At 54.3% G+C, this 57,671-nt stretch carries 36 protein-coding genes (1 of these 36 running past the window's edge); 17 read left to right on the forward strand and 19 right to left on the reverse strand.

The genetic code is table 11. The annotated features are described in order from the left end of the window. Positions 1 to 256: 256 nt before the first annotated feature. The 7 genes from VQ830_RS24270 to VQ830_RS24300 form a co-directional block, all read right to left on the reverse strand. Complete coding sequence (locus tag VQ830_RS24270) at positions 257 to 1,291, reverse strand: dipeptidase (RefSeq protein WP_337270744.1); 1,035 nt, start codon at positions 1,289 to 1,291, stop codon at positions 257 to 259. 126 nt (positions 1,292 to 1,417) lie between these two features. Then, positions 1,418 to 2,284, reverse strand: coding sequence for a D-amino-acid transaminase (locus VQ830_RS24275; protein WP_337270745.1), 867 nt, complete (start codon positions 2,282 to 2,284; stop codon positions 1,418 to 1,420). Between the two features lie 16 nt (positions 2,285 to 2,300). Next, complete coding sequence (locus VQ830_RS24280; protein WP_337270746.1) at positions 2,301 to 3,356, reverse strand: DmpA family aminopeptidase; 1,056 nt, start codon at positions 3,354 to 3,356, stop codon at positions 2,301 to 2,303. 91 nt (positions 3,357 to 3,447) lie between these two features. Beyond that, positions 3,448 to 5,658 carry a 1,4-alpha-glucan branching protein GlgB gene (glgB, locus tag VQ830_RS24285; protein ID WP_337270747.1) on the reverse strand — a complete coding sequence of 737 codons (2,211 nt, stop codon included), beginning with the start codon at positions 5,656 to 5,658 and terminating at the stop codon, positions 3,448 to 3,450. Then, positions 5,658 to 8,966, reverse strand: coding sequence for a maltose alpha-D-glucosyltransferase (gene treS, locus VQ830_RS24290; protein ID WP_337270748.1), 3,309 nt, complete (start codon positions 8,964 to 8,966; stop codon positions 5,658 to 5,660). The genes glgB and treS overlap by 1 nt, the downstream gene beginning before the upstream one ends. A gap of 2 nt (positions 8,967 to 8,968) precedes the next feature. Beyond that, positions 8,969 to 12,187 carry an alpha-1,4-glucan--maltose-1-phosphate maltosyltransferase gene (locus tag VQ830_RS24295; RefSeq protein ID WP_337270749.1) on the reverse strand — a complete coding sequence of 1,073 codons (3,219 nt, stop codon included), beginning with the start codon at positions 12,185 to 12,187 and terminating at the stop codon, positions 8,969 to 8,971. 269 nt (positions 12,188 to 12,456) lie between these two features. Continuing rightward, positions 12,457 to 14,319, reverse strand: a complete 1,863-nt coding sequence (locus VQ830_RS24300) for a putative bifunctional diguanylate cyclase/phosphodiesterase (protein WP_337270750.1) — start codon at positions 14,317 to 14,319, stop codon at positions 12,457 to 12,459. 728 nt (positions 14,320 to 15,047) lie between these two features. Here VQ830_RS24300 and VQ830_RS24305 point away from each other — a divergent pair. Continuing rightward, positions 15,048 to 16,169, forward strand: coding sequence for an SLBB domain-containing protein (locus VQ830_RS24305; protein ID WP_337270751.1), 1,122 nt, complete (start codon positions 15,048 to 15,050; stop codon positions 16,167 to 16,169). Positions 16,170 to 16,645: 476 nt separating this feature from the next. Next, a complete protein-coding gene (locus VQ830_RS24310) occupies positions 16,646 to 19,153 on the forward strand; it encodes a methyl-accepting chemotaxis protein (protein WP_337270752.1) in 2,508 nt (835 codons plus the stop codon). 272 nt (positions 19,154 to 19,425) lie between these two features. On the opposite strand, the gene VQ830_RS24315 is transcribed toward VQ830_RS24310, so the two are convergent. Beyond that, positions 19,426 to 21,108, reverse strand: coding sequence for a M20/M25/M40 family metallo-hydrolase (locus VQ830_RS24315; protein WP_337270753.1), 1,683 nt, complete (start codon positions 21,106 to 21,108; stop codon positions 19,426 to 19,428). A gap of 219 nt (positions 21,109 to 21,327) precedes the next feature. On the opposite strand from VQ830_RS24315, the gene VQ830_RS24320 reads away from it, so the two are divergent. Together VQ830_RS24320 and VQ830_RS24325 are read left to right on the forward strand one after the other, a co-directional pair. Beyond that, positions 21,328 to 21,456, forward strand: coding sequence for a hypothetical protein (locus tag VQ830_RS24320; protein ID WP_337270754.1), 129 nt, complete (start codon positions 21,328 to 21,330; stop codon positions 21,454 to 21,456). Positions 21,457 to 21,939: 483 nt separating this feature from the next. Next, the gene (locus VQ830_RS24325; RefSeq protein WP_337270755.1) at positions 21,940 to 22,659 is read left to right on the forward strand and encodes a sugar transferase; all 720 of its coding nucleotides are present in this window, start codon (positions 21,940 to 21,942) and stop codon (positions 22,657 to 22,659) included. Between the two features lie 300 nt (positions 22,660 to 22,959). Here VQ830_RS24325 and ydiJ read toward each other — a convergent pair whose 3' ends face one another. From ydiJ to VQ830_RS24340, 3 genes are all read right to left on the reverse strand, one after another. After that, positions 22,960 to 26,007: a D-2-hydroxyglutarate dehydrogenase YdiJ gene (ydiJ, locus tag VQ830_RS24330; RefSeq protein ID WP_337270756.1), complete on the reverse strand. Its 3,048-nt coding sequence runs from the start codon at positions 26,005 to 26,007 to the stop codon at positions 22,960 to 22,962. A 30-nt stretch (positions 26,008 to 26,037) separates the two neighbouring features. Continuing rightward, the gene (locus tag VQ830_RS24335; RefSeq protein ID WP_337270757.1) at positions 26,038 to 27,273 is read right to left on the reverse strand and encodes a pyridoxal phosphate-dependent aminotransferase; all 1,236 of its coding nucleotides are present in this window, start codon (positions 27,271 to 27,273) and stop codon (positions 26,038 to 26,040) included. A gap of 112 nt (positions 27,274 to 27,385) precedes the next feature. Then, positions 27,386 to 28,723 carry an MFS transporter gene (locus VQ830_RS24340; protein ID WP_337270758.1) on the reverse strand — a complete coding sequence of 446 codons (1,338 nt, stop codon included), beginning with the start codon at positions 28,721 to 28,723 and terminating at the stop codon, positions 27,386 to 27,388. Positions 28,724 to 28,961: 238 nt separating this feature from the next. Here VQ830_RS24340 and VQ830_RS24345 point away from each other — a divergent pair, with 238 nt between their 5' ends. After that, positions 28,962 to 29,738 carry a phosphodiester glycosidase family protein gene (locus VQ830_RS24345; protein ID WP_337270759.1) on the forward strand — a complete coding sequence of 259 codons (777 nt, stop codon included), beginning with the start codon at positions 28,962 to 28,964 and terminating at the stop codon, positions 29,736 to 29,738. A 59-nt stretch (positions 29,739 to 29,797) separates the two neighbouring features. On the opposite strand, the gene VQ830_RS24350 is transcribed toward VQ830_RS24345, so the two are convergent. The 3 genes from VQ830_RS24350 to VQ830_RS24360 form a co-directional block, all read right to left on the reverse strand. Then, a complete protein-coding gene (locus tag VQ830_RS24350; protein WP_337270760.1) occupies positions 29,798 to 30,697 on the reverse strand; it encodes a PhnA-like protein in 900 nt (299 codons plus the stop codon). Between the two features lie 434 nt (positions 30,698 to 31,131). Further along, the gene (locus VQ830_RS24355; protein WP_337270761.1) at positions 31,132 to 31,833 is read right to left on the reverse strand and encodes a dihydrofolate reductase family protein; all 702 of its coding nucleotides are present in this window, start codon (positions 31,831 to 31,833) and stop codon (positions 31,132 to 31,134) included. Between the two features lie 113 nt (positions 31,834 to 31,946). Continuing rightward, on the reverse strand, positions 31,947 to 32,651 hold the full coding sequence (locus tag VQ830_RS24360) for a YoaK family protein (protein ID WP_337270762.1): 705 nt from the start codon (positions 32,649 to 32,651) through the stop codon (positions 31,947 to 31,949). A gap of 286 nt (positions 32,652 to 32,937) precedes the next feature. On the opposite strand from VQ830_RS24360, the gene VQ830_RS24365 reads away from it, so the two are divergent. From VQ830_RS24365 to VQ830_RS24405, 9 genes are all read left to right on the forward strand, one after another. After that, a complete protein-coding gene (locus tag VQ830_RS24365; RefSeq protein WP_337270763.1) occupies positions 32,938 to 33,789 on the forward strand; it encodes an Ivy family c-type lysozyme inhibitor in 852 nt (283 codons plus the stop codon). A gap of 276 nt (positions 33,790 to 34,065) precedes the next feature. Then, entirely contained in the window at positions 34,066 to 36,030 is a 1,965-nt protein-coding gene (locus VQ830_RS24370) for a hybrid sensor histidine kinase/response regulator (protein WP_337270764.1), read from the forward strand. Positions 36,031 to 36,091: 61 nt separating this feature from the next. Further along, a complete protein-coding gene (locus VQ830_RS24375; protein WP_337270765.1) occupies positions 36,092 to 36,796 on the forward strand; it encodes a PAS domain-containing protein in 705 nt (234 codons plus the stop codon). A 36-nt stretch (positions 36,797 to 36,832) separates the two neighbouring features. Next, positions 36,833 to 40,240, forward strand: coding sequence for a CheR family methyltransferase (locus VQ830_RS24380; RefSeq protein WP_337270766.1), 3,408 nt, complete (start codon positions 36,833 to 36,835; stop codon positions 40,238 to 40,240). After that, positions 40,230 to 40,640, forward strand: a complete 411-nt coding sequence (locus VQ830_RS24385; protein WP_337270767.1) for a response regulator — start codon at positions 40,230 to 40,232, stop codon at positions 40,638 to 40,640. Before VQ830_RS24380 ends, VQ830_RS24385 begins: the two co-directional genes overlap by 11 nt. A gap of 381 nt (positions 40,641 to 41,021) precedes the next feature. Then, entirely contained in the window at positions 41,022 to 44,045 is a 3,024-nt protein-coding gene (locus tag VQ830_RS24390; RefSeq protein WP_337270803.1) for a hybrid sensor histidine kinase/response regulator, read from the forward strand. A 327-nt stretch (positions 44,046 to 44,372) separates the two neighbouring features. Beyond that, positions 44,373 to 44,804, forward strand: a complete 432-nt coding sequence (locus VQ830_RS24395; RefSeq protein ID WP_337270768.1) for an organic hydroperoxide resistance protein — start codon at positions 44,373 to 44,375, stop codon at positions 44,802 to 44,804. Positions 44,805 to 45,303: 499 nt separating this feature from the next. Continuing rightward, complete coding sequence (locus VQ830_RS24400) at positions 45,304 to 45,996, forward strand: class I SAM-dependent methyltransferase (RefSeq protein WP_337270769.1); 693 nt, start codon at positions 45,304 to 45,306, stop codon at positions 45,994 to 45,996. A 762-nt stretch (positions 45,997 to 46,758) separates the two neighbouring features. Continuing rightward, entirely contained in the window at positions 46,759 to 48,222 is a 1,464-nt protein-coding gene (locus VQ830_RS24405; protein ID WP_337270770.1) for an O-antigen ligase family protein, read from the forward strand. 74 nt (positions 48,223 to 48,296) lie between these two features. Here VQ830_RS24405 and VQ830_RS24410 read toward each other — a convergent pair whose 3' ends face one another. From VQ830_RS24410 to VQ830_RS24430, 5 genes are all read right to left on the reverse strand, one after another. Beyond that, the gene (locus VQ830_RS24410) at positions 48,297 to 49,220 is read right to left on the reverse strand and encodes a glycoside hydrolase family 16 protein (protein ID WP_337270771.1); all 924 of its coding nucleotides are present in this window, start codon (positions 49,218 to 49,220) and stop codon (positions 48,297 to 48,299) included. A gap of 23 nt (positions 49,221 to 49,243) precedes the next feature. Then, positions 49,244 to 50,386 (reverse strand): glycosyltransferase, encoded by a 1,143-nt coding sequence (locus tag VQ830_RS24415; protein ID WP_337270772.1) that lies wholly within the window; start codon positions 50,384 to 50,386, stop codon positions 49,244 to 49,246. A gap of 343 nt (positions 50,387 to 50,729) precedes the next feature. Next, positions 50,730 to 51,017, reverse strand: coding sequence for a hypothetical protein (locus VQ830_RS24420; RefSeq protein ID WP_337270773.1), 288 nt, complete (start codon positions 51,015 to 51,017; stop codon positions 50,730 to 50,732). Between the two features lie 132 nt (positions 51,018 to 51,149). Next, the gene (locus tag VQ830_RS24425; RefSeq protein WP_337270774.1) at positions 51,150 to 52,469 is read right to left on the reverse strand and encodes a polysaccharide biosynthesis/export family protein; all 1,320 of its coding nucleotides are present in this window, start codon (positions 52,467 to 52,469) and stop codon (positions 51,150 to 51,152) included. A gap of 37 nt (positions 52,470 to 52,506) precedes the next feature. Beyond that, positions 52,507 to 53,577, reverse strand: coding sequence for a glycosyltransferase (locus VQ830_RS24430; protein WP_337270804.1), 1,071 nt, complete (start codon positions 53,575 to 53,577; stop codon positions 52,507 to 52,509). Positions 53,578 to 53,899: 322 nt separating this feature from the next. Between VQ830_RS24430 and VQ830_RS24435 the strand changes: the two genes are divergently transcribed. The 3 genes from VQ830_RS24435 to VQ830_RS24445 form a co-directional block, all read left to right on the forward strand. Then, entirely contained in the window at positions 53,900 to 54,625 is a 726-nt protein-coding gene (locus VQ830_RS24435) for a sugar transferase (RefSeq protein WP_337270775.1), read from the forward strand. Between the two features lie 183 nt (positions 54,626 to 54,808). Further along, positions 54,809 to 56,827, forward strand: coding sequence for a glycosyltransferase (locus tag VQ830_RS24440; protein ID WP_337270776.1), 2,019 nt, complete (start codon positions 54,809 to 54,811; stop codon positions 56,825 to 56,827). Continuing rightward, positions 56,824 to 57,671, forward strand: partial view of a Wzz/FepE/Etk N-terminal domain-containing protein gene (locus tag VQ830_RS24445; RefSeq protein ID WP_337270777.1) — the 5' portion only. It continues 805 nt past the right edge of the window; the window shows 848 of its 1,653 coding nt (coding positions 1-848); it begins with the start codon at positions 56,824 to 56,826; the stop codon falls past the right edge of the window. The genes VQ830_RS24440 and VQ830_RS24445 overlap by 4 nt, the downstream gene beginning before the upstream one ends.

A 57,671-nucleotide genomic window follows, 5' to 3' on the forward strand; every position in this document is an offset into this window, starting at 1 on the left:
GCTTCCAACTCCCGTGTTGAGATCTGCAAAACCCCAACAGGATAAGCCGAAAGGCTGGAAGTGTGACTGTCCCTCTATCTTCACCTGCATCTCAGTGATCCGTTCTATCGGCGGAGGTGCCCTCTTTCATGCCACCTCCTTTGGTTCTCAAAGACAAACCCAGCGATACGACGGATGTTCCAAATATTAGCAGGTAGATAAGGAATGGTCGAAAGCCGCCATTTGAGAGCGGCACAGGGTACTGGCCACGTTACACCTAGGCCGCCCAGCTTCGTTCGAGCACGGAAATCCAGTTCAAATGGGAAATCTTCATCAAATCCTCGTCATTGAATCCGGCACTACGAAGCGCATCAATAAGCCGCGGCAGTCCAGCTGCATCCTTCAGTGCGGCAGGTATCGTTGTCCCATCAAAATCCGAGCCGAGCGCGACGTGGTCGACGCCGATCCGTTCGGCGACGTAAGCCGCGTGGCGAGCAATAAGGCCGATATCCGTTTGGGCATTCTTCACCCCATCTTCGCGCATGAAGAGCACACCGAAATTGATGCCGACAAGGCCGCCTGTATCTTTAATCGCGTCGAGCTGCCGGTCGGTCAGGTTTCGGCTGTGCGGGCACAGCACATGCGCGTTTGAATGGGAGGCAACGAGAGGAGCATTTGAAAGCTTGGCAATATCCCAAAAGCCCTGTTCATTCATGTGCGATAGATCGATCATGATGCCAAGTTCATTGCAGGCGCGGATCAGATCTTTGCCGCTCTCTGTTAAACCCGGCCCAATGTCCGGCGAAGATTGAAAGCGGAAGGGAACACCGTAAGCAAAGATATTGGGTCTGCTCCAGACGGGACCGAGCGTGCGTAAGCCTGCCTCATAAAGAACGTACAGAGCGTCAAGGTCGGCAGCCACCGCTTCCGCGCCTTCAATGTGAAAGACAGCAGCAAAACTTTCTTGCTCCAACGAATGTCTGAGATCCTCGCCTGTACGGCAAATTGTGAGGGCTCCCTGCGAAGCTCTTTCGATATCGATGAGAAGACGCATCATCGACATCGTCTTTGTGAGAGCCTCCGCCTGCGACGGGGCTAGAAAGTCACCATTGGCGTCCTTGGCCATTCCAGGAGAGGGAACATAAGCAGCGCAAAGTCCGCCAGCCAAACCGCCAGCTCTCGCCTTCTGCAGGTCGATATTACCTGCTTCTTCTCCATTCAAGAACCGACTGACTTGGTCATTTCCGCCGCTCATCTGCAGCCGGAGCAGCGTATCGTTGTGACCATCGAAAACCGGAAAGGGGCTGTGCAAGAGATTATCCAAATATTTGAGTTGGTGGCCAGACCCTAACTGGGGCGGGACCCTTGTTCGGGGCTATTCGATCCTGCTTTGGCGCGAACGTGTCGAGGCGGTCTAAGTTTTGCGAACGGTTTACAGCTATACCGCGGTTCGCCGAGCAACCTCAAGATAGAGCTTTCGAAGCCTTTGGACGATCGGGCCAGGCTTACCGTCACCGATCGCTTTGCCGTCGATCATGGTGATTGGCATGATGAAGTTCGAGGCACTTGTCAGGCAAGCTTCCTTCGCCGACAAGGCTTCTTCAACGGAAAAGGGACGCTCTTCAATCGCTAAGCCCTCTTCTCGAGCCAGCTCAATGGCGGCAATTCTGGTGCAGCCAGGTAGTGTTGCGGTGCTGTTGGCGCGTGTCACAAGCTTGCCGTCATGGGTTACAAGATAGGCAGTGGAAGAGGCGCCTTCCGTGACCAGACCATCTTCTACCATCCATGCTTCGTCGCAGCCATCCGCTTGGGCAATTCTCTTGGCCAGAACCTGCGGCAGAAGGCAGATTGTCTTGATGTCGCGCCGCGCCCAGCGCTGGTCAGCAACAGTTTTTACCTTGAGCCCCTGTTTCAAAGCCTCTCCGCCGTCTAGGCGTTTGGCTTGTGTGAACATGACGAGCGTTGGTTGAAGATCCCTTGAAAACAGGAAGTTCCTGTCCTCGGTGCCTCTGGTATATTGCAGATAGATCAAACCTTCATTGAGGTTATTCTTCTCGACAAGAGTTTTTTCGATGTCAACGATCTCGTTGGTGGACATGGGCAGATAGCCACCGATTTCGCCGACGCTTCGTTCAAGTCTTGCCATATGGGGAGCGCTGTCGATCAAGCGGCCGTCAAGCACGGCCGTGACTTCATAGATCCCGTCCCCAAAAAGAAAGCCGCGATCGAAGATCGAGATGGAGGCGTCGTGCTCTGGCACGAAATTGCCGTTGACATAGACGATGCGGCTGGTCTGCCCTGACATGAAATCTCCTGCTCTCCTAAGCAAATAGACGTTTGACGTATTCTAACGAGATGGCTGGGACCGTGGAGTTCCGTCCGGTGACGGCATTGAAGCCTTTGGTCGTCTTTGCCATCGTCAGCGAATTCAAAATTGCCTCTTCTGTCGCTTCTATCACGGCCTCGAAAAGTGGGGAGACCGCTTCGTTGGAAAGGCAAGCATAAGTCGCAAGGCCTCGCCTACGTTCAGCCGTGCGACGTACCGGTTCGGCCGTCGATAAAGCAAGGGCATAATCACCCGATCCGTTACTGAGCGCAGCGCCTGTTTTCGCAAGCCCGCCGAAACAGCGCTGGGCCAAACGCGTCAAATTTCGCGAGCAAAGCGGCGCATCCGTAGCCACGATGATGACAATCGAACCATCTTTGTCAGCGATGGGTTCGGTATGATAGGTTCGGCCAGCAATTGCCAATGTGCCGCCGTAATTCGACTGCACGAGGACGCCTGCCACGTAGGTGTTTCCAAGGATATTGACTTGCCGTGAGCTCGTGCCAATCCCGCCCTTCAGCCCGAAGGCAACAGTGCCGGTACCGGCGCCGACCGCGCCTTCCTCCACTGGACCGCTGTGCGCTGTTTCGATGGCGAGCCTTATCTCGTCGATCGTAGGGCGAGCACCACGTATATCGTTCAGCCGACCGTCGTTCGTTTCACCGACGACAGCGTTGAGGGACACAATTTTATGGTTCCCTGGGATTTGCAGAACATGCTGGTTGACCGCCTCTATGGCGCGCCCAACGGCAAGGGTATTGGTAAGAACAATCGGCGTTTCGATTTCGCCCAGTTCGATGATCTGTGTGCTGCCGGCAAATTTTCCGAAGCCGTTATATACCGCGAATCCTGCCGGGACTTTGTCGGCAAAGACGTTCCCACCATGCGGGATTATGACTGTGGCTCCGGTTCTGACCCGGTCTCCTTCCACGCAGGTGACATGACCCACGCGAACGCCTTCAATATCCGTAATGGCATTGAGCGGTCCCGGCTCGTATCGCCCTATCTCGACACCGAGCCCTCTTACTCTAACACGTTGTTCTTCAGACATTTCGCCCCTCGAAACCGCGACTCTTGAAGATCACGGTACTCGAAGGGCACAATAGAAACAGATTATGCTGGAACTGTGTTAGCCTGTTTTCTTAAGAGCTCCATCGCAGCATCACGGTTGCAAGCGGTGGAAGTTCAAGCATGATCGAATGTGATCTTCCGTGTGACGCGACCGTTTCCGAATGCCGGTCGCCAATGCGGATGCCACCTCCGCCATAGATTTCTGCATCGGAGTTGATGACTTCGCGCCATAGTCCTTCAGAGGGTACGCCAACGCGATAACCTGATCTGACCACTGGGGTCATGTTTGACAGAATCAACATGATTTCAGAGCGCGATTGCGAGTAGCGCAACATGCCGAAAACCGAATTTTCCGAATCGTCGGCGACCGCCCACTCAAAGCCCTCGGGATGGAAATCGCTATATTGAAGCTCCGTGTGATGCGCGTAGACGTGGTTGATGTCACGCACCAGTCTCTGCATGCCCAAATGCTGTGGCTGATCGAGCAAATCCCAGTGGACCGACGCATCGTGGTTCCATTCGGTCGGTTGCGCGAGTTCGCTTCCCATGAAAAGCAGCTTCTTGCCGGGGTGGGCCCACATGAACGCAAGGTAAGCGCGTAGATTGGCATACTTCTGCCACTCGTCGCCCGGCATTTTCCCGAGCAGCGACCCTTTTCCGTGAACGACCTCATCATGTGAAATCGGCAGCATGAAGCGCTCAGAGTAAGCATAGACCATGCCGAAGGTCATCGAATGATGGTGGTATTTCCGATAGACAGGGTCTTCCGATATGTAATGGAGCGTATCGTGCATCCACCCCATATTCCATTTGAGGTCGAAGCCTAGACCGCCTTCTTCCGGTGATTTGGTGACACCCGGGAACGCGGTTGATTCCTCTGCGACGGTAAATGCGTGAGGGCAGCGTTGGTGGACAATGCTGTTGAGATGCTTGAAAAACTCGATTGCCTCGAGATTTTCACGCCCGCCATACTGGTTCGGGATCCATTCGCCTTCTTCGCGGCTATAATCGCGGTAGAGCATCGAGGCGACCGCATCGACGCGAAGTGCATCAACATGGTATCGCTCCAGCCACTCTAGTGCGCTCGCAATCAAGAAGCCTTTGACCTCGTTCCGACCAAGATTATAGATCAGAGTATTCCAGTCGCGGTGGAAGCCCTCCCGGGGGTCCTCATGTTCGTAAAGAGCAGTCCCATCGAAACGCGCCATCCCCCAAATATCTGTTGGGAAATGCGCTGGTACCCAGTCAAGGATCACCCCGATCCCGGCATCATGGCAGCGATCCACGAAATAAGCGAAATCTTCAGGCGTGCCGTATCGCCCGGTCGGAGCAAATAGGCCGAGCGGCTGGTAACCCCATGAGCCGCCAAAGGGATGCTCCATGATGGGAAGTAGCTCGATATGCGTGAAACCCATCTCCCGCACGTATGGAACGAGACGCTGGCTAAGCTCCACCCAATCAAGCGGCCGGTTGCCGTCGGACGCATTGCGGATCCATGAGCCGACGTGGACCTCATAAACGGAGACAGCACCCTCCAGACGGGAGCGACCGTCCCGGCGCCGCATCCAGTCATCGTCATTCCATTGAAACGGCGCGGAGGAAGCAACGATGGATGCTGTAGAAGGTGCCGCTTCGGCGGACCGGGCTACCGGATCTGCCTTCTGCGGCAGGGTGTGACCGTGAGGATCGATGATCTCGTATTTGTAGCGTTCGCCTGGCGTGAGCCTTGGAATAAAAATTTCCCAGACACCTGCTTGTTGCCGCAAACGCATCGGGTGGCGCCGGCCGTCCCAGGCATTGAAATCACCGACTACAGAAACGCGGCGGGCATTGGGAGCCCACACAGCAAAGCGCACGCCTTCAACGCCTTCAACGGTCATATGAACCGCTCCAAGTGCCTGGGCAAGATTGTAATGCGTTCCCTGCGCAATCAAATGAAGATCGAGCTCACCAAGAAGAGGGCCGAAGCTGTAAGGATCTTCTGTGTTTTGCGTTGCGTCGGGCCAGCCGATGCGCAAATCGTAATGTGTCGCGTCGGGAATATTGGCGGCAAACAAGCCAGCGGGATGAATAAGCCGAGCGGTTGCCAGCCTGCCACCGGTTCCACGCTCGATGATATCAAGCTTCTCTGCCCCAGGCAAAAAGGCGCGCACCACCGAGGCGCCGTTCGACGTATGGTGACGCCCAAGGATCGCGAAAGGATCGCCATGCCGTCCTTCGACGAGAGAGGTCACTGCGTCCGGATGAACATTTGCGAGAAGTTCGGAATTGTCGATGATCATCAATGGGTCTCCGTCAGCCGTGCCACAATGGCATTGAGGCCGGCCAGGGGAATTGGCAGCCATTTTGGTCTGTTGCGTGCCTCATAGGCAATTTCGTAAGCTGCTTTTTCGAGAAGGAAGATGTCGAGCAGATCCTGGATATCTTCCTTGCTATGCGGCAAATCCGGGGAAGCATTAAGAGCCTCCGTGTAGGCAGACAGAAACGTTTCTTCAGCCTGCTCCGCAAATCGCCTGATGACCTCACGTCGACGCTCGTCGTGATGCTCGGTTATTGCGTCGTTGTCGAGCTGCGCGGTTGCTGTCAGGTAGGCCAGCGAACGCAGCAAGCCGGCTGCATCCCGCAAGGGGCTTGTCTTGGAACGGCGTTCTTCGAGATTGCGCGCTGGCTCGCCTTCGAAGTCGATGATGACCGCATCGCTTTCGGTGACGAGAATCTGGCCCAAATGGAAATCACCATGCGTCCGCGTCAATAGGGCGTCTTTCGCCTTGTCAGACCGCTCGGCTGCCAGTCGCAAAATGGCATCCTTTCGTTCGAGAAGTGAGTTGGCCAGCTCTCGCGTTGCCGGTTCTATGTCGTCGCCGAGATCAGGGAGTTTCGAAAAGGCATAAGCAATTTCCCCGGTCGCCGAATTCCGGATAGTTTCGACGTGTTCGTCACGGGCGCGCAGGGGCGCGAACGCTTCGTCATCCGTTGGCCGTGCCAGCACCACATGAAGTTCGCCAAGGCGCTGCCCGACCATCGAGATGAAGTGCAACAAAGGCTGGAACTGTTCGTCTGCCGTTTCCGTTGGCGCATCGGTGAGCACGATCTCATCGGCCACGCGTCGCAGGTTGGATAACATCCAGTTCCAAGCATCACCCTGGTTTCGGATGGCGCCCTGAACGATGATCAATGTCGAGCGACGCCCATCTCCATCAGTAAGAGCGACCTCGCCCAAGAGCGGCGCGGTATGGTCATAGCCGGCTTTCGTCAGAAAACGGGTCATCTCGACTTCGGGATGAGTGCCCACAAAGACATGGCGAATGAGCTTGATCATTGCTTGATCGCCAACGATCAGAGAGCTGTTCGATTGCTCGGCGGAGAGCCAGTGGATGGAAAGATCATCGGTCAGTTCCAGAGCGTCGATCTGGTCGGTGCCGACAAATTCGATCGTTCCTGTCCGCCCCGTCGTCGTTGAACGATTGCGCAGGCCTTGAAGGATGCCGTGAGCCATGGTCTCGACCGCAAATCCATCCGTCAGGAAGCCGACGCGCTTGCCTTGTCTGACGCGCGCGAGCGAAAGCTGCTGCGCAAGGATGTTCGGCGGTGTATCGTCCCACGATACGGTCAGAGGAAGCTGGTATGTCTCAACATGGTCGGGCAGAACCGCCTCCAATTCGCCGAGCACTACCCCCTCGGCAAATGGGATCGGCGTTGCCGAGATCAGTCGTGCTGTCACCAAGGGCTGGTCTTTCGCACCGAACCAGCGACGCCGCGACAGGTAAGCGGGCAGGATTTCGTTGCTGAGCGTGCGCATATGCTGCGGATCATCCACCAACTCCGTCAGGCTGCGCCGGAACACCACCGTCAGAAAATCCGGCAGCTGCTCCGGGGGGGCGGTCCTCCATGCCGGGCCATCGGCTTCGGCATTGAGCTGGAACCAGAAGAACCCGTAGGGAGGTAACGTCAGGAGGTATGTCAATTGCCCGATTGGCGGAAATGGCGACATGCCCGTCAACTCGATGGGGATGCGGCCCTCAAAGGCACTAAGGTCGAGTTCCACCGCCTGAGGAAGACGTGAAAGGTTGACGACGCATAAAAGGACCTCATCTCCGTACTCACGGAGATAGGCCAAAATACGCCGATTGCTCGGCTTGAGAAAGCGAAGTGTTCCGCGACCGAAAGCAGGATGGTTGCCGCGCAGCGCAAGCATCCGCCTCGTCCAGTTCAGCAACGAATGCGCGTCCGCCCCCTGCGCCTCGACGTTCACGGCTTCATAGCCATAAAGTGGATCCATGACAGGCGGCAAAACGAGCCTTGCCGGATCCGCCTTTGAAAATCCGCCGTTTCGATCTGGTGACCATTGCATCGGTGTGCGCACACCGTCGCGGTCCCCCAGGTAAATATTATCGCCCATGCCGATCTCGTCGCCGTAATACAGAACGGGCGTTCCCGGCATGGATAAAAGCAGCGCGTTCATCAATTCGATGCGACGGCGGTCGCGCTCCATCAGCGGTGCTAGGCGTCTGCGAATGCCGAGGTTGATGCGGGCGCGTTTGTCTGAGGCATATGTGTTCCACAGATAGTCGCGCTCTTCGTCTGTCACCATTTCAAGCGTCAGCTCGTCGTGGTTGCGCAGGAAGATCGCCCACTGACAGGTTTCAGGGATCTCCGGCGTCTGGCGCATAATATCGGTAATGGGAAAGCGATCTTCTTTGGCAATAGCCATGTACATGCGCGGCATGAGAGGGAAATGGAATGCCATGTGGCATTCGTCGCCATCACCGAAATATTCGCGCGTGTCTTCAGGCCATTGGTTTGCTTCGGCCAGCAACATGACGCCGGGATGGGTGGAGTCCAAAGCTGCACGGATGCGCTTTAGGATGTCGTGCGTTTCCGGCAGATTCTCGTTGTTCGTGCCTTCACGCTCGACCAAGTAGGGAATGGCGTCGAGGCGGAAACCGTCGATGCCTGTTTCCAGCCAGAACCGCATGATATCGAGCAGCTCTTCCATGACTGGCGGATGATCGAAGTTCAGATCCGGCTGGTGCGAATAGAAGCGGTGCCAGTAATAGGCGCCTGCGACCGGATCCCAAGTCCAATTCGATTTTTCGGTATCGAGGAAAATAATCCGCGTTTCAGGAAACTTCTGATCGGTATCGGACCATACATAAAAATCGCGCTCGGACGAGCCGGCAGGCGCTTGCCGCGCCCGCTGGAACCAAGGATGTTGGTCCGAGGTGTGATTGATGACGAGTTCGATAATGACGCGGATATTGCGCTCGTGCGCAGCTGTGACGAATTTGCGAAAATCGTCCATCGTTCCGTAGTCTGGGCTGACATTGCGGTAATCGGCGATGTCATAACCATCATCGCGTCGCGGAGACGGGAAGAACGGCAGGAGCCAGATAGCGTTAACGCCGAGAGCGGCGATGTGGTCGAGCTTTTGATACAGGCCCTCGAAATCGCCGATGCCATCACCATTGGCATCATAGAAAGACTTGATGTGAAGCTGGTAGATAATGGCGTCTTTGTACCAGAGGAGATTGTCTGAATTGCCAGCATTGGTCAGATCAGTCGTTACGTCATGCGAAATCGTGCCGTCCATGTTCAAACTTCCTCTGATCTAATACGCCAGATGGTGAATGGCATGCCGTTCGGATCAAGCCGCACGCGCTGCCATTTCCCTCTCAAAATAAATTTGCCGCCGCCGATCAGGTCTTCCATCGCCAGCGCGCCGCCGTCGTCGAGACCGAAGTTCCAAAGCGGAATCTCAATATCGCTTTCCTGCACATTGTATGGATCCATGCTGACCGCGATCAGCAGGACATTATGACGTCCGGCACTCGCCTTCTCGAAGAACATCACATTGCTATTGGACGAGCCAAGAAGTGTTAGCCCGAGATGCGAATGCAATGCCGGATTGTCTCTGCGGAGACGGTTCAGCAGAGCGATCTCGGCCTTGATGTTTCCGGGACGGTCCCAGTCCCATGCGCGGATTTCGTATTTCTCGCTATCGGCATATTCTTTGCGCTTGGCATCGGGCCTGCCTTCGCACAATTCGAAGCCATTATAGACACCCCAAAGGCCTGACAGTGTTGCCGCCAAAGCGGCACGGATGAGATAGGCCGGACGTGGTGCATTCTGTAAGAAATCCGGGTTGATATCGTGGGTGTTGACAAAGAAATGCGGACGGAAGAAATCCTTTACCGCCGTCTGCGTCAGTTCGAGCATATACTGCTCCAACTCCCAGCGCGTATTCCGCCACGTGAAATAGGTGTAGGACTGGGAGAAGCCTACCTTTGCAAGGCGATACATGACCTTTGGCCTTGTGAAGGCCTCTGAAAGAAACACAACATCTGGATGTCGCTCGCGAATATCGCCGATAAGCCACTCCCAGAATGGAAGCGGTTTGGTGTGCGGATTGTCGACTCGGAAGAGCTTCACGCCTTGATCGACCCACAACTGCACGATGTCACGCAATGTCACCCACAATGAAGGAACCGCATCCTTCGTGTAGAAATCGACGTTGACGATGTCCTCGTATTTTTTCGGTGGATTTTCCGCGTAACGTATCGTTCCGTCTGGGCGCCAGTCGAACCAGCCCGGATGGTCCTTCAACCACGGATGATCGGGTGATGCTTGAATGGCAAGGTCAAGAGCAATTTCCAATCCATGATCATTCGCCGCTTCTACCAGACGGCGGAAGTCGTCGAAGTTTCCAAGTTCGGGGTGGATTGCCTCATGGCCACCGGCCTCCGAGCCTATCGCATAGGGACTGCCGGGATCGTTTGGACCCGGAGTGAGGCTGTTATTGCGGCCCTTTCGGTTCTTGCGGCCGATCGGATGGATCGGCGGGAAGTAAAGAACATCAAAGCCCATTTCGCGAATTGCGGGTAGCCGAGCAATTACGTCGTCGAACGTGCCGTGGCGACTTGGATCGCCGCTCTGCGAGCGAGGGAAGATCTGGTACCAACTCGCAAAGCCGGCCTCTCGTCTTTCTGCATCGACGAAGCTGGGCTCTGATCGCACTCGAAAAGGTCGGCGATCTGCGAGGGCCATTAGTTCGGCTGTTTCTGACGACAACAGCAGATCGACTTTGTGTGGGTCGCTGGCGATCCGCAGATCACTCAACAAAGCCTCGAGTTGTGGACGCTTTTTGCTTGGAAAATTCTGAGCCGGGTTCCGGACAGCATCTTCTACAATCGCCAGACCCTCGAGCAGCTCCAATCGGAGGTCGAGGCGTGCTTCATACTTCTTGGTGAGTTCGTAGCGGTAGATCGCAAAAGCACTCTTCCAGGCTTCGACTGCAAACTCATAACGACCGATACGATCGAGGGCGAAGCTGGCGCGCCATCGATCATTCTCGATCAGCGTCATGCGGGCTTCCCGCCAAGCAGCCTCATCCACCGCGCGGAAAAACAATGACGCGGCGAGAACGTCGTGGCCATCAGCAAATATATCGGCTTCGACAGTAACAATATCGCCGACGATGCGCTTTACTGGAAACCGCCCGGCATCGACCTGCGGACTGATCATTTCGATCGCGATACGTGGATAAGCAACCGCCTCTTCGACCGGAACCGCAATGCCTGCAGCTTTGACGATATCGGCAGAGCGGGTGGACAGGCGCCGCGTCTCGCCAGGACGCAGCCGTGTCGCTTCGTCCGGTTCGTCGATCGGAAGAAACGGCTTGGCAATCTCGCGCAACGCCCGCGCAGGCATCGGAGCACTGCGTCTCAAGTCTCTGTTTGCAACGATCAGTCGCACGGCATCCGCCTGTCGCAGGTCGGCCTGGTCGGTCTGCGCCAGCACTGTCACGGTACTTGCTGCATCGACGTTTATTCTCAGCGATCCTAGGGTTCTGTCGCTGATTTCTTCGTTCGCTGCGCGCACCTGCGATGAGAGATCGAACGGGCAATTTGTCTTGAGCGCGCGCAAGCTCACGCTATGACCAGTCATCGGATCAAGCGGCGTTGACGCACCGTATTCAAACCCCATCGGGATCAGAACACCGTCACCGAGAAAAGCGGCGAGTTTCAGGGCAAGCAGCGCACGTCTTTCAATGATCTCACGACCTTCCATGCCATGGGCGACCCGTCGGAAGAAGGGGGCTTCTGGAAAGGTGATCTGGGGGCCAATCTGAGATTGGAGACGGTACTCTTCACCGAACCAGTCCTCTTTCAAGTCCCACCAGGCAAAGGATGAAAAAGACGCGGCAAAATTGGTGTCGCGCAGCGCTTGTCGAAGTTCGAACGCGGTGCCAGGCGTCCAGGCTAAAAACTCAAGTTCTGGCGAAGCTTGGCGCGCCGAATTTATCAGGCCTTGCCAATCGCTGGCGGTGAGGTTGCTGAGACCCAGACATCTAAACCCGGTAATACCAAGACTCGCCCACTCGCTTAGTCGTGAGCTCCATTCTCGAATCCATGCTTCTTTCAGGCCATCACTATTATCGAGCGGGTTCGCTACGCTCGGCTCATGAGGAGCAAACCTTGGATCGAGAGCGCCCGAAACGCGTGGACCGATATTTGCGGGAACATCAAGATAAAGCCTCAGGCCAAGTTCTCGTGCTGATCTGGCAAGAGATGAGATTGCCTCAACGGGATTCCCCCGAAGGCCTAATGCCTCATCAAGTCGGGTATAATCTGCGGATGCAAAGACGCTTGCACCTTGATGCCGTGCGAAAAGCGGGGCCGAAACGATTGTATCAAAGCCAAGATCACGTGCATGAGCGAAGGCTTCTTGCCACGCGTCTAACCCGCGAAGCATCAAAGGGTGTACATAGTAGATCCGTTTGGCGAGGAGGCGTTTGCGAGCACCATTCATCATCAGAGGGCACCCCGGCCTGTGGGAGAACCATCCTTTCCACGCATGCCGGTTGCTCTGAGAAATTCGCTGAACCCCATGATCATCCTCCTGATGTCGCGCACGACGAATAACCAGTGGCGGGTCAATTTGGTTCCGGATAACTTTAACGGGTCGTTGGACGTGCTTCAGTGGAGTGCGCGCTGTCCAGCGCACCAGCAGGGCCTCAAGTTGATCATCAAAATATCATGACGTGAGCGGCCGGGTGTCGTTATCACGCCGCGTCGGCAGGTCTAGACGCTCACTCCACCGTCCAGGAATTCATAAGGCCTTGGCGGCACCATGAAGGCGTCTAGCTTATCTGCCGGAACGGGAGGGGAGTAAAAATAACCTTGTATCTGGGACACTCCAAGGCGTCTCAGAAGTTCGAGCTGCTCCGAGGATTCCACGCCCTCGACGATGCAGCCAATTCCCATTTCACGGCTTAAAGCCAATAAAGATTTAATGATCTTGTAGCTCGATGAACCTGCTTGCAGATTCTTGATGAAACTGCGATCGATTTTGATCTTGGTGAGCGGTAATAGGTGAAGCGAGGTCAAGCTGGAATAACCGGTGCCGAAATCGTCCAGCATGAGGCCGCACCCGAGAAGGCGCAAAAGCCGCACCGATTCTTCGACGTGATTAAAGTCGTGGATGAAGGAAGTTTCGGTGATTTCAAGATGTAGCCGCTTCGCGTCGAAACCGCTGGCTTCGATAATGCCGATGAGGCCAATGACCGCTTCTGCGCTGTTAATGTCATGCGCGGAGAGATTGAATGACAATTGCATGTGGTTCGGCCATTTGCACGCAGCAGCCAGAGCTTTTCGAAGCAGCGGTTTGGTCAGGCCGCTCACGATCCCGGCACGCTCGGCTATCGGAATAAAGTCGGCCGGCGAGACGGGCCCCACAATTGGGCTGTTCCACCGCGCAAGGGCCTCGAAGCAAACCGTTCTATCAAGATTGACATCAAAGATAGGTTGGAACACGACACTTAATTCGCTCTCGAGATCGGCAAGCTTGAGAGCCTGTTCGATCCGCGCCTCGCGACGCAGTTCGGCATCATGGGCTTCATTGAAAAGTACGAGGTTGCCGCGTTTGTTGCGCTTGCTGTGATAAAGAGCGTAATCGGCGCGGTCGAACAACTCGTCAGCGGACGAGGCCATTTCCGGGTAAACGGCAATGCCCAATGACCCGGCTATAATTACGGTGCCTTCGGGAAGGGAAAAGGGCCTTCTCAGCGCCGCGCAAATTGTCTCCCCGCACTCGATCAATGCGCTTGTCGCCACCGCTTCGGATATCAAAGCGAATTCATCTCCGCCAAGCCGGGCAACGAAGACTTCGAACGGCAGTTCTAGATTCGTTAAACGTTTGCCAACCTCGACCAGCAGGCGATCTCCCATCGAGTGGCCGTACAGATCGTTGACAGCCTTAAACCCATCCAGATCTATGATGCCAAGCGCGACCGAGGCGGGCTTTTTATCCGACTTTCCGGCCAAGGACTTTTCCAGACGGAGAAACAGCGCACGCCGATTGGGAAGCGAGGTAAGACTGTCCATATTCGCCAATCGCAGATTCTCGTCGCTCAGCGCTTCGGTTTGCTGCTGCGCAATGATCATGCGCTCGAAATTGCGATAGTTGACGCTGAGGATCATCAGCATGCTGAAGCTGACCAGCGCTATATTCACGGCAATGGCTATCAGCGTTGGAAAGCCGCTCGCGAAAAAGAAAATGATGAATGCGCCGTTGACGATTGCCGTGACGATGATCGCTGCCGAACGAAGATGCATCAGGCAAAAAATACAAGAAATGACCGTTATGGCCATGTAAAAGGCGACATGCGATCGAGTGTAGCCGTCGCTGCTGTAGCTATAAAGCGTCAGTGACCACGTCGTGAAGGATACCGCGATAATAACCGCCAATACGTTGGTGAAACGCAACGCCGAAAGCACTTCGGCTTCCTCGAGTTCGCACTCACGCGATCTCCACCAGTAAAATATTCGACTTGCCGCGACCAGGGTCAGCCCTGCCGGGATCCAGATGGTGAGCCATGTCGGTGCGTAGCGCACATGCGTTGCCGCCAACGCGAGTGTGCTGGTCAGCAGGATGATGTACATCATCGGCAATTGCCGAGAAAAAGCCTGGTACTGTGCTCGGTTCAGGCGCGGGTTGCCCGTAGGAACCGAGAGCAAACGCCTCAAACTTTCGAACGCAGAATACAATTTAAACTCCTGACTTGGATCGACAGTATAGTCAGCAAGCTCTAAAAAAAGATTTATAGTACCGCTCAGTTTATCTCTTCGGACAATTCGAACACTTTGCCAGGGACTTGAGTCTCCAGGATTTCATCGCTCGTTAAAGCTCATAACCATGATGATGTCGATTTTCTCAACCGAGTAGCGCCACTCAGTACAACCTGGAGCAACAAGATTGATATAGTATGGCTGAGGACCCGACCGTGATGCTGCTTTAGAAGCCGGGAACGACCGCTGGATGAAAGGCCGTTCCTTCGCTGCCAGGCTTGAAATAAGTAATGCGCAAGCGGTTCTTGTTCAGCGATTTCATAGGCTAATGGTCAGCATGGCGCCCGTGACATCATACGGTATCCGGAAACTGTACTTGATCGGGAAGGTGAAGTAGCCAGATGCGCGCACGCGGCTGAATGGCTTTTAGTAAATAAGCTTGATCATTCCTCGAAAGCACACTTAAGAATGTGCTAAAGGGTTGCGATTTCGCCACAGGTTGTAAATCCTTGCGGCAGTATGTCAAATTCATGGCGAAGATTGTTGAACTGTCATCCCTTGGTGCTATCTCTGCGTGCGAGCGATTCTATTGGCGGGGGAAGTGGATGAAAAAAGTGGTTTCGGTCCTTCTTTTGGCGCTTCTGGCAGGTTGCGCCAAGCCGTCGGACGGTCCCACGGCTGGAAGCATCCGCTCTGCGACGCTTCCCCGCACCAATGAACGCATTCCTGTCATTGAACTTGCCAATGCACCCGGCGGAATGCCGGCAGCCTCGACCTCTCTCAACGATACTTCACCCGGGCTGGCTGTACTGCGCGGCGGCTATAATGCTCAAAAGCTTCGGCGCGGAGACGTCTTTGACGTGACCGTGCTTGATACTGGTGAAGAAGGGCTGTTTTCATCGACCCAGAGCAAGACCCTGAATCTCGGGCGGTTTACGGTGGATCAGTCGGGCAGCGTGACCATGCCGTTCGTCGGCAAGCAGCGTGTGATCGATTCCACGCCGGAAGGATTGCAAAACCGGGTCGTCGCTGGTCTGAAGGGCTCTGCAGTCAACCCACAGGCCGTCGTTACCGTCGTCGATCGGCCGACCAGTGCTGTAATGCTGAGCGGTGCAGTGAAGTCTCCGGGCAAAGTACCGTTGACCGCTCGCCAGGAGCGGGTTCTGGACGTTATCAACCAGGCAGGGGGCCCGACCGTTGCCCCCGATGCGGCAACCGTCACTGTGGTGCGCGGAAGCCAGCGTGCAAGCGCTGGGCTTGATCGCATCATGAGAGAAGACAAACAGAATATTCGCCTTGCACCGGACGATCAGGTAATGGTTGATGGCGCTTCTGCGAGCTATACGGCGTTAGGAGCCTTCAAAAGTTCCGGCGAATTTCAGTTTGAAACCGGCAAGCTGACGCTTGCCCAAGCCGTTGGGCGTGCCGGCGGTCTGCTGGATGACCGCGCCGATGCGCGCAATGTCTATATTTTCCGCAACCAGCCTGTACCCGTGCGAACTGTCGGCAACGTGCCTTCGGGTGTGCCAGGCGCAGTGCGACCGGTTATCTATCATGTCAATATGAAGGACGCGTCCAGCATCGCTCTCATGCAGATGTTCCAGATGCAAAAGGGCGACGTGATTTATGCAACCAACGCGCCATTGGTCGATTCCGCCAAGCTTCTGACGGTGTTCCAAAAGAGCCCACCAACGGCAGCTGCTCCTCTTCCAGGAGCTGCGAACTAACAGCACTTCATGCATCTTCGATACGCCGGCTGCTTGTCGCGGCTCAATGAAACGACGTCGATTTGATGTCGTTACGCTTCAGGCAAGCAACCTGTATCACTATAAGGTCGAGGGTGGCCAAAGAGTTTGCCCGCCTGGAAATTTCACGTTCCTCGCATCTTCATCCAAATGATTGAGCGCGTGGCGTAAAGGCGCGGCGCGTTCTAACCGGCTTATTTACTGCGCTCTCATCCAATCGGCCTGTCCGCCTGTTTAACGAAGAATCACATTAGTCGACCTCATGCTGAACCAAGGGTTCTCTTCGTTCAACCGCCTCGTGTAAGCTTACAGATCTTCAAGCTAAACTTGTCATTTACGCAGATCGGCAAACACCACAGATCTGCCAATGATGACTTTCCATTTAAGCAGTTTTTTATTCATTTCGCCTAGTTTGTGGTGCGCGCACTCCGGCGAGTTCGCTCTGCAAGGGAAGAGGTATGAGTATGAAGATGTCCAAGAAGGTGAAGTCCATAGGTTTTCGAACCTCAAGCGGAATGGCCTTGTTGCTCATATCAGTTCTGTTGGTGGCGTTCGTCGGGATCCGTGGGATCAGTAGCTTGACGGGGGCCGTCTCCCAAACGGTCGACACTTCCCGTGTTCTCATTGGCGCGAACAAGGCCGAAGGCGCGATGATCCAGTATCTCGTGAGTAAAGAGCCGAAGCATATCGAGGATGCGACCAGTGCGCTTGATATGGCCCAGTCCACGCTGAGCTCCCTTGCTCTGTCTGCGAGTGAGAGATCGCAGCTTTCCGATGGTATCGCGATGATGTCGAATTCCATCAAAGCGCTTGCCGCTTCACAAGATGCCGTTCAAAAAGCCGGTATCGCGTTGAGAGACGCAACGGCGACACTCCTTACTTCTGCCGATCAGGCGGAAAAGAGCGCACAAGATATCGCCAATCAGGCCGAAACCAATTCCAATACGGCTCTTGTCACGCTGAATACGATCCGCGTTCTCATCCAGAATGAGAGCAAGTTCGCAGATGGGATCAATGCGGTCGAGCTTGCTTTGGTTAAAGCGTCAGGACAGGGCGGCCAAGTTTCGGGCGATCAGATCACCGAGCCGATGGCCCGAGCTCAGGCTGGCCTGACGGAAATTGTGAAGCTTGGCAGCACGCCGGATATCCAGCCTATCGTCAGCGAATTGGCGAGCGCCTTTGCGGACATTCAAAAGGCAATTGCTCAAGACAACGGAGCATCTTTGGCTTCGACCCAGGATTTTGCCATCTTCAACCGCATTTCCAAGGCCTCGCAAAAATTAGATGAGGCGCTGCGTAAATCCGCAGAGACAGAACTGGCTTCTAAAAGCGAAAAGGACAAGGCACGGTCCAAGGCGCGTATCGTTTCTGGTACGGCGCGAAATTTCAGCAATGTCCTGAAAGACACCCTTGTCCAAGTCGAGCGTTTTCATATCCAGCCCTCAGATGAGGCTGCAGCCGCGGTCACCGCCGGTTTGAAAAAGGCTGAAGCCCTGGGAACGATGCTGGCGAAGACCTCTGGCAACGACATGACAGCCAGCCTTGCCCAGTTGAACAGCACCTTCGACGCCATGAAGACAAACTTGGCAACGTTTGACAAGCAGGCCTCTCTGGTTGTCTCAACCTCCCAGAGTGTTACCGAAGGTATCGTAAAAATAGCAGGCGAAATTGCCACACGGTCCGAAACGCAAGGAAACCGCGGGACCTCATGGATGTGGGGCGCTGGTCTCTTCAGCCTTGTTCTTGCAATGACGATTGCGCTTTTCATGGTTCGATCTGTTGCTCGTCCCATGGTCGAGGTCGCTCAGGCGATGGCGCGGCTCGCCAGAGGCGAATCCGGTGCGCAACTTAAGCTTCCGAAGACCGAAAATGAGATCGGCGAGATGATCGGCGCTCTCCAGGTCTTCCAGGAAAACGATCGCGCACGGCTGACCGCAGAAGCTGATGCCGAGCGGGAGAGGCGGCAAGCCGAAGTGTTACGGCTCGAGCGTGAAGCTGAGCGCCTTACTGAAGCACAAGCGATGGAGCAGGCATTCGGGCAGATTTCGCTTGGTCTGGACGCGCTCGCGAAAGGCGATCTCACCGCGCGAATTGGCGAAGTGGATCCCCGGTTCGGCAGGATCAGAGATCATTTCAACAGCGCCGTTTCTACCCTCGAAGAGGCGATAGATGCGGTTATCCTAAGCGTCGGGACTATCCAGTCCGGACTGTCAGAGATTTCAAGTGCGTCAAACGATCTTGCCCGGCGCACGGAGCAACAGGCGGCGTCCTTGGAAGAAACGGTTGCTGCTCTTGGCGACGTAACCAATGGCATTAACAGCACAGCCGATGGCGCAAGTCATGCTCAAAAAACCGTCGCGCTGACCAAGACGCATGCGGAGAACGGCGGTATTGTCGTTGAACGTGCGATTGGGGCCATGAGCGAGATTCAACAATCGTCGGAAAAGATCGGCAATATCATCGGCGTCATCGATGAAATCGCCTTCCAGACGAATCTGCTTGCGCTTAATGCAGGCGTTGAAGCAGCGCGCGCCGGTGAGGCTGGCAAAGGATTTGCGGTCGTGGCTCAGGAAGTGCGGGAACTTGCTCAAAGATCGGCCAATGCGGCGCGTGAGATCAAGGAACTCATCTCGACGTCTACCACGCAGGTTACGACCGGCGTCAAGCTTGTCGATGAAACAGGTGTATCGCTCAAGGAAATCTGCGAGCAGGTGGTGGGTATCAGCTCCATCATTGACAAAATTGCCATGGCGGCCCGCGAACAGGCTGCGAGCTTGCGCGAGGTGTCGAGCGCCGGGGACGAGATGGATAAGGTCACCCAGCAGAATGCGGCCATGGTCGAAGAAACGACTGCCGCTTCGCAAGGTCTGGTCCATGAGACAGAAAGACTGGCTCAGATGGTCGCCCGGTTCTCCACGCGGCGCTCTGTTCCCACAAGGAGCATGCACTACGCCCTCGCGTCATAAGACACTCGCCGGGTCAAACGGTCACGATCAGAGACCAAGGTCAGACTTAGCTACAATCGCGAGACGCGGCGCCTTTGAAAACAGGTGCCGCTATTTCGATTTCGGCTGCGACGCTCTCGGTATCCCGGAGGAGCCTGGGGTGCCGCTACCTGTTCAAGCGTGCCCGACGAGCGTTCCGTGATCGCTGTCATCGTGATGACGCGATGCCGATCACCAGGGTAATGACTGAAGCTTTGTATGTTCACGCTTGAGCGGTCGAACGGTACGTTGAATCACGAAGACAGGAAGCGTCTGGCGATCTCTTCAACGAGACGAGGAAGTGTTTCAAAGGCGTAGGGAGCATAAACGCGTTCGAACTTCTGATGAAATTCGCGACCCCATGGACCCAGGTTGACGACAGGAAAGGCGAGCGCGTCTTCTGGTGGTTGGTCGATCAAACGGCCTATCGGTGTATTGTCGGCCACAACCGTTCCGGTATCCGCCGCAACACCCAGAAAGCTCATATCGGAAATACCCTGGAAAAAGGGCTGCCAAGAGACCGCCTCGTCCACGCTATCGGCAAATTGCCCGCGCGCTCCATCAATCGCATCGATCAAACGCTGATCGGTTTTCTCGCCGCGTTTCAAGCGACTGGGCGGGTAGTGCAGTCCGGAAAATCCGATCACAACGCTTGGCCCTTCGACTTTTGCTTCACCTACCATCCAGTCTGTGAGGAGACGCGATGCAAGAAGAGGATTATCGATTTTCGCGACCTTTTCTTGTTTATCGGCCAGACGACGATCGAAGTTGTCAGACTGTCGCTCTGCCGCCATTTTTTTGAGTGTGCTGAAGTCGATAATTCTTGCCCTTGGGCTGCCGAGGGCAGACTGGCGCCCCGTGAGGCGCGCGTAATGGTTCGCGCGGCTTGCCATCTCATCGATGGCGTCTTCCACTGCTTGACCAACCTCCTGCGAAAAGCGCTCAAAGAGGTCTTTCGCCGTCAGCGAATGATAGAGCCAATTGAATGCAATCCAAACACGCTCCGGCGTTGTCACCTCGTAGCCGTCTCTCAGATCTTTTGCCTCCAAACAAATGGGAGGAGGGGACAGGTCAATGTCATCTCTGTCGGATAGATTGGGATTGGCTTCGATCCGCGCGATAATGCGCGAAGCAATAAGCTGGGCACTAACGCCTTCGAATGGGTAACTTGCATGGGATGGGCATCCAATCACCATGGCGAATGGCAACAATTTTCCAATCGTTCCGGCATAGACTGCGCGTCCTTTATTTCCGTCACCGTAATCCGAAGTGACGTCGAGATTGACCGCTCCTTCGACGTCAATCTGAAAGTGTCTCGTTAGGGCCGGTAGAGCATTTCTGAGAGAACGCATACCGCGGCTTTCGCGCTCCTCATCCGGCGTCAGGACCAGAAGCAGGTTTCCCTCAGGCGGAGGATTGGCGGCAAAACGTTCGATACAGTCAATTGCGACGGCAACGCCACTCTTCATGTCCAGCATCCCGCGTCCGGGCAGAAAAGTTCCTGACAGCAGATCATTCAGAGTCTGGCTTTCCTGAGGCGTGCGCTCTGGCTGTGCGCGCAGGTGCTCGATCATGACATCGCGGAGCTTCAAGCTATCGCGGGCAAGAGACTTCCACTTATGGAAATTCTCGGTAGACACCGTGTCAAAATGCCCTGTCAGTGCCAGGGTGCTTCTTCCCGAGCCTCGCACCAGAGCGAGGACGCTGTGTGTCAGGGGGCTGCCGTGACTGGCAACAAGTTTCAAGTTTTCTGGATGATCCCGGAAGTAAGGAATCTGCGAAAGAAGCGAAAACAGCTTTTCCGCGAAGAGTGCCTCGCCTTCGGAACCAGTTTCGCTGGGCCACGAGGTCAGTTGAAGAGCAAGGTTGAGAACGCGCGATGCGCCATCATGCGTGCCGGTCAAACCACCGTCACCTGCGCTCCTGTTCTGCGACACGACCTTCTTCTCCTTTGATAGCGACTAAGAGTTTACCAAAACACGCGTTTGGGATTGTCATCCCGCCTTACCGAGCCGCCATCGCGCATGTCGACGTTAAAGCTTGATTCACACCGTTTTCCAAAGGCGGCAAAGCATAAGCCTATTGGTAATATGTCACCCATAACGCTTGACGCAATTTGATTTCTACACGTGGAGGAAAATGGTTTGAGCTCGAGAATGAAGAATTTGCTGATGGCGCTTGCCGTTTCCATGATCATGTGGAGCGGCCTCATCCACGCTGGCAGATGGGTAATCGGTCAGGGCGGTTCGGCTGTAGACTCGCAAGTGACGGCAAGTACGCATTAGCCGAAGGGTCGCGGGCGATTCTGAGTGCGCTCGCAATGTCATTTCCAGGCTCAGGAGCCAGCGCGCTCCCATGGGGCCTTCAATCCTGGAGTTGTAGAAAAGAGAATCGGGCCTCCATAATCTCGCGATAGTAATTTTAAGTTGTATTTCTTATAAAAGGCAACGAAACGACCGTTTTTCCTAAAAAATGTTTCATCACGAAGCAGAAAACGCGGCGATGCACTTGCTTAATAATACCTTTCAATTATATAAGTACTTAACGTTTCTCTTACCATGATGTTCTGCTGCTCTGTAGGGTTTGCAGCCTGCGGACGAGTATTTGCTTAGAATGGTCCACAATTGGTGCTGGGATTATCTATGCAGTCTCCAACCGCGGTCGTGGTTCGTAAATTTTGTTTGTGTCCCAATTATTGATACAGCACGGTCTCTATTTTTATGTCGATGAACCAAGCGCGTGAGATGCAATTCAGAATGGAGTACCCAGTGTATTCTGCAGTGCATGATCAGGACGCCGCCGGCACATTTCCGACAATGCGGCTCATCTCCCACTCGTTGCCGGCACCAAGTGCGTATGGCACTTTCGATATCTCGGCGAAGCGTTGGCAATTCGGCTGCAAGCGCGCCATAGATATCGTCATATCGGCAACTGCCTTGCTGATGCTGGCTCCGCTTCTTGTCTTTATCGCATCCATGATCCGCTTGGAGACAAAGGGCTCTCCGCTGTTCGCCCAAATGCGCTGGGGAAAGAACGGCAAGCAAATCAAAGTCTTGAAGTTCAGGTCGATGCGCGCCGATCTGGGCGACCCAACGGGTGTTGCCCAAACGGTTAGAGGTGATCCCCGCATTACAAAGGTCGGTGCTTTTCTTCGGCGCACCAATCTCGATGAACTTCCGCAGATCTGGAATGTTCTGCGAGGCGATATGTCGCTCGTTGGCCCGCGGTGCCATGCGATTGGAATGCTTGCCAGCGGCATGCTTTATGAGGACCTAGTTCCTGAATATCATTACCGTCATGCAGTGCGCCCAGGTCTGACTGGGCTTGCGCAGATGCGCGGCCTGCGCGGTCCGACTGACCGGTCATCGAAAGCCCGTGCTCGAATAGCGGCAGATCTTTATTATATCGAAAACTTCTCCGTCTTGCTTGATATCAAAATTATCCTTGGGACTTTGAAATCTGAGCTTCTCGACGGCCAAGGCTTCTAAGATCTTCACCAAGCCGGTGTGAAGGTGATAATGGCGGCATACACCTTTATCAGACAGGACTTGGGGGGTCAGATTTGGGCGGTCTAAAAACGGGTCGCCATTTCAGGCGTTCCTCCGCCTATAGCCGGGACCAGTTCTCTGACTTTTGATGAGTTTCGGTTGGTGGTTACCGGATCCACCCACCGCGGCTTTACGCACTTGTAAAGTTGGCTCAGTGCCCAAGTTTCTGCAGTCCACGATCCACAAAATAAGATACTGGCGGCCCGAGTCTAAGGCTCGGCCCATCTGGTTGCTCTGACCTCACTTCTGCCTGTTGATTGCGAGCGCGTCGATGACTTGCAGTGGATGCGGGAGTTTGACCGCTTCTATCGTATGAACCTGCGAACGACATGAATAGCCTGTGGCCATCATGATGGAAGCGTCCTCACGAGTTTTCACGTGATCTTGCCAGTTCATGGCGTAGATTTTCTCTGAAAGCTTCCGGTTGCGTGCCTCATGGCCGAAAGTTCCTGCCATGCCACAGCAGCCGATATTCAAAAGGTGAAGGTCGATACCCAATGAGTTGAAGACGGCCTTCCACTCCGCCGGGGCCGTTGGAGCGTTCGTCTTTTCTGTGCAGTGTAGCATGAGGTGATAGGTCTTTTCGCTGTCATCTGCCCATTTGCCGGACAATTGAGATGAGTGTAGCGACAGCCATTCCTGTGCAAGGAGTACCTTTGCCTGCAGTGGCTTTCCCGCGATGGATTGATATTCGCTTCTGAAGGTCAAGGTCATTGAGGGGTCCAGACCGACGAGTGGGACACCTGTTGTCGCAATTTCCTGCAGGTAACGTGCCGTTTTGTCCGCTGTCTTTTGGAAGTTCTTGAGATAACCGTGCACATGCAGGGCCTTGCCGTTCGGCATAGAAGCCGCAAGCCATGGAGACAGGCCCATCTTCCGCGCAAGACGAAGCGCAGCTAATGCGACTTCTGGATCAAAAAACTCGGTAAAGGCGTCGACGACAAAAACGACGGCTTGTTCCTTTTCCGCAGCAGAAAGGTTTTCAAGAAGCGGCTTGGTTGCCGTCCTTATCCCCATTCGAGCCGCTTCCTGCCGGAGCGATCGAGATGCAAGCGTCGGGAGGGCCGTCAGCCCGAAAAGTCGCATAGTCGTTTTGCCGAGGGCGGACGAACAAAACAAATTATAAGCCGGCCGGATACGCGACAGCCAGGGAAGTAGCGTCTCAATACGGGCGACAATCGGGTCCTTGAGCGGTCGAAGATAGCGTGTGTGATAAAGCTCCAGGAACTTGGCCCGGAAGGCAGGGACATTGACTTTGACGGGACATTGACCTGCACAAGCCTTGCAGGCAAGACAGGTATCCATCGCGTTCTTGACCTCGTGCGAGAAGTCGTTGCGATTGGCCGGGTGGAATGAAGACAAAAATCGGGCGGGTAGCGACAGGATGCTGCTTTTGGCGTTTAGCCAAGAGGCTTCCAGTCTCGTATCGATACCTTTGTCAGCAAGAAGCCGTAGCCACTCCTTTACCAGGGTAGCGCGACCCTTGGGCGAGAACCGGCGGTCGCGCGTCGCCTTGTAAGACGGGCACATGGGGCTGCTTTCATCAAAATCGAAGCATGCGCCATTGCCATTGCAGTAGGCGGCATTGTCATAGGCCGCGCGTGTCCCATCGCCGATGATCCTATCGACAGCGCCACGCAGCGGAACCTCGTCAATCTTGAGAAGCCCGCCGCCGGATACCGATGCAATTTTGCCCGGGTTGAGGCGGTTGTGCGGATCGAAGCTTCTCTTGACGTCGACCAGACATGGGTAGAGGTCTCCGAAAAACTCCGGCGTATACTCAGAGCGAACACCCTTTCCGTGTTCACCCCATAAAACGCCACCATATTTCTTGGTGAGCGCTACGACGGCGTCCGTGATCTCTCGAACGAGAAGACTGTGATCTTGGCGAGCAAGATCGAGTGCCGGGCGCACATGCAAGACACCGGCATCGACATGGCCGAACATTCCATAGGACAGACCGGCGCGATCAAGAAGGTTTCGAAACTCACGAATATAGGCGGCAAGGTTCTCGGGCGGTACTGCGGTATCCTCCACGAAAGGGACAGGCCTGACCGATCCATCGACATTGCCGAGAAGGCCGACCGCACGCTTGCGCATGGTCCAGATCGCTTCGATATCTCCGGCAGCCTTCGCGATCGTATATCCATTATGCTCGCGTCCTTGACCGGAACCTAACATCTCAACGATTTCGGCAAGCTTTCGGTCAAGCTCCTCTTTGTCATCCGCAAGGATTTCAGCAATGTTGATGCCGTTCGATGCTGTCAGACCGTCTTCTGGAAAAAACTGCGATATCGCAGGCCAAACGATATCGCCCTTTGCGAGGCCGAGAACTTTCTCGTCCACTGTCTCGACAGAGGCAATGTCAAAGGTAACGAGGGTGCGCGCGTGCTCCAATGCGGCGTTGAAGTCGCCGTAGCGGATGTTGATGAGGGCTGCGTATTTCGGAAGAGGAAGAAGATTGAGTTCGGCTTCCGTTATCACAGCGAGCGTACCCTCCGATCCGCAGAGGATCGAGTTGAGGTCGAAGAGCCCATCTGGCCTCTTAACATGCGCCAGATCATATCCGGTCATATAGCGGTTGAGGCGTGGAAAGACCTCTTCGATCCGCTCTTGCTTATCGCGAATTATAGCGGTCAGTGTCCTATAGATGTTGCCTAGCCGGTCTTCGCGTTTCAGAACCGTTTTCAGAGCGGCTTCGTCGAGTGGGCGCGACCACCATTCCGTGCCGTCCGCCAATATAATACGAAGGCCGAGTACGTGGTTGGATGTTTTGCCGTAAAGGCACGAGCCCTGTCCGCACGCGTCCGTCGAAACCATGCCTCCGACCGTAGCGCGGTTGGACGTAGAAAGCTCGGGTGCGAAGAAAAGGCCGTAAGGCTTAAGGGCGCGATTCAGCTGATCCTTGACCACGCCTGCCTCAACGCGCGCAACTTTCCGAACAGGATCTATTTTGAGGATCTTGTTCATGTGTCGTGAACAGTCAACTACGATCCCGCGTGTCAGGGCTTGTCCGTTTGTGCCTGTTCCTCCACCACGCGCGGTGATGGTCAGCTGTCGAAACTCGTCCTGCGCCATTATCCTGGTGACGATCTGGATATCCACGACGGTCTTCGGAAAGAGGATCCCCGCCGGTTCCACCTGATAGATGGAATTGTCCGTCGCAAAGACCGCGCGGGACCCTGCACCTGTCTCAATATCGCCCGAGAACCCGGCTTCGACGAGCTGCTCGAAGAAGCCGGCAGGAACTTCCGGCTCCGAAAAATGCGGCTGCAGATAGGGGATCATTGGCCCACCTGATCGGGAGGTTGACGAACATCAAGGGCGCAGCGCGAGGCAGGCCGCTTCGATGCGATCAAGAGCTTCGGTTAACTCCGCTTCTGATGTTGCATAAGAGATTCGGAAGAACGGCGATAGTCCGAAGGCTGATCCAGGAACCACCGCGACATGCGCTTCTTCTAGAAGATAATCGGTAAAATCATGATCGGCCGTAAGTGCTTTTCCGCCTGGGGTCGTTCGGCCTAAGACGCCGCCGCAGTCCGCGAAGGTGTAAAAAGCGCCTTCCGGCGTCCGGCACTGCAGGCCTTCCATCTCGTTGAGGCGATTTACCACGAGGTCGCGCCGGCGCTTGAAGCTTTCCTGCCGCTGCCGAAGGAAATCCTGCGGTCCATTCAAGGCAGCCACGGCCGCCGCCTGGCTGATGGAGCTTGGACAAGATGTCGCTTGGCTTTGAACGACCGACATGGCCTTGATCAGTGCCTTTGGGCCGCCAGCATAGCCGATACGCCATCCGGTCATGGCATAGGCTTTCGAGACCCCATTGATCGTGAGCGTGCGCTCTTTCAAACGAGGCTCCAGAGCGACAGGTGTAACAAACCTGAAGTCGTCATAGACAATATGCTCATACATATCATCCACCATCAGCCACACATGCGGGTGCTTCATCAAAACGTCGATCAGCGGGGCGTAATGTTCTGCGCTATAGGCTGCGCCGGAGGGGTTCGATGGAGAGTTCAGCAGCACCCAACGCGTCTTTGGCGAAATTGCCGCATCCAATTCGTCTGCTTGCAGGCGAAAGCCTTTGTCGGCTTGGCAGGGAACGAGAACTGGCACGCCGCCGCACATCTCGATGATATCTGAATAAGACGTCCAGTAAGGGGTCGGAATCACGACCTCGTCGCCTTCGTTCAGCGTTGCCATGAACGCATTGAAGAGAATTTGCTTTGCGCCGGTCGCGACCGTGATTTCGTCGATAGCGTAATCCACACTATTGTCTCGCCGAAACTTGCCGACGATGGCCTTCTTCAGCTCCGGTGTACCGTCGAGCGCAGTATATTTGGTTTCGCCGCGATCGATTGCCGTCTTTGCGGCTTCCTTAATGTTTGAGGGCGTATCGAAATCCGGCTCGCCGGCGCCCAGTATGATAACGGGCAGACCTTCGCGCTTCATGGCTGCAGCCCTTGCGCCGATTTGCAGAATTTTCGAAACGCCGATCGTGGCAATGCGAGATGCGGACCGGAACTCTGATAAATTTGAAGATGGGATCGGTGACATGAGGCTCTTCGTCGCGTGATTTCGGTTTATCTCCAACCTAACCGACGCGGTCCCGAGCGTGTTGTGACTTCTAAATCTAAGTTGATGCGGAAAAGGAATGAGCCCTTACGCGTCAACTGAGGGAGGTCTGGCGCGTTTCCTGATCGATGAAAACGCTAGCAAACGCCGCAAGCAAAAGAAGCCCGGCGAAACTCGCGATCGTCAATGTCAGTCCATGCGAAACCAATGAGCCTACCGCGGTAGGGGCGAGGAGGCCGCCGAAACGTGCCATCGCTCCAGCCGCACCCATCGCGGTGGCTCTTGATTTGGTCGGAAAAAGCTCTGGCGTATAGGCATAGAGGGCACCCCATGTTCCGAGCAGCGCAAAGCTCATGACCAGCAGAGCGCAGGCGACAAGATTGGCGGACGGTGCCAAGACGAACAGCAGGCAGCCGCTTGCCGAAAGTAGGCAGAACAAAATCAGAGTGAGTTTTCGACCCCAGCGCTCCACGCCGTAGGCCGCCAGAGCATAACCCGGCAACTGTGCCAGAGCGATCATGACGAGGAAACCGTAACCGCGCACAAAGCCGAAGCCTTGCCCGCCTGCTTCGACAGGAGCCGCAAGCTTGGCTGGCATCCACGTGAAGACGCCGTAGTAGGATATCGAGACAAGCAGCCATATGGATAGGATGAGGATGCTTCTACGTCGAAGCCCGGCAGAAAATATGCCTTTGGAGGCTTCGATCGGAGGGGAGACAATTTGAGCGCCCGGCGTCAGCGGCAGTCTCCGATTTTTCTTCAGCATCTGATCGATAATCCTCTTTGCTTCCGTCTGACGATCGATGCGGACCAAATAAAGCGGTGATTCAGGCACCATGAGACGAAGGCCGATGCCGATGATGGCTGGAACCGCAGTCACAGCGAAGATGTAGCGCCAGGCGTCCGGAAATCCGGAGAGGTTGATCAGCCATGCTGCGAGAGCGACGATCAAAGTACCGATAGCCCAGAAACCCTCTAACAAAACCAGCCAGCGCCCGCGATGCCGCGCCGGCAGGAATTCTGCCATCATCGCATAATCGACAGGTAATGTGCCACCGACGGCTGCTCCGGTCAGGAAACGCAGGATTAAAAGAAGCTCAAAGCTCGGCGCGAAAATGGACAGCGTGCCGAACACCGCATCACAGGCCACCGTAATCAGCAATATTCTACGTCGACCGAAGCGGTCTGCAAGCTTGCCGAACCCGAGAGCCCCGATCAGCATGCCAAGGAAGAATGTTGTCCCCGTTTGAAGTGCGCCGGCTATTCCTTCCTGGAGATGAAAAGTGGTTGCTATGGAAGCTGCGGTAAAGCCTATGGCGAGAACCTGCATCGCATCGGCAGCCCAAACGAGGCCGAAGATACCCATCAAGCGTCGTTGATAGGCGCCCGCGCCTGCACGCGTGAGCGCTTCCTCCATCGTAATTGTTGTCATGATGTTTCGCTCCCACGGTCCTGACACCCTACTCGAACTGAAAACTGTCAGGTTCCAGAATGCATATGCCACATCAGTGAATTACGCCAGTCCCTGATATATGTGTCTTGCGCAGAATCACGGCCGGCTCGCCCCAGTATAGACGCATAGGGTAATTAGACCGGATTGAGCGCTGAACAACGCCTGGTCCGGCGCGAGAAAGGTATGCCTCAGACGTTTCGCAGCGGAAAGGAAACAGATGCGGATTGGAGTTAATCAAAGCTGGAGGCAAAACGCAGTTTTTCTGGCGGGTCTATTTCTTGCGCAAGGCGCGACGGCCGGGGAGTGTCGCTCTGACCTCGTCGACGATGTTCAATATGTTGTTTGTTCAGCCGATCCCAAAACTGATACGATCAGACTGTTTTGGAAAGATACTGCCCAGAACCCGTATCGACGTTTCTCCGAGCTTGCGGGAGCGACCGCTGCGAAAGGCAAGTCTCTCGTGTTCGCCATGAATGCCGGCATGTATTCCGACGACTTTACGCCTGTCGGACTTTACGTGGAAGAGGGCCGCGAACTCGTCCCTGCTAACACGAAGACGCTTCAAGGCGATCCAGGATCGGTCCCAAATTTTTACAAGAAACCGAATGGCATCTTTTTCATCGGCGATGGGGCAGCGGGGATCCTGCCGACAGAAGCTTTCCTGGACAAGAAGCCGAAAGTTTCTTTCGCTACGCAATCAGGCCCGATGCTTGTGATCGATGGCAAGATTTCTCCGATTTTCATTCGCCAGTCGAGCGATCGTACGTATCGCAGCGGCGTCGGTGTTTGCGATGACGGAATGGTCAGGTTTGCAATCAGCAATGACCGCGTGAATTTCTATGACTTTGCCAGCTTTTTTAAAGATCGTCTAAAGTGTGCAAACGCTCTTTTTCTCGACGGTGGTCGTGGAACGGGGCTCTATGAGCCTTCGATCAATCGAGAAGATCAGTCCGGCCATGGTGGCTATGGCCCGATTATCGGTTTGATTAAATAACGACGCCGCAAAAAGGAGAAAGGGCCGACAGCGCCGGCCCTCTCAAAATCTGCTAAATCTTAGCTGTTGACGATCACGTCGTCGCGGTAAGCGCGCGTGGTACCGGTTGCCCCGCCGACTGCAGCGGCAATGCATCCAACAATCAACGCCACGACCGCAACAATAGCGCCGGTCGAAAATGCCGAGGCTGCAGTCTGTGCAGCTTGGACGCTCTGCTGCTTTGCCTTGGCAATGGCATCCTTATATTGCTGTTCGTACTGAGAAACTTCCTGTTTTGCCTGGTCGACGGGAATTCCCTGCGCACGTGCGAGAGCATCAGCGGCGCGGTTGCGGGCGTCTTCGGCTTGCGCCTGGTCACCGGTCAACACTGCCTTAACGGAGGAAACCGCGGCATCGCGCAAAGCCGCCGGATCATTTCCGCCGGACGCATTGCGGATATTCTTCTCGATCCCCGCAAATGGGTCGGTCACGTTGCTCAAGGCCGGAGCCGCGGCCGTTGCAGCTGTTGCGATGGCTGAACCGCTTCCTGAAACAACATTACCGATGCCAGCGAAAGCCCCGCCAATGACGCTGCCGACCGAGGTGGTCAGGAGGTAAACGATCAGCAAAGTCGTGACGGCCCACGATGTTACGCCATGAAGAGCTCCCGTGGATCGGATGGGACGACCGGACAGGCGACTTGCAACATAGCCGCCGACGAAGGACGCCACGATGCCGCTCACGATGAACCAGCCGGCCGTACTGATCGAAAAGGTTGTGGCTGTAGGATTATTATTTGACATGGGGTCGATGATGGCCGCGCCGATGCCGGCTCCCAGCAAATTGAGCAGCAACTGCGAGACAAGTGTTACTGCTACACCCGCGAAGACGGCGCCCCAGGAAACTCTGTTAAGTGCAGAATTGAAGAACGGATTTACATCACGGCCGTAGGCCGATGCCACGGAAAATTGCTCTGCCATTACGTCAAACTCCTTAAAACTCACGGGAGCGTGAGTGGCCGAGTAACGTAGTTATACTAAGATGGTTCCGATATCTTAGACGGAATTTCAAAGACATATACTTCAATGATACTCAGTTCCTAAAGTCGACAACCTTTGAGTGTGCATAAATTATGATATTTCTCCAAATAATATTTGTTTAATATTTCGTAAATTACACATTTGTACGCCGTCGGCAGGGAGATATATGAACTATGACCAACACTAGAAATATCTCTGGTTTTTGGATCACGTGAAATGACCGCCAATTCACAAATCCTGGGGTCGCTCCTCAACCGTCAAGGAGGACTCTCGTTACGTTGATGCAGGGTTTTAAATATGAAGGCGGTATGCATCTGTTTGGGGGGTGCGCTTTCTACCGCGCACCTTGTAGATCAAACGATCTTCAGTATGGGTTAGACTGGTGGATGGACCTTATATCTGACATGCAGGGCGCCATAAGAAAGCGTTTCGCAGCTAATCAGCGAAAGGGACGTCTTCCCGCCCAGTCCTTCCGTCCCGAATTCAACGACGCGGTCGCTGCCGCTGCGTGCCTCAAGCGCCGGTGCGATCAGGAAACTCAGTTCATCAACCAAGCCTGCGGCAAGTAGCGAGCCGTTGATTGCCGCTCCGCCTTCCAGGAGAAGGCGCTTTATGCCGAACTCGCGTCCGAGCCAATCAAGCATCTTTGCTATGTCCATCTCCCGATGCTCAGAGACCAGATACGACACCCCGTCTGCAGCAAGCTCCGCGAGGTGGCTATCTGGCACATCGGCGCCGAGCAGGACGATCACATGGTCGCCGTAAAGTTCGCCGCTGCTAAAATGAAGTTTGCCACTTTTGTCGATTGCGATGGCACATGATCCTGCATCCCGCCTGGCGATGTGAAACGGCCTTTCGACGTCAACAGGCTTCTGTGGAGGATGCGCTTCGGCCTTGGAGATTTCTGCCATGGTGACCCGGCCGACCATCCATGCGTTACCGTGATGCTCCGCGTGTATCTTCTCGTAGAGTTTCGACCAATCGGCCTTTGTACCGTCCGGGCTTGAGGTCCATCGGCTGGGATGGAGGCTTCCATCCGGAGAGGTCAACATAAGGCAGATAATATATGGCTTCATTTCTCGATCCCTTCGATGCTGGACCATGATCTAGAGCAAAAAGATCAAGCGAACAGCGCATTGGGCAGAAGAGGGATCATGTTCGCGCCTCGCGGCGTGATCGATAGACAGTTTCAGCGGCGGCGCAGTCCATCTATGGCTGCAAGATACAGGAGGCCCGAACAAATAAAGAGAAGATAGCCGGCGATCGCCTGATAGATTAGGACGCCGATGATCCCGCCGGCAAGAAACGACAAGATGGTATAAAGATGCAGGCGCAGTTTGGCGCGATTTTCGATGGCATCCAATTCTTCGGCCTTGCCGCGATGAATGTCGATTGCGATTCCCAACTCGATACCGATGTCGGTCGCCATCCCGGAAACATGGGTGGTCCTTACGCGGGCATTGGAGATGCGTGTTACCGTGGCATTCTGCAGTCCCATGAGCAAGGCAAGGCCGATGACGATGAAGGGTGAGCGCCAATCGCTTTCAAGCAGGATGTCTGCAAACCCAAGAAGTGTAAGGATGCTGGCTTCAGTGAAAATGCTGAGCGCATAGATGCCGCGAATTCGTCGCCTCAGCCCAGCGTTAATCAAGAGCGAGGAAAGGGTAGCTCCCGAGATGAACGTGATGACAATGGCGAAGTAGAAAATGCTCGACAGCCACTGTTTCGTTGCAAGATGGTCAGACAGGGTCGACACGTTTCCGGTCATATTCGCCGAAAAAAAGCCAACGGAATAAAAGGCCGCCGCGTTGAGCGCGCCCGCGATACCGGCCAAATAGCATGCTAAATGAAGATTGACCCGTTCGTTACGGGCTGCGCCCTGGCTCACCAGCATGAATTCAGTCCTGCACTTCGCCCCACGGCAGACCCATGCGCCTGCCCAAGCAGGGATCTTCATCTTTTCGATGCGTTGCGCAAGGGCTGCGAGTCATCGACCGGGGTGATAAACAACCTTCGCGAAGGTTACAGAAGACGCGCTTTTACGCAAAGCAGGAGACGCTCGCATGACTCGTTGCCTTTAGCTTTTTTAACAAAACTTCTTGTAGTTGTGCATGATTGAGAAGCGGCTGTTTGCAACCTGGCGAACTGGTCTTCATTCACAACAAAGGGAAACTATGAACATGTCCGGAAGAAAAGAAGCGGTAAGAAGGTTATCTGGCATGGTCATTGCTGCCTCTGCCTTTGCGCTTCTATCCCCGCCGAATAGCTACTCTCAAGATGTCGACAGGACGCTGTATGGGCATCAAGTCGTCATTGACAAAGATGCCGAGGGTCAGCAAGCTCTTAAAATCGATGACAAAACATTGGTGACAGACGCAATAGTCGCTCTTGACGAGGTACACGAAATCGACGGTTTCGGGGTGGTTGTCGGAAGTGCTTCCAATGGCGGAAATGCGTGCGACAGCAAACCGTTTGTCATCCTACTTCCCAAAACCGGAATGCCTCGGCTGGATGGTCCGCTCGATAGCTGCTCAACGGTGACGGTGAAGCTCTTGGAGGGAAAGTTGTTTTTTTCGACGGAGGCAACGCCAAGATGGCCGGCAGACCGATGGGAATGGACGACGACTGCTGGATTTAAAAAACTGCAGGACAAGCCTTTTGTCGCTGAAACCTCCAAAGGCTGGGCTCAGCTCGAAGCTCATGCAAGACTAAGCCAAGATGGGCTGCTTGGATACGCAGATGTCGCGTCCCAAATAGACCGTCTTGCGGGGAGCGACAAAGAACTCGTCAGAAGCATTCTCAGCGGAACTTCCGGTGAAGGAGGCCACGACGGAGACATTTTCGTAGAGACCGCCTGCAGCCCGCACAATTGCGGTTCCGAGGAAGGCATCGTCGTTGCCGACCTCACATCGAAGAAAATTTTCCTGGCGTGGAAGCCGCTCAATCAAAAGATCAAAGTAAACCCGCCGGTGAATACATGGCCGTCGAACGCGAAAATGAAGCTCCGGGACTGGGCCCAGACATTCAAATAGAACGAAGCAAATCCGTCTCTTACTTCATCACAGGAAATACTTTAGGAATATACTTGCGCGACTGGCGCGAACAGCGCAATGATGTCAGACCGTTAAGGCCTTTGAAAGCTGTGTGTTAAAGGGTGGGCGCGTTTATGAGATCCATCGGTGTAACGCCGGAAGATCTCAAGCGAAATCCTTGTCTGCTATCGTACCTTCTTTGCGATGAGGTTGATTGGTTGAATTGCGTTCAATTAAGACTATGACGAATCAGCTTCTTTTTTGAGGAAGAACTGCATGAGTGCGCATGCCGCTTCGTTGCAGGAGGGCTCCCTGGAAGGCCGTTACAGGCTTTTGGTGGATGCCATCACCGACTACGCGATCTATATGCTTGACGTGTCAGGCCATGTTTCGACGTGGAACGAAGGCGCTCAGCGTATAAAGGGCTATCAAGAATATGAAATTCTAGGCGAGCATTTCTCCCGCTTCTACACGGAGGAAGACAAGGCTGCCAAACTTCCCGCAAAAGCGATGAAAACTGCCGAGGCGCAGGGGCGGTTTGAATCCGAGGGATGGCGTGTTCGCAAAGACGGCAGACGGTTTTGGGCTCACGTTATTCTTGAGGCTATACGAAACAGCGATGGCCAGCTGATCGGCTTTGCGAAGATCACGCGCGACCTGACAGAACGAAAGACAGCTGCGGAGCTTTTGAAGCGCAGCGAGGATCAGTTTCGCATTCTTGTGCAGGGCGTAACGGATTACGCGATCTACATGCTGGATCTGCAAGGTCATGTCTCGAGCTGGAATGCAGGTGCGCATCGCATCAAGGGATATGAACCCGACGAAATCGTTGGAGAGCACTTCTCGCGCTTTTATACAGAAGAAGATCGCCGTGATGGACTTCCTCAGAAGGCTTTGGAGACGGCTCGCCTTGAAGGTCGGTTTGAACGTGAAGGGTGGCGTGTTCGCAAAGATGGCTCACGGTTTTGGGCTAATGTCATCATTGACGCCATCAAAAGCGACGATGGACACGTCATCGGCTTTGCAAAAATTACGCGTGACATCACCGAGAAGCGACAGGCACAGGAGGCTTTGGAGCGCGCCCAGCAAGAGCTGTTTCAGTCGCAGAAGATGGAGGCTGTGGGCCAATTGACGGGTGGCGTGGCCCATGACTTTAACAATTTGCTGATGGCCATCCTTGGAAGTCTGGAGATCGCCCGAAAAAGAGCGCTTGAGGGCCAAAATGTCGTGGGGCTGATCGACAATGCCATACAAGGCGCAAAACGCGGCGCTTCGCTCACGCAAAGATTGCTGGCCTTTTCGCGTAAGCAGGATCTCAAGCTGGAGCCTGTTGCATTGCCGGCTCTCGTGTCGGGGATGGCAGAGTTGCTGCAGACCTCCATCGGGCCTTCCATCGACATGAAAATCACGTTTCCCTTGACCTTGCCGCCGGTCTGGTCGGATCCCAATCAACTCGAAAGCGCTCTCCTCAATCTCGTTGTGAATGCGCGAGATGCGATGCGTGATGGCGGCACAATATCTATAGAAGGCCGCAAACGTGCTCTAAACCGCGGCGAGATTCCCGATCTCTGCGCCGGCGATTATGTTTGCCTGTCCGTGACCGATGAGGGCGAGGGCATGGATGTTCAGACTCTTGAGAATGCGGCCACCCCCTTCTTCACGACAAAGGGCGTTGGCAAGGGCACGGGTCTGGGGCTTTCCATGGTGCAGGGCTTGATGGCGCAATCGGGCGGACGGTTGGTTCTAAAATCCGCTCTGGGGGAGGGGACAAGCGCCGAATTGTGGCTTCCGGTCTCGAACCAGGAACTGCGGAGCGGGCAAGCGGATGAAGCTTTCCCCTACATCAAGCAGGAGACAAGTGCAGACCATGCGTCCAATGCTTCGCTGCGGGTTCTAGCTGTCGATGATGATGCATTGGTGTTGATGAACACCGTCCTGATGCTTGAAGATTTGGGGCATTCTGTCGTGCAGGCGCAATCGGCAGCAGAGGCTTTGCAACTTCTCGAAACGACCCCCCGACCGGACGTAGTTATCACCGATCACTCCATGCCTCGAATGACGGGGGCAGAACTGGCTACCATCATAGGAAACCGTTTTCCTGAGGTTAAAGTCATTCTTGCTAGTGGGTTCTTAGAAATTCCAGGTGGCATGGATGCCAGTGTTGCGCGTCTGGGCAAACCCTTCAGTCAGCAGCAGCTTTCCGATTTCTTATCGCTCATTGCGCCAGACTATGGAAAATAACGCTTCGTCGGCGATGGCATGATTGCGCAGCGCTTCCAGCTGTTCTTTTTGGCGCGGGTTTATGTTGCTTGAAGCGGTTTTCAATGTATTTGTGAGCCAGCGGACAGGCAAAAACAATGACGTTAGGCCGAGATCAGGTTTATCGTCCGGTGATTTTGACATAAGTCTACGTGAAATTGAAAACGGGCAGATTATGTCAGATATTGAAATTGATCCTCCGCTCTCTGATTTTTTCCGTCAGTCGTCCATCGCCTTGGCCTTGGCCAGAGCTAGCGACGATCATCAGCTCGTATTGGTCAATCAACAGTTTTGCACTCTGACGGGCTATAGCTCAGACGACGTGATCGACCGCAACTGCCGCTTTCTCCAGACCAATTCCGAGGGACGCAGCGCCGAAAATAGTGAGCCGCGAGAAAAATTGCGCGCGTTTTTAACCGGCAGCGCGAAGACTGTTAGAACTCCAATCGTCAACTTCCGCAAGGATGGAACGCCTTTCGTCAACTTGCTTTTCATGTCGAAACTGCTCGGAGGCAATAATAAACCCCGCTATATCTTTGCGTCACAATTCGATATCAGTCGTAGTCATCCAGACCTGTTGCAGACATACGATCGGCAGCTTGGGGATGTCATTGCCAAGTTGAAGCCGCTTCTTCAGCCGCATGAGGTTGTTCTGGAGGGTAGCCTCGCGACAATCGCAAATTCGGCCACAACGATTGCGCAGGCGAAGGTGACGTTAGCAGAATTGGAAAGAGATTTCCCGTATTGATAAATTTCGCCAGTGCTGCACGCTGAAGGATTGTATGTGACTGAACAAAAGAGCGAAGCAGTACCGGTTGTCGGGATAGGGTCCTCCGCGGGAGGTCTTGAGGCACTCCGAGAGATGTTCAGCGTGGCGGAAGTGCCAACCGGGCTGGCATTTGTCGTCGTTCAGCATCTTGATCCACATCACGACAGCATGTTGGCGGAATTGATTGGCAGGCACACCCAGCTGACTGTTCGGCAATGCGAGGGCGGGGAAAGGATAGAGGCCGATACCGTCTTTATCATTCCTCCCGGTTACGGTCTCTTGATCGATCAGGGCCGTCTCGAGCTCAAGAGCTTCGCTCAGCCGCGCGGTCTGCGCAGGCCCATCGACGATTTTTTTATCTCACTCGCGAATGATCAGCAGGCCAATGCAGCCTGCGTGATCTTGTCCGGAACGGGCGCTGACGGCACGATTGGACTGCGCGCCATTAAGGAAAACGGCGGCCTTTGCGTCGTGCAGGATGCGACGACGGCCAAATATGACGGCATGCCTTTGTCGGCAATAGGCACCGGTCTGGTCGATTTCATTCAACCGCCCAGTCAAATGCTGACCTCAATCGCAACGTTCTTCTTCAGGCAGAGCAAGGGCGGCGATCAGGTACAGAATGTGCTTGTCGCCGATCATGTGGACGAACTTTGCAGGACGCTTCGCAATGCCGTCGGCCACGACTTTTCGGGGTATAAACGCACCACATTCTTGCGCCGCGTCGAGCGACGCATGCACGTCCTTGGAATTGAGAACGGATCTGATTATCTTGCCTATATCAAATCAGAACCCGCCGAATGTCATCAGCTGTTCAGAGACCTTCTCATCAACGTCACGCGTTTCTTTCGCGATCGACCCTCGTTTGATGTCCTTTCCGATCAGGTCGTACATCCTCTGATTAAGGCCGTAGGTCAGGACGATGAGATCCGTGTTTGGGTTCCCGGCTGTTCCAGCGGCGAAGAGGCCTATTCCATCGCCATGCTGTTTGCAGAGGCGATGCGCATCGATGATGTGCCGGCAAATGTTCAGATCTTCGCGACCGATATCGACGAGAGCATGCTGCAAATCGCGCGCGAAGGCTTTTATCCAACAGCCTCTCTCGCTGATATCCCGCTTGATCTTCAAGAGCGCTATTTGGTGTCTCATAAGGAGCGGTTCGGGTTTACGGCGCAGTTACGTGACATGATCCGTTTTTCAAACCACAGTTTGATCAAGGATCCACCATTCTCGAAGATCGATCTCGTCTCGTGCCGCAATCTGTTGATCTACTTCGACGAAAAACTGCAGCAGACAGTGATGCCGCTTCTGCATTACGCGATCCGGCCCGGCGGGTTCCTGTTTCTGGGTTCATCGGAGAGTGTCGGTCGCTATGACAACGTGTTTTCGGTCATAGATCAAAAGGCAAGACTCTTTGAGCGCCTGCCTGGGTCCCCCGTCTATCCCATCCCATTGCCAGGAGATCGGCGCGAGCGTAGCATCAGGCGGCCGTTCGCTGAGACCGAGGCGGAGAGCCGGCGCAACAATGAAGATTTGATCATCAGCCGCTTGATGCAGCGATACGTGCCGCCGAGCGTTGTGCTTGACAACGAGGGGCAGATCATCGCGGCCCACGGAAAGCTCAGCCGATTTTTCGAGTTTCCTGTGTCTCGTTCCAACGAGACAAGCGCTGCCTCGCTGGCAAGACCGGGCGTGCGCGAGCGGCTTGGACCACTATCGCGGCAGGCTCGCCATGCAAAAAGGCGTATTATCGCGCGCGACGTCGAGGTGATCACCGAGTTTGGCGCGCTGAACAGCGAGATCATCTGTGATCCGCTTGATGACGGTACCTTCCTCTTTGTGTTTCAGCAGACCGGATCTTTGGCGCCTCTGGACGACGGAGAACTGATCGAACTGGAGCCCAGCAACGGGCATGTGGAAGCGTTGGAAAACGAACTGCGCGCCGCCAAGTATCGGCTGCGCGCTGCGACGGAAGAGCTGGAGACCGCCAACGAGGAACTGAAAAGCTCCAACGAAGAGATGATGTCGATGAACGAAGAGCTTCAGTCGACAAATGAGGAGTTGACCACCGTCAATGACGAGCTCAAAAACAAGATCGAGCAACTGACCGTCGCTAATGCCGACCTGCGCAACTTTTTCGAATCGACCCATCTTGCTGTCATTGTGCTCGATCGGAACATCCGCATACGCTCATTCACCAAAGCGGCGACCGAGGTATTCCCACTTCAGCCGGGCGATCGGGGACGACCTCTTTCAGATGTCGCAAGCCAGCTTTTGACCTTGGAGTATATCGAACGTATTCCAAACGTTATGGACGAGGGGGTCGAGTATCGCGACACCTTGATGAGCCGCGATAGAACCAAGACCTTCACGCTGCGCATCCTGCCTTACCGGACATCCGATGGATCGATCGATGGTGCAACGATCGTTTTGACCGATATCAGTCATGCGATGAAAATCGAGAGCCAACTGGCGTCGGAACGTGAACGGCTTGATCTTGCGATCAGCGCCGCCGGGATCGGCGTCTGGGAATTCCTGCTCGACCAAAAGCAATTCATCTTCAGTCACAATGCCCAGCAACTGCTCGATGTCGACCGTGAGCGTCTATCATTGGACGATTATCTTTCCGGGTTGAATGAAGTTGATCGGCAGCGGTTCCTTGAAGCGCTCGGTCGCATCGAGAGTGGCAGCAGTCGCTTTGAACTCACACTGCGCCCGAACATGCGCGATGGCAGCACCAGATGGGTGAAATCCTTCGCGCGCGATGTTGCGGAGGGGTCTCCGAGACGGATCATCGGAGCAAGCGTCGATGTCACCGCGGAAAACGAGCTTGCTGAAGCAAGAGAGCTGATGCTCAACGAAATGAATCATCGCGTGAAGAACCTCTTCGCGATGATCGGCGGTATTTTGAGAATGGCTGCCCGTCAGCACGAGACGGCCAAAGCACTAGCGCAGGATATTGAAGGTCGAATTTTGGCTCTTGGAAATGCTCACTCTCTGGCATCCAATCAGAAGAGAACCAAGGCTGTGGAGCTATCCGAGCTGTTAGATGTGATTCTCGCTCCCTACCGCCGGCAGGCTGACATTTCCATTTCCTCCGACACATTCCCGATTGCTGCGGCCCGCATCACGCCGCTGACGCTGATCCTGCATGAATGGACGACAAACGCTGTCAAGCATGGGGTTCTGGGCCAACAGGGCGGAACACTTCGGGTGTCTTGGGAAAGATTAGATCAGGCGAACAAACTTTTATGGAACGAAACTGGCACACAAAACGTTTCATACCCCGGAAAACCAGGTTTTGGTACCATCCTACTTAAGACTGCTGCAAAGCAATTGGGGGCGGAGATTGAAACCTCGGCCAGTGGGCCTACTTTGCAACATTGCCTAACAATGCCACCTTCGGTGAGATATGACGCATAAAACTGTACTGCTTGTCGAAGATGAACTCTTTGTCGCTATTGATATCCAGATGACTCTTGAAGATGACGGGTGGGACGTGGTCGGGCCCTTTGCCAGCAATCGCGAGGCGCTGAGCTACCTCATGAACCATAAGCCGGCATGTGCAATTTTGGATGTCCGTTTGATCGACGGCGACGTTTTCCCTGTTGCAGACAAGCTTCATGAAGCCGGCATTCCATTCATTTTTCATTCCGGCCATGCTGATCCTGAGGAGTTGAGGCGCAGATATCCGGGCTCATCCTTTTATGGAAAGCCTTGCCTCCCAGAGACGCTTTCTCGAGAAGCGGATCGCTTGATCGAAGGCCGCTCTCGAGGCATGTCCGAGCATACCATGCGTCGTGTTGCTACCGTCGAACACTGACGTTCGACGGAATTTAGGTATCCGGCAAACCAGTAGCCGCATTGTTGCAAGGGCGAGCGGTCGTATAGGTCGGCGATTTGAGATCTCTCATTTTCGGTTCGAGCGTGGTGCCAATCCTGAAATGTTGAAATTCGATGGAAGATTTCTATTTCAACATTTTAGTTTTATTGCATGATCCAGTAGCTTGCTTGCAGATGTTGTGGCAAAAGCGAGCTCCATATCATCAGCGCGACATGAGAAGACATGCCTGAGCCTTTGAAAAGACTGCTGTCGCTTTCCTCAGAAGGCGAGGCATTTTTGAGTGATTGCCTTACCTCAGGTGCTTATCGAGACGAAAGCACGGCGATTGAAGCTGCTCTACGCATGCTTCACGCCTCGACTGTGTCGACGCGCCTCTCAAGCGGAGCATGGCCCATCGGCGGCGGCGCCTGCGGAGAACTGATCCGACAGATGGATTGGTCCTCGACCTCGCTCGGGCCTTTGGAGGAATGGTCGTCTTCGCTTCGCTCGACGGTCGCCAATATCGTCAACTCCCCTGTCGCTAAGGTCCTGATGTGGGGACCGGATCACGTTCTGATCTATAACGATGCCTATCGCGAAATTGCTGGAGATAAGCATCCCGCTGCTCTTGGCAGTGGTGTTATGGACGTCTGGCCCGAGATCTGGGACTGGAACAAGGAGATGATTGCTTGCGGATTGCGCGGCGAGTTGCGCTCGTTTCACGATCAATCCATGACTTTGATCCGAGGTGGAAAGCCGCACACTTTTACGTTCGATTTGTTCTACACGCCCGTCTATGAAACTGACGGCAAGATCAACGGCGTTATGTGTACGGTGATCGACAATAGTGATCGTATCGCGATGGAGGCCCGTCTAGCCTATAGCGAGGCGGAACTGCGCCGGGTAACCGATGCAGTTCCTATGATGATTGCTTATGTTGACCGATCGTACACCTACCGATTTGCAAACGCGATGTACGAAGACTGGTTCGGAAAAGCTCCAAAAGAGATCGTCGGACACTCCGTCAGTGACGTCATTGGCGAGGAGCTCTTTCAGGATCGTAAGCCAGATATTGACCGGGCACTGGCCGGCGAGACAGTCACGGTCGAAACCGATATGCCGCGTGCTGGCCATTCACCACGCCGATTTGAAGTTCGATACGTGCCGAATATCGAGGCGGATGGCACCATCCCAGGCGTACATATCCTGGGAATTGACGTCGAAGACCGGGCCGTTCGCGAAGCGCAGCTGGCCATGAGCAATAGCCGCTTCAGGACTGCCATGAACGCCGTTCACGGTATTTTATGGACCAACAGCGCCGATGGTCGCATGAATGGCGAGCAACCTGGTTGGGCGGCGCTTACGGGTCAAAAATTCGATGAGTATCAGGGGTTCGGCTGGGCGGAAGCCGTCCATCCCGACGATCAAGAATCCTCGGTCGAGACCTGGAACGAGGCGGTTGCCAACCGAACGATGTATGTGCATGAGCATCGCGTTCGCCGGCATGACGGCGCGTGGCGAGACTTTGCCATCCGCGCGCTGCCCATCATCAGTGACGCTGGCGATATCATCGAATGGGTGGGTGTTCATACGGACATCACGCATCAGCGTGCGGCGGAGAAGGCGTTGCGAGAGCAGGCCACTGTTCTTGCCCGCCAGGTCCGGCATCGGGAGCGCGCTGAAGAGCAGCTTCGTCAGTTGAACGAAACGCTGGAAGCCCGCGTCATTGCGGAAATCGCAGAGCGACGTCACGCCGAAACGAAGCTGGCGCAGGCGCAAAAGATGGAGACGGTGGGCAAACTGACCGGCGGTGTTGCCCATGATTTCAACAATCTCTTGCAGGTGGTGTCCGGTAATCTCCAATTGCTTGCCAAAGAGGTGGCTGGTAACGATCGAGCCCAGACGAAAATTGCCAATGCGATGGCAGGCGTGGCACGCGGATCAAAATTGGCAAGCCAACTGCTGGCCTTCGGGCGCAGGCAAGCTCTTGAACCAAAAGTCGTCAATATCAGCCGTTTCGTGCGGGACATGGACGACATGATCCGTCGCGCCATCGGCGAGGCGATCGAGGTCGAGACGGTCGTCGGGGGCGGGCTATGGAACACCTTCGTCGATCCGACCCAGATCGAAAACGCTTTGCTTAACCTTGCGATCAACGCACGCGATGCGATGAACGGCAGAGGCAAGCTGACAATCGAGCTCTTGAATGCACATCTCGACGACGACTACGCCCGTAGCCACGATGAGGTGACGGCGGGCCAGTACGTCATGATGGCGGTGAGCGACACAGGCTCGGGCATGTCGCCTGAAATCATCGATAAGGTGTTCGAACCGTTCTTTTCGACCAAGGCGGAAGGTAAGGGTTCGGGCCTTGGCCTTTCGATGGTCTATGGCTTCGTCAAGCAGTCTGGAGGCCACGTAAAGATCTATTCCGAAGTTGGTCATGGAACGACAGTGAAGCTCTATCTTCCGCGCGCGCATGAAGCGGAGGACGTAGAGGTTGTTGTTGATAACGGGCCGATCGTTGGCGGCACGGAAACTGTACTTGTCGTCGAGGACGACGCAGAAGTGCGCGAAACCGTCATCGCCATGCTGACAGATCTCGGTTATCGGACGCTGAAGGCAGTCGATGCGGCAAGCGCCTTGACGGTTATCGACAGCGGTATCCCAATCGACATTCTCTTTACCGACGTTGTGATGCCAGGCCAGTTGAAGAGCCCTGAACTTGCACGCAAAGCTCGCGAGAGATTGCCGAACATCGCCGTCCTGTTCACATCTGGCTACACGGAAAACTCAATCGTTCACGGCGGTAAGCTTGATGCGGGCGTCGAACTTTTGTCGAAGCCCTATACGCGCGAGGCGCTGGCGCGGAAGTTTCGCCATGTTCTGGCCAATCAAGCTCAACGCTTGAAAACGGCAGAACCGGTAAAGAATGTGCCGGCGGAAAAACAGACTGCCGAGACACGTGAGGCGTCTGTTTTTGAGACGCCAAAGGTCAGCCGACAGACGGTTCTTCTCGTCGAAGACGATGCGTTAATTCGAATGAACACTGCCGAAATCTTGCAGCAGTCTGGTTTGATCGTCGTTGAGGCAGCAAGTGCCGAAGAAGCCAAGACCGCGCTTCAGACGATCCCAATCGACGTTCTCGTGACGGATGTTAATCTGCCGGGTGCCTCAGGCACATCGCTCGCTGCAGAAGCAAAGCTGCTGCGCCCGTCAGCGATGATTATCTATGCGACAGGGGATCCGACCTCGATCCGCGGCGAGCAGGGCGCAGTTATTTTGGTGAAGCCCTATGATGCCGAGGGATTGGCCGCGATCATCGAGGAACGGAACGTCCAGCCCGGTAAAAACGGTGAGCCAGATGATTTGCGTGTCATCGGTGAGCAGCAACTGGACGCCTGACGCGCTTTTGGCAGAGCCCTGCCAGCGCTCAGTGCGGCCTGCGTTGCATGTAAGTACTCGCAGATCAAAGTCATACTTTGCTCTAATGACATCACGAGCCTGATCAGAGGGCACAGGATGTTATGCAGCCGTTTGTATGCAAAGAGCTGCCTCTTTAAGAACTGCATCAGACCGTCTCAAAGGCCAGTATGGAGCGATCAATAGGTCGCTCAAATTAAATTGCGAACAATTTAATTTTGCACTATTGACGTCTGATGTGGCGATGTCTATGTTGACGTCATCGGGGTTCGGGACATGGCCCATTACCCTAAAGTCAAGGAGAGACTTATGTCAGTTGATGCCAAGTACAAGACTAGCGCAACAGCAACCGGAGGCGGCCGCGACGGCAAGACCTCTTTGGCCGACGGCACGCTTGAACTTCAACTCGTTGTTCCGAAAGAGCTAGGCGGTCCAGGCGGCGACGGAGCAAATCCTGAAAAGCTCTTCGCACTGGGATATTCCGCATGCTTCCTCGGCGCATTGCGCGTTGGCGCATCACAGCTGAAGACGAAGGTTCCGGAAGGATCTACCGTATCGGCGACGATCGGAATCGGCCCGCGCTCTGAAGGCGGCTTCGGGATCACAGCGGCGCTTGATGTTTATCTGCCGGGCATGTCGGACGCCGACGCCAAGCATCTCGTGGAAGTAACCCACGACATCTGCCCCTATTCGAACGCAATCAAAGCAAGCGTAGACGTAGACTTCACCGTCCGCACCTAATTGTCTTCAACATTTCGAAATTGCGCCGGCTCTTCCTGCAAGAGCCGGCTTTTTCGTATCCAGGTGGAGGCCTTCCACCACGTTCTGATTGGAACGACAGGTTCAACTGTCTTCCTGGCCGATTGATCCTCAACGCTTCACAGAGCCTAAGCAGATCACCGGCATGATATCGGAATCGTAAAAGTTCTCACACTCAGCAAGAACATCGGAAGAGCTATGGTCGTAAATGATAACAGCATAGGAAAATAAGCTGGAGTCGTGCGAGCATCCGAGTGTTTATGATAAGTATATATTAATAATATTGCTGGACGGACCTAAGACATAAAGATATGCTTCTTAGAGTAGCTTCGCGTTACCTGCTTGCGAGCTCCGGTTTTATTTAGAGGTAGAGTTGACTGTCAGTAGTGACGGCGCATTGATCCGTCCAGAATGTCGATGGCCCTCGTTTGGGCCATTCGGGGTATGTTTGTCCTAGGTCTTATCCAAGAGGAGTGTTTCAGTGGAAGAAATCTACATCTCCAGTCAGTATGCCGAGCTAAATCCGACATGGCACGAGGAAGATTCTCCCTGGAAGGCGCAGCAGATCGCAAAGATTATCCAGAAGAATGGCGTAAAGTTTTCCAGCCTTTGCGAAGTTGGATGCGGGACAGGGGAAATTTTGCTGAATCTTTCCCGTACGTTCCCGAATGCGAAATTTGACGGCTATGAGGTTGCCCCGCACGCCTACCAGCGGGCAAAGACAAAGTCGACGCCAAGTGTTTCCTTCCATCTGAAAGACATTCTCAAAGAGCCGGATGTCTATTACGAAGTCTTGGTGATTGCCGATGTCATTGAGCATGTCGAGGATTATATCGGCTTTGCTAAAGGCCTGCGCGGTCTGGGACGCTATAAGATTTTTCACATCCCTCTCGACCTTTCCGTTCAATCGGTGCTCAGAAGCTGGCCGATCACCAATCTTCGTAAAAATGTAGGCCATTTGCATTACTTTTACAAAGAAAGCGCACTCGCGACGCTGAAGGATTGCGGCTATTCAATTGTCGACTACGCCTATACAGCCAGCCGGATCGAACTTCCAAACCAGGCGCTGAGCAGCCGTCTTATGAGCCTTCCGCGGAAAATGCTGTTTCCGCTCAATCCGGATCTGGCTGTTCGTATCTTGGGCGGTTACTCGTTGCTGGTGCTTGCGGAATAACCGCGTGCATCACAGTGGGTGTAGTGCCTGTCTATGACGATATCGGTGTTTACGGTGTTGACCGATCCTGGGCGCTTTAGGACATACCGTCTGAGGAACGCTACGGCGTGAGACGGCAACAACGCGTGCCGATCGGCTTAAATGTCTCACTTGGGAAATGACGGGTGTCACGATCTCCACGATCGAACGCAATTGTTCCACTTTGGTCGCAGTTTGTCGTTGTGATGCTGTGGCGATAAAGGATTGTCGTCAAGAGGCTCAGGCGCTGCTCACCGGGCAGGCCGTTGTTTCGCTTCTCGCCAGACCAAGAACAGGACGCCTCCGATATACCCCATCTCCAACATGATCAAGCAGACAATGCTATAGTAGAAAGCAACGGCAGCACTCTGGTAATGGAACCAGCTCAACAGGAAGAACGCCGCGGTGATACCTGGAATTCTGAAGTAGACGCATGGAGCGCGCATCAAGCGTATAAATTGATCTACCATAACCGGGCCCTTCCTTGAGCGATTAATATTATAGTATTTAAAAATATTCAAGGAATTTACGCTTAGTAAACCATATGTTATTGGGTATAGCGCAAAAATTAGATAAACAGGAAGTAATTCTTCGATCAGTAATTGTGTAGGGTAAGTATCGTTGTGCCAAATCCCGATGATCAGTTTACGATCAAAGCGCTGACAAAGATTTCGACGTCCCAGCTTGTTCGCGCAATGCAGGCGTGCTCGGCGCATGGATCGCGGTCAATTTTGGCGCTAAAACATGATTGAACCTATCGGTATTTTCGTCGTTCTCCTCGGACTTTATTGTTTGACAAGAGGATACGGGACAACCGTCGTGGTGTTCGTTGTCCTCACGCTCCTAGGATCTGCGGCCGCCTTGACGCTTGGTGGGTCTAGCATTCAGCCCTCTCATCTTTTCTTGTTGTTTCTCATCATTTCGTTGTTCCGCAACAAAGATCTTCCTGAGATCGCGTTTGCCGAATTTCGATTGGGCCGGCCTGCTTTCTGGCTGGCCGGACTTGTATGTTACGGAGCGGTTTCTGCCTATTTCTCACCACGCCTATTCGAGGGGATGAGCGACATCATCCCCTTGGGCTCGTCGCAGTATCCCTCGACGGGGGGCACCGTGCCGCTCGGGCCGGTTTCGAGCAATTTGACGCAAACCATCTATGTCACGGCGGATTTGTTCTGCTTCGTGGCGATTACGACTATCTGCGCTACGGAGAATGGTTTTCGTGCTGTCGTTCAGGGTTTGCTGGCATACGCAGTCTTTAATATCTTCTTCGCCTTCCTCGATCTGGCGACGGGCGCCACGGGCACGCAAGATCTTCTCCAGTTCATGCGTAACGCCCAGTACACCTTTCACGACAGTGATATGGTCAATGGGATGAAGCGCATTGTCGGGTCCTGGCCGGAAGCATCAGCATTCGCGGGTATGACGCTCGGATCTTTTGGTTTCACGGCGACTTTATGGATTTGCGGAAGAGGCACCGGTTGGACAGCGCTGGTAAGCCTAGTCTCGCTGGCTCTTATTATCATGTCTACATCGTCAACCGGTCTGGTCGCGACACCGATCTGTTTTGTACTGCTTTATCTGACCGCTCTGATGAGATGCGGTGTCAACGCTGGAGGCCGGAACAGCACGGCCGTCGTTTTGCTTGCGCCTCCGCTTGTTCTCGCACTGGTACTCTTCGTCTTTTTGAAAGAGGATCTTTTCAACTGGATCTACGATTATGTCGACATGCTCGTCTTCAGCAAATCGACATCAAGTTCAGCGCTCGAGCGAGGATCCTGGAATGTTGCAGCCTGGCAAAATTTCCTCGATTCCTTTGGCCTCGGAGTTGGCTTAGGGACTGCTCGTACTTCAAGCTTTCCGCTCGCATTGTTGTCCAATGTCGGCATTCCCGGCGCTGTTCTCTTTTCGCTTTTCGCGCTGACCGCTTTGAAACCAAAAATCCAAATGCGGACCTTCAGGTCGGATGTCAGGGTTGCCGCGTGCAACGGAGCGCTTTTTCTTCTTGTTGGTTCGCTCGTCGCCGGCCCGACCGTTGATATGGGACTTCTCTTTTTTGTCTTCTGCGGTCTTTGCGCAAGTCGAGCCTATGCGCCGGCCGCACGCGTTCCGTTCATGCCTCTCAAGGGAGGCCAATCGATCGTGACCCCGTTGGCGGCGACGAGCCTATCGTTCAAGGAACGCGCAGATATTCGGGGTGATCGGCATTAACGTCAGGCATGTAGTGGCGGTATGCTCTATCCGCGCGGGTTGGTTGGCGCAACGCGGATCACTCGAGCTGAAGATCAGGTATAGACCCTGACATAGTCGACCCTCATATGTGGTAGCCGCTCTTCATCCGTCAGTTGTTCGGGAAAGGGAACATCCGTGCGTAATGCCAAGGTGAGCAGCGGCCAGAAAACGTCTCCATCCACATCAAGGTCTGGAGACCGGTGGATGGGCCAGTTTGCGACGGCATTCGTTCGGCTATCAATAACAGGTTTGCGATCGAAATATGGAACGCATTTGCTGTCGTCGATCATGACCCCAAATAAATGATAATCCTGCGTCAGGTCGCTTTCGGTAGTTACGCCGGTTCCCTCATGATGTTCGCCGGGCTGTCCCCATTCATGCAGGTAAGCACCGTACTGATGCGTTTCCCATCCCTTATGCTCGACCACATCGATTTCGATGCTCGTTGCGCCGGCAACAATTCCCCGCGCATTCATGAGCCAGAATGCTGGCCATGTCAGAGGATGTTTGGGGAAAGCCATCCTGGCTTCAAAATATCCCCGCCGCCAGCCTCGCGTGAAGGTCCCATCCTTTCGGGCGGTCTGTAAGTTGCCGGAAATCCACTGATATTCCCGGTTATTGTTCCCGTAGTATTGAGGAACATGCATTGAATTTCCAATATACTTTGCGGAAATTTGCAAAGCCTTACCGTCAGTCGCCTTTGGATCCTCTACGATCGAGTAAGGATTGAAGCCCTCCTCGCCGCCCTTTCTGGCGAAAGCAGAACGGCCATAAAATCCAGTATCCCAGTTTGTCGCTTTTGGACCGGCGTTCCAGATGGACCAATCCAAAGCGATGAAGTTATCTTCGAAAGCCAAGGATCGGCCCGCAGTCGGATCCTCAGTAGCTGCTTTCGCGCGATCTGCCCCCGCAACTCCCGCGACGACTGCGAGGCTCGATGAAAGCAAATGACGCCGTGATAGCTTATGCTCTTTCATAAAGCCCATTCATCCTTTTGGTTTTATCCTGCGGCAGCAAGCAAAGCCTTCGCATGAATGTCGACCACCTGCTCTTCGCTATATTGATCGATGAAAGACCGGCGATAATCAGCGTTTTGCTGCTCAGTAGCTAGATTGTCGCAGTAGTAGATCATTGCCGATACCAGCGACGGTCCCCCATCAGCCGAGACCAAGCGGCCGAGACGCGTGTCTACCAAGATGTCGCTGGGACCAAATTCGCAGTCTGTTGAAACCACCGGCAAACCAAAACGCAGTGCCTCGCATATCGCAAGCGACCAGCCCTCCCACCGAGAGGTGGAGACGTAGACGTCGCTTGAGGCGAGGGCGGGTTGCGGATTATCGGGCAGATGTTCGATGGAAACGACGTCATCTAGGCCGAGCTGGCGGATCTCAGCGCGAAGTTCGGTCTCGCCCGCGCCATGGCCGACGATCTTAAGACGCGCGTTTTTTCTTTGGCGATATACGTCGGCGAAGGCGCGGACAAGAATGTCCTGACCCTTCTGATAGGAAAAGCGGCCGACATTGACGAAGGTGACATACCCAGTCTGTCCTCGATTGGCGACCTCCACATCATCAAACCGGCGAACTGGATTTGGGACCCACCAATTTGGAACCTTGCTTTCGAACATGGCGTCAAATGAGGAAAGTTGTCTGGGCGAGGTACCGAAGACGTAACGCATGCGCCGCAGAAAATAAGTCTTCATTAGGAAGAACAGAATTTTCGCTTTGATGTGGCTGCATTCCCGTTTCGGATTCCCGTGCAAATGCACCACGAAATTTCGACGAAGCCCCAGGCACGAAACCATCGCAATCACGGCTGGCTCGATCTGTGGCACAATGACCAAATCGTAATCCTTAGCCGCTATAACCTCGCGGAACGTTTTCATGAGCTGAAGGCGCCCTTGCGGTCTACGGTCGATTGCCGTGTACTTCGCAGTCTCCGGGCGATTTTCGTGCGCGCTTACGTATAAGACGTCAACATCGAACGCGTCCGAGTATTTTTCCATCAGCTGGCTGCAGATTGTATCCACAACGCGCTCGATACCCGCGAATGTCTGCGTTCCTGGTTGCACGTAGAGAATTTTCCGTCGCTTCTGCGACGGGAGAGCAATTCTCTGCCCGCTTCCGCTATTAATCTGATCCATAAGGCAGTCCCTCTTTCGCGGATCGGAGCATGTGGTGCAGCGGGTCGGAAAAGTAAGATGACAGTGTCAATCAAGTAACCAATAGGTTGCTGAAACTTTGAAATGATTGTCTTATTATAGTATAAAATGCAAGTGACACAGAAAAATTATAACAGAAACCGTTTGTATGCCTTCTTTATTGACGGCGCTGAATGATGTATTTTGGAAATATTGCCCTAAATGACAATTAACAACAGGTTGGCTATCCGTGCTGACTGCAGAGCTGGACAAATTCCTTGGCCTAACGCGATGTGACAGAAAGGCTCAACAGCTTAATCGCCAACACGCAGGCGTTGGGCTTGACTTAATCAACCGTATATTTCGTTTGAATTTTGTGGGAGGTTCGCCGGCCGTGTGCGCGTCGAACGACGATGAAGTAGAGAGCCGCATGTGCGCAGATATAGCCGGCTTCCAACATTGTAGCGATCGCCGCTCCCCAGCCCACAGCCGCAAGCAACGTTGTTCCGGTGGAAATGCTCGCTATCGCATATCCAACCAGCACAAAAAACACGATTAGCGTAAAGATAAGCACGGGAAGTCGCGCTGCGCTTATGACGCCGATGATGAAACAAACCGCAAGTGCCCAACCCATAAGGTCGCTCCGACCTCTCACTCAGGAGTACTGGGCAAGATAATCAGGCATAAGTCTTCCACGCGCAAGCTAAATTCCGCGAACGCCTTGACGCATTCGCAGAAGGCTTAGCGGATGATTACTTTCCTGGTTTTAATTGTTGACCGTCGATTTACCCTGCGCCTCAGGGCGGCGCTCGACGCGGATGACGTCACCTGGCGAAACGGTATCGTTATCCGTGACTACGAAAGACTGGTTCTTTCCGTCAACAAGCCGGCTGATCGTGACTTTAAACGTATAACTGTCGTTGTCATCTTCCAAAGTCGCAAGCGCGGCCGGAGCCCGTACTTCCAGGTTCTTCAATAGGTCTTTGGCAGTTTCCGTCTTCTTGGCGTTCACGGCGAAACGATCGCGCAGTTCGGCAGCTTCGGTCAGCGCACTGATCCGATACTTGTTACGAACATCCTCCATATCTTGATCGACCTTCGCCAAATCCTGCTGGGTTTTGAGGATTGCCAGTGAGACGTCGAGATTGCGGCTCTCAAGATCAGCTACGTTCTGGTTCGCACCCAACTGGCGTGCAGAGACAGTCAATCCCTGCGAAACCAACTTGTTGACGGATCCAAGATCTTTCGCTGCCAGATCGATCTGTTTGGCAAGCGATGCTGACTTTTCATTCAAAGCCTTGATCTGGTTGCTCGCCAGGACTTTCGACTGCTTCAATGCCTCGATCTCTGTTTGCATCGATCGCATCCGCGTGTCGAAGAGGGCAGATTCCTCTTGCATCATCCGGCTGATCGCTGGATCGCCCTGCTTCGAGGTCAACTCCGCAGGAAATTGAACGGCTGCAGCATTGTTCAAAATCGCATCGATACGTGCTTGACGGGCCACCAGTTCAAGTCTCTGCGCCTCGAATGTTCTCAAGTCGCCACGCGTGGAAAGCGCGTCGCGCTGTAATCCAATAATGTTGGGGTCAACCGGTCCAAGACCGCCCGCCATACTCAACGCCTGGACGACCGTCAAACCGGGACTGAAGCCATATTTCCCAGGGCTTGTAACCAAGCCGGTCACGTAAAAAGGCCGGTAGGACGAGATTTCCACCGACGCTGTTGGACGCTTCTGCAGACCGACCTGGCTTTGAAGGCGTTCTCCGATCGTATCAGAGATCTGTTCGAGGGTCTTACCGGCAGCGGGAACCGTTCCGATAATCGGCAATGAAAGGTTACCTGCCGCCGAGACGGCAAATTCGCCTGTGAGGGGTACCCATTCGAACGGTGCCCCGGTGCTGGGACGCCATTCGAACACGCGGATCTTCAAAGTGTCCTGGGCTCCGACGAGATAATCCTGTGCAAGGCTTTGAGAAACCAACCCGACAAAGGCAGCGGCAAACGTGGCCACCGAAAGGCCGTTGCGCACCCACGAGCGTTTCTTCTTGTGCTTGACGGTTTGGCGTTCCGCGAAGACTTTGAACATCATAAACTCCAAATAACGGGATGCTGACGAGGGCCTATCATGCAGGAATGGCAAGCTCAGTCCCGGTCGCGCGTTCGACGAATGTGCGAAAGCGGTTGACGAATACATCCCGACGGAAATCTGCAGCGCGTGAGATTGCGTCCGCTGAATTAAAATCCAACTTCTCCATTCTTTCGACTGCATCCATGAGTTCTTCAACCGTCTGGTTGTTGAAGAATACTCCGGTCTTGTTTGCGATTACTGTTTCAGTTGCCCCTCCACGGGCAAAGGCAATGACAGGCCGCCCGCTGGCCATCGCTTCGACCGGCACAATCCCGAAGTCTTCCTCACCAGGGAAAATCAGCGCCTTGCATCGAGCATAATGATGCTTCAACACTTCAAAAGGTTGTGAGCCGAGAACCGTTACGGTGGGCCCAGCTATTTTCTTAAGGTGGGACAGCATCTCGCCGCCGCCGATGACAACCAATTTCTTCTTCATATTGTTGAAGGCTTGCACAGCAAGATCAGGCTTCTTGTAGCTCACAAGTTCGCCGACCATCAGATAATAGTCTTCCAACTCGGAATTGGGCACGGCGTGAAACGCAGCTGTATCAACCGGTGGGTGTATTACTGCCGCCTCCCGGCGATAATAGCTCCTGATACGATTGGCCACTGTCCTCGAATTGGCGACGAAGTCATCGACGCGGTTGGCCGAGCCGACGTCCCAGGTCCGCAGATAATGGGCCATCGGCGGCATCATCATGCGCGTAACCAGCCCGGAGCTCTCATAGTATTTGTTGTACATATTCCAGATGTAGCGCATCGGGGAATGGCAGTAGCAGATATGTAAAGCTGGTGAAGTCGGGATAATGCCTTTGGCCGGACCCGACTCGCTGCTGATCACCAGGTCATAGGAACTTAGATCAATCTGTTCGAGAGCCATAGGCATCAACGGCAGATATTTCTTGTAGAGTCTCTTTGCATAGGGAAGCGACCCGATGAAAGTCGTCTGGATACGATGCGCCTTCAACTTGCCTGATATTGAAGCGGGATCAAACACGTGCGTGTAGATATCCGCATCTGGAAAAATGTCGCAAAGCGCTTCGAGAACCTTCTCTCCGCCGCGCATTCCCACCAGCCAATAATGTATGATCGCTACTCGCACAAAGAACCCCATATAGCACGCATGGCATATACTTTAACGTGCAATATCAGTATTCTTGAGGTTCTTAACGCAGATAAACTGATGCGATAGAAGTTAACCTCAAGTACGCAATAACTCAGCGAGTTGTATTGAGAATGCCGTTATTGTCGACTTGCACGTTAGCATAGTGCAACGCAATAATTTTATTGTCAAACCGTTTAATACTTGTTAACTAAGTTATGTATGTCCATGCGGACGATTTCTGCACAGACCCAGTTATAGTTTTACTTAGTTTGGGAGTACGCGGATGAGTGAGATTGATCTCGGCCGAGAATTTGACAGGTTCAATGACAAGCGGCGACTGTCTCGTGAAGTGGCTCCCCGGTCTTTCGGAGCTGGAGACAAGAGCGCAGCCGCCGTCATAGGTGGGTTCCTCAGGTACCTTCTTGATGCAATTTTAGCGACCGCCGCTTTGGTTGTCTTGACTCCAATGATCTTGATGCTCGTTGGAATTCTTCTGGTTATCCAGGGAAGGCCGATTTTCATTGCGCATCGTCGCATTGGTAAAAATGGCGTGATGTTCCCGTGTCTGAAATTTCGGACGATGGTTACGAACTCCGACGAGGTTTTGGCGAAATATCTCGCCCAGAATCCGCATCGGCTCGACGAATGGAATGCAACTCGGAAACTGAAGGACGATCCCCGGATAACGCCCTTTGGGGCGCTGTTGCGTAAGAGCAGCCTGGACGAAATTCCGCAGCTGCTGAACGTTATCATGGGAACCATGAGCTTGGTTGGCCCGCGTCCGATCGTTCCAAGTGAGGCTGAGCTCTACGGTTCTCACTTCATCGACTATATCCGGGTTCGCCCCGGCCTAACAGGTCTGTGGCAGGTCAGTGGCCGCAGCGATACAACTTATCGTGAGCGCGTGCAGCTTGATGTTCGTTATGTCAGCGAGCGAAGCGTCTTTGGCGATATCGCCATTATGGCCAAAACTGTGCCTGCAGTCCTGCGCTCTCGCGGCAGCTATTAACGCTGCCGTCAGGGTCCTCCATCACTTCTCGTCGGCGGCAAATATCTTCGCAGGTTCCTCCGACCTGCCTTGGTCTGGTGCTGACGTATAAAAAGGCATGCGTAAGAGTAATGACGGATTTAGGGGCCATCACATCGCACGCCAATATCTTTGCCCCTGTTGCTCAAAGACGAAAGATATAAGATGGGAGATACCTTCGTCGTAAATGGGCGTTTCCTGGGGCATGGCATCACAGGCGTACAACGATATGCTCGAAATGTCTTGGCTGCGATGGATCAATCGGAGCGGTCGAGTGGCGGGCTTATTTTAACGCCTGCCGGGGTCCAGGTTCCAGACTACAAGCAATTGCGGATCGGCCAGGGTTCCGTCCTGCGGGGCCATGCATGGGAGCAGTTGGAGCTTCCGCTCCGCGCCGGTCGCGGACCTATTCTCAATTTGTGTAACACTGCGGCGGTTACGAAGTCAGAACAGATCGTTTGTATTCACGATACGAATGTCTTTGCCGCTCCCCATAGTTACAGCCGTTCATTTAGGATGCTTTATCACACGCTGCAGCCTTTGCTCGCGCGCCGGTCGGCGCGAATAGCAACGGTGTCGTATGCTGCTGCCAGACAAATATCGCATCATCTGCCTGTAGCGCTTGAAAATATTGCCGTCCTGCCGAACGGGCATGAGCATGCGCTGGCATGGGACGCATCGCGCGCCACTGTGGCGCGTGATATTCCGGGGCTGCGCGACCGGCCGTTTGTTCTTGTTCTTGGATCACGCGCCCGCCATAAAAATATGGCGTTGCTCGTTGGTGTCGCGGCTGAACTCGATGCGCTCGGGATCAATATTGTTATCGCCGGTGGCGGCGATGGGATTTATGCTGCTCAAACGTTGCAAGAGCGGTCTAATATCCTGCTGTGCGGACGGGTATCCGACGACGACCTCGCCTATTTGCTCGACCACGCTCTTTGCCTTGCATTTCCCTCGCTCGCAGAAGGCTTTGGCCTTCCAATCGTTGAGGCCATGGCGCGGGGATGCCCCGTTATTTCATCGGATTGCGCAAGCATGCCTGAGGTCTGTGGCGATGCAGCGCTTCTTGCTTCTCCTTTCCGCCCGCATGAATGGGTCGATAAGATTGCCGATCTTCTCGGCTCGCGGCAGCTTCGAGATGATTTGGTGGGGCGCGGGTTCGAGAATGTTCGCCGATTTTCCTGGTCGCAGACAGCCGAAGGCTATCTCGATCTTCTACAAAATCCGTCGGTAGCCTTGCGAGTTTATAACCCGTTGCCACCTCCAAAGGCTCGTGTCGCCGCTGTCTTTGCAACACGAGGCAGGCCCGACATTGTCACCGCGGCAGTTCGCCATTTCATGAACACGCAAAGCCTGCAGCCAACCTCGGTCATCGTCTCCTGTCCTGATCTTGCGGACGCAGGAAAACTGGTGTCTGAACCTGGCGTTAAAGTGGTGACGGGACCGGCAGGATTAGCCAGTCAGAGAAATACCGCGTTGTCACATCTCGACGCGGGCACCGATATCGTCGCCTTTTTCGATGATGATTTCGTTGCGGACGCAAACTGGCTGGAAGAGGTCGCAGCCGTATTTCGCGACGAGGCCGAAATTGTCGGTGTCACGGGTGAGGTACTTGCCGATGGTATTAAAGGTCCTGGAATAGCATTTGAAGATGCCGTCCAGCTCGTTGCTCAGGCGCCGAAACCTCAGGACAAATGGATCGAGCCTTACAGTCCCTATGGGTGCAACATGGCATTTCGCATGTCTGCAATTGGCGATCTACGCTTTGACGAACGGCTGGTGCTGTACGGTTGGCTGGAAGATCGTGATTTTGCCGCTGCTCTGGTGCGAAAAGGTGGGCGCCTGATCAAGTGGTCCCGTGCCTATGGCGTCCATATGGGTGTCAAGAGCGGCCGCGTCAGTGGCGAGCGGCTTGGCTACTCGCAGATCATCAACCCATTCTACATGAAGCGGAAAGGCACGATGAGCCTTGCTAATGTGGCGGATCATATTTTCCGCAATACCGTCAGCAACTTTGTAGGCATATTCAAATCTGAGCCTTTCATTGACAGACGCGGACGTGCAAGAGGCAATCTCATAGCGATGGGCGATCTTTTGCGTGGGCGCCTTCAACCGGAAAGAGCCGCTGCGCTCAATGTCGATAAAGCCATTCACAAGTCCAACAGGAGGCAGGAAGCAAGATGATGTTTAATAAGCCCCGCCCTCTTGAGGTTCCTTCTAAACTCTGGCGTGTGGATGAAACGCGCCCTGAAACGGCGCCGGATGGTCCACTCGTCATGTTGCGCAGCATCCTGGCAATTGGCTCGCGGAATAAGGGAACGCTGATTGCTTGCACAGTCTCAGGGCTGATTTTGGCCGGCCTTTATGCTCATTCGCTGCCACCCACATATACTGCAACCGCAACTTTGCTTCTCGAGCCGAAGCAAGCAGCCCCCTCCGGGCAGGAGTTCGCGGTTCAGCAGAGCCTCGATCTTAATCGCGCCGACAGCGAGCTTCAGACAATTCGTTCCGAACGCTTGCTGTCGGCGGTCTTCGATAGCGTCGGCGTGAAAAACAGCCCCGAATTGCGTGCGGATCAACCGAGCCTGTTCAGCAGGGTCGCCTCTGTCTTGCACGGCTTGTTTGCCTCGAACGGAACCCAACCTAAAAGCGATGCCGCCAAGCCAACGAACACAGATGGCTTGGATAGCGACGCGGAGCGCGCCGCTTTTCTGAATTTTGCAAAAAGACTAGACGCGCGTCGCGTGGGACAGTCATTTGTGATCGAGGTCCAGTATTCCTCTTCCGATCCGGCGTTGCCAGCCCGTGTCGCAAACGCTGTCGCGTCCGGCTATATTTTTCAAGCTGTCGCCTTCAAAGAGCAGATGGCTCGTGCAGGAACCGAGGCACTGCAAGGACGGCTCGATAGTCTTTCCGCTCAAATGGAGTCTGCGCGGGTTGCCATGCATGACGGCTCGTTGCCGGCCATTCCGACGCCCGACGCGGACGCTAGGGTGATCGGTGCAGCTCTTGCGCCACTTGGCCCTTC

Source organism: Oryzifoliimicrobium ureilyticum (genome assembly GCF_037199735.1).
Lineage (GTDB): Bacteria > Pseudomonadota > Alphaproteobacteria > Rhizobiales > Rhizobiaceae > Rhizobium > Rhizobium ureilyticus.

What these genes read in the sequence shown, in the direction of transcription:
- VQ830_RS24385 (WP_337270767.1), top strand. Translation starts at nt 40,230, where the DNA reads ATGACGCATAAAACTGTACTGCTTGTCGAAGATGAACTCTTTGTCGCT.
- VQ830_RS24370 (WP_337270764.1), top strand. Translation starts at nt 34,066, where the DNA reads ATGAGTGCGCATGCCGCTTCGTTGCAGGAGGGCTCCCTGGAAGGCCGT.
- VQ830_RS24355 (WP_337270761.1), bottom strand. Translation starts at nt 31,833, where the DNA reads ATGAAGCCATATATTATCTGCCTTATGTTGACCTCTCCGGATGGAAGC.
- VQ830_RS24335 (WP_337270757.1), bottom strand. Translation starts at nt 27,273, where the DNA reads ATGTCACCGATCCCATCTTCAAATTTATCAGAGTTCCGGTCCGCATCT.
- VQ830_RS24420 (WP_337270773.1), bottom strand. Translation starts at nt 51,017, where the DNA reads ATGGGTTGGGCACTTGCGGTTTGTTTCATCATCGGCGTCATAAGCGCA.
- VQ830_RS24395 (WP_337270768.1), top strand. Translation starts at nt 44,373, where the DNA reads ATGTCAGTTGATGCCAAGTACAAGACTAGCGCAACAGCAACCGGAGGC.
- VQ830_RS24310 (WP_337270752.1), top strand. Translation starts at nt 16,646, where the DNA reads ATGAGTATGAAGATGTCCAAGAAGGTGAAGTCCATAGGTTTTCGAACC.
- VQ830_RS24365 (WP_337270763.1), top strand. Translation starts at nt 32,938, where the DNA reads ATGTCCGGAAGAAAAGAAGCGGTAAGAAGGTTATCTGGCATGGTCATT.
- VQ830_RS24425 (WP_337270774.1), bottom strand. Translation starts at nt 52,469, where the DNA reads ATGTTCAAAGTCTTCGCGGAACGCCAAACCGTCAAGCACAAGAAGAAA.
- VQ830_RS24410 (WP_337270771.1), bottom strand. Translation starts at nt 49,220, where the DNA reads ATGAAAGAGCATAAGCTATCACGGCGTCATTTGCTTTCATCGAGCCTC.
- VQ830_RS24430 (WP_337270804.1), bottom strand. Translation starts at nt 53,577, where the DNA reads ATGCGCGGCGGAGAGAAGGTTCTCGAAGCGCTTTGCGACATTTTTCCA.
- VQ830_RS24305 (WP_337270751.1), top strand. Translation starts at nt 15,048, where the DNA reads ATGAAAAAAGTGGTTTCGGTCCTTCTTTTGGCGCTTCTGGCAGGTTGC.
- VQ830_RS24300 (WP_337270750.1), bottom strand. Translation starts at nt 14,319, where the DNA reads ATGATGTACATCATCCTGCTGACCAGCACACTCGCGTTGGCGGCAACG.
- VQ830_RS24360 (WP_337270762.1), bottom strand. Translation starts at nt 32,651, where the DNA reads ATGCTGGTGAGCCAGGGCGCAGCCCGTAACGAACGGGTCAATCTTCAT.
- VQ830_RS24415 (WP_337270772.1), bottom strand. Translation starts at nt 50,386, where the DNA reads ATGGATCAGATTAATAGCGGAAGCGGGCAGAGAATTGCTCTCCCGTCG.
- ydiJ (WP_337270756.1), bottom strand. Translation starts at nt 26,007, where the DNA reads ATGATCCCCTATCTGCAGCCGCATTTTTCGGAGCCGGAAGTTCCTGCC.
- treS (WP_337270748.1), bottom strand. Translation starts at nt 8,966, where the DNA reads ATGGACGGCACGATTTCGCATGACGTAACGACTGATCTGACCAATGCT.
- VQ830_RS24375 (WP_337270765.1), top strand. Translation starts at nt 36,092, where the DNA reads ATGTTGCTTGAAGCGGTTTTCAATGTATTTGTGAGCCAGCGGACAGGC.
- VQ830_RS24435 (WP_337270775.1), top strand. Translation starts at nt 53,900, where the DNA reads ATGAGTGAGATTGATCTCGGCCGAGAATTTGACAGGTTCAATGACAAG.
- VQ830_RS24340 (WP_337270758.1), bottom strand. Translation starts at nt 28,723, where the DNA reads ATGACAACAATTACGATGGAGGAAGCGCTCACGCGTGCAGGCGCGGGC.
- VQ830_RS24295 (WP_337270749.1), bottom strand. Translation starts at nt 12,187, where the DNA reads ATGATGAATGGTGCTCGCAAACGCCTCCTCGCCAAACGGATCTACTAT.
- VQ830_RS24320 (WP_337270754.1), top strand. Translation starts at nt 21,328, where the DNA reads ATGAAGAATTTGCTGATGGCGCTTGCCGTTTCCATGATCATGTGGAGC.
- VQ830_RS24275 (WP_337270745.1), bottom strand. Translation starts at nt 2,284, where the DNA reads ATGTCAGGGCAGACCAGCCGCATCGTCTATGTCAACGGCAATTTCGTG.
- VQ830_RS24280 (WP_337270746.1), bottom strand. Translation starts at nt 3,356, where the DNA reads ATGTCTGAAGAACAACGTGTTAGAGTAAGAGGGCTCGGTGTCGAGATA.
- VQ830_RS24345 (WP_337270759.1), top strand. Translation starts at nt 28,962, where the DNA reads ATGCGGATTGGAGTTAATCAAAGCTGGAGGCAAAACGCAGTTTTTCTG.
- VQ830_RS24440 (WP_337270776.1), top strand. Translation starts at nt 54,809, where the DNA reads ATGGGAGATACCTTCGTCGTAAATGGGCGTTTCCTGGGGCATGGCATC.
- VQ830_RS24405 (WP_337270770.1), top strand. Translation starts at nt 46,759, where the DNA reads ATGATTGAACCTATCGGTATTTTCGTCGTTCTCCTCGGACTTTATTGT.
- VQ830_RS24350 (WP_337270760.1), bottom strand. Translation starts at nt 30,697, where the DNA reads ATGGCAGAGCAATTTTCCGTGGCATCGGCCTACGGCCGTGATGTAAAT.
- glgB (WP_337270747.1), bottom strand. Translation starts at nt 5,658, where the DNA reads ATGATCATCGACAATTCCGAACTTCTCGCAAATGTTCATCCGGACGCA.